Source organism: Pseudalkalibacillus sp. NRS-1564 (assembly GCF_050467905.1).
Taxonomy (GTDB): domain Bacteria; phylum Bacillota; class Bacilli; order Bacillales; family Guptibacillaceae; genus Guptibacillus; species Guptibacillus hwajinpoensis_B.
Map to the genome: position 1 here is coordinate 57,672 of NZ_JBITPM010000038.1, position 56,611 is coordinate 114,282.

At 39.1% G+C, this 56,611-nt stretch carries 64 protein-coding genes, 2 pseudogenes and 2 riboswitches (2 of these 68 only partly in view); of the genes and pseudogenes, 58 read left to right on the forward strand and 8 right to left on the reverse strand.

The window, feature by feature from the left end; genetic code table 11:
- Positions 1-729: the 5' portion of an aldo/keto reductase gene (locus ACIFPW_RS17125; protein WP_430246103.1), read on the reverse strand. The gene continues 183 nt to the left of window position 1, outside the view; only the first 729 of its 912 coding nucleotides appear in the window; it begins with the start codon at positions 727-729; its stop codon lies off the left edge, out of view.
- A 136-nt stretch (positions 730-865) separates the two neighbouring features.
- On the opposite strand from ACIFPW_RS17125, the gene ACIFPW_RS17130 reads away from it, so the two are divergent.
- Positions 866-1,405, forward strand: a complete 540-nt coding sequence (locus tag ACIFPW_RS17130) for a cysteine hydrolase family protein (protein WP_430246104.1) — start codon at positions 866-868, stop codon at positions 1,403-1,405.
- Positions 1,406-1,448: 43 nt separating this feature from the next.
- Here the strand turns inward: ACIFPW_RS17130 and mciZ are convergent, their stop codons facing one another.
- Positions 1,449-1,607, reverse strand: coding sequence for a Z-ring formation inhibitor MciZ (gene mciZ, locus ACIFPW_RS17135; protein ID WP_194222006.1), 159 nt, complete (start codon positions 1,605-1,607; stop codon positions 1,449-1,451).
- A 120-nt stretch (positions 1,608-1,727) separates the two neighbouring features.
- Between mciZ and ACIFPW_RS17140 the strand changes: the two genes are divergently transcribed.
- The 27 genes from ACIFPW_RS17140 to ACIFPW_RS17270 all read left to right on the forward strand — a co-directional run bounded on the left by ACIFPW_RS17140 (position 1,728) and on the right by ACIFPW_RS17270 (position 24,269).
- Positions 1,728-2,267 (forward strand): NUDIX hydrolase, encoded by a 540-nt coding sequence (locus ACIFPW_RS17140; RefSeq protein ID WP_430246215.1) that lies wholly within the window; start codon positions 1,728-1,730, stop codon positions 2,265-2,267.
- A gap of 4 nt (positions 2,268-2,271) precedes the next feature.
- Positions 2,272-3,435: an endonuclease Q family protein gene (locus ACIFPW_RS17145; RefSeq protein WP_194222005.1), complete on the forward strand. Its 1,164-nt coding sequence runs from the start codon at positions 2,272-2,274 to the stop codon at positions 3,433-3,435.
- Positions 3,436-3,507: 72 nt separating this feature from the next.
- Positions 3,508-4,149 (forward strand): stage II sporulation protein M, encoded by a 642-nt coding sequence (gene spoIIM / locus ACIFPW_RS17150; RefSeq protein ID WP_194222004.1) that lies wholly within the window; start codon positions 3,508-3,510, stop codon positions 4,147-4,149.
- 120 nt (positions 4,150-4,269) lie between these two features.
- Positions 4,270-4,749: a Fur family transcriptional regulator gene (locus ACIFPW_RS17155; RefSeq protein ID WP_194222003.1), complete on the forward strand. Its 480-nt coding sequence runs from the start codon at positions 4,270-4,272 to the stop codon at positions 4,747-4,749.
- Between the two features lie 96 nt (positions 4,750-4,845).
- Positions 4,846-5,073 (forward strand): YqzK family protein, encoded by a 228-nt coding sequence (locus ACIFPW_RS17160; RefSeq protein ID WP_371018615.1) that lies wholly within the window; start codon positions 4,846-4,848, stop codon positions 5,071-5,073.
- Positions 5,074-5,085: 12 nt separating this feature from the next.
- On the forward strand, positions 5,086-5,976 hold the full coding sequence (xerD, locus tag ACIFPW_RS17165) for a site-specific tyrosine recombinase XerD (protein WP_430246107.1): 891 nt from the start codon (positions 5,086-5,088) through the stop codon (positions 5,974-5,976).
- 142 nt (positions 5,977-6,118) lie between these two features.
- Positions 6,119-7,297, forward strand: a complete 1,179-nt coding sequence (gene deoB, locus ACIFPW_RS17170; RefSeq protein WP_430246109.1) for a phosphopentomutase — start codon at positions 6,119-6,121, stop codon at positions 7,295-7,297.
- 21 nt (positions 7,298-7,318) lie between these two features.
- A complete protein-coding gene (locus tag ACIFPW_RS17175) occupies positions 7,319-8,143 on the forward strand; it encodes a purine-nucleoside phosphorylase (RefSeq protein WP_430246111.1) in 825 nt (274 codons plus the stop codon).
- 22 nt (positions 8,144-8,165) lie between these two features.
- Positions 8,166-9,467, forward strand: a complete 1,302-nt coding sequence (locus ACIFPW_RS17180) for a pyrimidine-nucleoside phosphorylase (protein ID WP_430246113.1) — start codon at positions 8,166-8,168, stop codon at positions 9,465-9,467.
- A 276-nt stretch (positions 9,468-9,743) separates the two neighbouring features.
- Complete coding sequence (locus ACIFPW_RS17185) at positions 9,744-10,922, forward strand: D-alanyl-D-alanine carboxypeptidase family protein (RefSeq protein WP_430246115.1); 1,179 nt, start codon at positions 9,744-9,746, stop codon at positions 10,920-10,922.
- A 100-nt stretch (positions 10,923-11,022) separates the two neighbouring features.
- Positions 11,023-11,373 carry an anti-sigma F factor antagonist gene (spoIIAA, locus tag ACIFPW_RS17190; RefSeq protein WP_430246117.1) on the forward strand — a complete coding sequence of 117 codons (351 nt, stop codon included), beginning with the start codon at positions 11,023-11,025 and terminating at the stop codon, positions 11,371-11,373.
- On the forward strand, positions 11,373-11,813 hold the full coding sequence (gene spoIIAB / locus ACIFPW_RS17195) for an anti-sigma F factor (protein ID WP_430246119.1): 441 nt from the start codon (positions 11,373-11,375) through the stop codon (positions 11,811-11,813). Before spoIIAA ends, spoIIAB begins: the two co-directional genes overlap by 1 nt.
- Before the next feature lie 12 nt (positions 11,814-11,825).
- Complete coding sequence (sigF, locus tag ACIFPW_RS17200; RefSeq protein ID WP_283154038.1) at positions 11,826-12,581, forward strand: RNA polymerase sporulation sigma factor SigF; 756 nt, start codon at positions 11,826-11,828, stop codon at positions 12,579-12,581.
- A gap of 200 nt (positions 12,582-12,781) precedes the next feature.
- The gene (locus ACIFPW_RS17205) at positions 12,782-13,399 is read left to right on the forward strand and encodes a stage V sporulation protein AA (protein WP_430246121.1); all 618 of its coding nucleotides are present in this window, start codon (positions 12,782-12,784) and stop codon (positions 13,397-13,399) included.
- Positions 13,396-13,827 carry a stage V sporulation protein AB gene (locus ACIFPW_RS17210; RefSeq protein ID WP_430246123.1) on the forward strand — a complete coding sequence of 144 codons (432 nt, stop codon included), beginning with the start codon at positions 13,396-13,398 and terminating at the stop codon, positions 13,825-13,827. The genes ACIFPW_RS17205 and ACIFPW_RS17210 overlap by 4 nt, the downstream gene beginning before the upstream one ends.
- Positions 13,827-14,285, forward strand: coding sequence for a stage V sporulation protein AC (gene spoVAC, locus ACIFPW_RS17215; RefSeq protein ID WP_430246125.1), 459 nt, complete (start codon positions 13,827-13,829; stop codon positions 14,283-14,285). Before ACIFPW_RS17210 ends, spoVAC begins: the two co-directional genes overlap by 1 nt.
- A gap of 13 nt (positions 14,286-14,298) precedes the next feature.
- Positions 14,299-15,312 carry a stage V sporulation protein AD gene (gene spoVAD / locus ACIFPW_RS17220; RefSeq protein ID WP_430246127.1) on the forward strand — a complete coding sequence of 338 codons (1,014 nt, stop codon included), beginning with the start codon at positions 14,299-14,301 and terminating at the stop codon, positions 15,310-15,312.
- Positions 15,312-15,662: a stage V sporulation protein AE gene (gene spoVAE, locus ACIFPW_RS17225; RefSeq protein WP_226613903.1), complete on the forward strand. Its 351-nt coding sequence runs from the start codon at positions 15,312-15,314 to the stop codon at positions 15,660-15,662. Before spoVAD ends, spoVAE begins: the two co-directional genes overlap by 1 nt.
- Before the next feature lie 5 nt (positions 15,663-15,667).
- On the forward strand, positions 15,668-16,246 hold the full coding sequence (locus ACIFPW_RS17230) for a stage V sporulation protein AE (protein ID WP_430246129.1): 579 nt from the start codon (positions 15,668-15,670) through the stop codon (positions 16,244-16,246).
- Positions 16,227-17,720 (forward strand): spore germination protein, encoded by a 1,494-nt coding sequence (locus ACIFPW_RS17235; RefSeq protein ID WP_404681738.1) that lies wholly within the window; start codon positions 16,227-16,229, stop codon positions 17,718-17,720. The genes ACIFPW_RS17230 and ACIFPW_RS17235 overlap by 20 nt, the downstream gene beginning before the upstream one ends.
- 46 nt (positions 17,721-17,766) lie before the next feature.
- A riboswitch (Lysine riboswitch) is annotated at positions 17,767-17,954 on the forward strand.
- A 100-nt stretch (positions 17,955-18,054) separates the two neighbouring features.
- The gene (lysA, locus tag ACIFPW_RS17240) at positions 18,055-19,374 is read left to right on the forward strand and encodes a diaminopimelate decarboxylase (protein ID WP_430246131.1); all 1,320 of its coding nucleotides are present in this window, start codon (positions 18,055-18,057) and stop codon (positions 19,372-19,374) included.
- Between the two features lie 92 nt (positions 19,375-19,466).
- Positions 19,467-19,904 (forward strand): peptidylprolyl isomerase, encoded by a 438-nt coding sequence (locus ACIFPW_RS17245; protein ID WP_430246133.1) that lies wholly within the window; start codon positions 19,467-19,469, stop codon positions 19,902-19,904.
- Between the two features lie 22 nt (positions 19,905-19,926).
- A riboswitch (FMN riboswitch) is annotated at positions 19,927-20,072 on the forward strand.
- Positions 20,073-20,214: 142 nt separating this feature from the next.
- On the forward strand, positions 20,215-21,297 hold the full coding sequence (gene ribD / locus ACIFPW_RS17250; protein ID WP_430246135.1) for a bifunctional diaminohydroxyphosphoribosylaminopyrimidine deaminase/5-amino-6-(5-phosphoribosylamino)uracil reductase RibD: 1,083 nt from the start codon (positions 20,215-20,217) through the stop codon (positions 21,295-21,297).
- Entirely contained in the window at positions 21,297-21,953 is a 657-nt protein-coding gene (ribE, locus tag ACIFPW_RS17255; RefSeq protein ID WP_303530893.1) for a riboflavin synthase, read from the forward strand. Before ribD ends, ribE begins: the two co-directional genes overlap by 1 nt.
- A 26-nt stretch (positions 21,954-21,979) precedes the next feature.
- Positions 21,980-23,173: a bifunctional 3,4-dihydroxy-2-butanone-4-phosphate synthase/GTP cyclohydrolase II gene (locus ACIFPW_RS17260; protein ID WP_194221983.1), complete on the forward strand. Its 1,194-nt coding sequence runs from the start codon at positions 21,980-21,982 to the stop codon at positions 23,171-23,173.
- A 33-nt stretch (positions 23,174-23,206) separates the two neighbouring features.
- Positions 23,207-23,677, forward strand: coding sequence for a 6,7-dimethyl-8-ribityllumazine synthase (gene ribH, locus ACIFPW_RS17265; RefSeq protein ID WP_430246138.1), 471 nt, complete (start codon positions 23,207-23,209; stop codon positions 23,675-23,677).
- A gap of 229 nt (positions 23,678-23,906) precedes the next feature.
- Complete coding sequence (locus ACIFPW_RS17270) at positions 23,907-24,269, forward strand: GNAT family N-acetyltransferase (RefSeq protein ID WP_194221981.1); 363 nt, start codon at positions 23,907-23,909, stop codon at positions 24,267-24,269.
- A 21-nt stretch (positions 24,270-24,290) separates the two neighbouring features.
- On the opposite strand, the gene ACIFPW_RS17275 is transcribed toward ACIFPW_RS17270, so the two are convergent.
- Positions 24,291-24,818: a DUF309 domain-containing protein gene (locus tag ACIFPW_RS17275; RefSeq protein ID WP_430246140.1), complete on the reverse strand. Its 528-nt coding sequence runs from the start codon at positions 24,816-24,818 to the stop codon at positions 24,291-24,293.
- A gap of 237 nt (positions 24,819-25,055) precedes the next feature.
- Between ACIFPW_RS17275 and ACIFPW_RS17280 the strand changes: the two genes are divergently transcribed.
- From ACIFPW_RS17280 to ACIFPW_RS17350, 15 genes are all read left to right on the forward strand, one after another.
- The gene (locus ACIFPW_RS17280; protein ID WP_430246142.1) at positions 25,056-25,805 is read left to right on the forward strand and encodes a segregation/condensation protein A; all 750 of its coding nucleotides are present in this window, start codon (positions 25,056-25,058) and stop codon (positions 25,803-25,805) included.
- A complete protein-coding gene (scpB, locus tag ACIFPW_RS17285; RefSeq protein WP_194221978.1) occupies positions 25,802-26,380 on the forward strand; it encodes an SMC-Scp complex subunit ScpB in 579 nt (192 codons plus the stop codon). Before ACIFPW_RS17280 ends, scpB begins: the two co-directional genes overlap by 4 nt.
- Before the next feature lie 35 nt (positions 26,381-26,415).
- Positions 26,416-26,790 carry a hypothetical protein gene (locus ACIFPW_RS17290; protein WP_430246144.1) on the forward strand — a complete coding sequence of 125 codons (375 nt, stop codon included), beginning with the start codon at positions 26,416-26,418 and terminating at the stop codon, positions 26,788-26,790.
- 163 nt (positions 26,791-26,953) lie between these two features.
- The gene (locus ACIFPW_RS17295) at positions 26,954-28,057 is read left to right on the forward strand and encodes a type III polyketide synthase (RefSeq protein ID WP_430246146.1); all 1,104 of its coding nucleotides are present in this window, start codon (positions 26,954-26,956) and stop codon (positions 28,055-28,057) included.
- Positions 28,048-28,596 carry an isoprenylcysteine carboxyl methyltransferase family protein gene (locus tag ACIFPW_RS17300; protein ID WP_430246148.1) on the forward strand — a complete coding sequence of 183 codons (549 nt, stop codon included), beginning with the start codon at positions 28,048-28,050 and terminating at the stop codon, positions 28,594-28,596. Before ACIFPW_RS17295 ends, ACIFPW_RS17300 begins: the two co-directional genes overlap by 10 nt.
- A gap of 69 nt (positions 28,597-28,665) precedes the next feature.
- Positions 28,666-29,826, forward strand: coding sequence for a D-alanyl-D-alanine carboxypeptidase family protein (locus ACIFPW_RS17305; RefSeq protein ID WP_430246218.1), 1,161 nt, complete (start codon positions 28,666-28,668; stop codon positions 29,824-29,826).
- Positions 29,819-30,412 (forward strand): nucleoside recognition domain-containing protein, encoded by a 594-nt coding sequence (locus tag ACIFPW_RS17310; protein WP_430246150.1) that lies wholly within the window; start codon positions 29,819-29,821, stop codon positions 30,410-30,412. The genes ACIFPW_RS17305 and ACIFPW_RS17310 overlap by 8 nt, the downstream gene beginning before the upstream one ends.
- Complete coding sequence (locus ACIFPW_RS17315) at positions 30,409-30,927, forward strand: spore maturation protein (RefSeq protein ID WP_408962613.1); 519 nt, start codon at positions 30,409-30,411, stop codon at positions 30,925-30,927. The genes ACIFPW_RS17310 and ACIFPW_RS17315 overlap by 4 nt, the downstream gene beginning before the upstream one ends.
- Positions 30,928-31,066: 139 nt before the next feature.
- Positions 31,067-31,804, forward strand: coding sequence for a pseudouridine synthase (locus ACIFPW_RS17320; protein WP_194221972.1), 738 nt, complete (start codon positions 31,067-31,069; stop codon positions 31,802-31,804).
- 64 nt (positions 31,805-31,868) lie between these two features.
- Positions 31,869-32,396 carry a thiol-disulfide oxidoreductase ResA gene (resA, locus tag ACIFPW_RS17325; protein ID WP_194221971.1) on the forward strand — a complete coding sequence of 176 codons (528 nt, stop codon included), beginning with the start codon at positions 31,869-31,871 and terminating at the stop codon, positions 32,394-32,396.
- 12 nt (positions 32,397-32,408) lie between these two features.
- Entirely contained in the window at positions 32,409-34,034 is a 1,626-nt protein-coding gene (gene resB / locus ACIFPW_RS17330; protein WP_430246153.1) for a cytochrome c biogenesis protein ResB, read from the forward strand.
- 29 nt (positions 34,035-34,063) lie between these two features.
- Positions 34,064-35,263 (forward strand): c-type cytochrome biogenesis protein CcsB, encoded by a 1,200-nt coding sequence (gene ccsB / locus ACIFPW_RS17335; RefSeq protein ID WP_430246155.1) that lies wholly within the window; start codon positions 34,064-34,066, stop codon positions 35,261-35,263.
- A 131-nt stretch (positions 35,264-35,394) separates the two neighbouring features.
- Positions 35,395-36,111 (forward strand): response regulator transcription factor, encoded by a 717-nt coding sequence (locus ACIFPW_RS17340; RefSeq protein WP_194221968.1) that lies wholly within the window; start codon positions 35,395-35,397, stop codon positions 36,109-36,111.
- The gene (locus ACIFPW_RS17345) at positions 36,111-37,901 is read left to right on the forward strand and encodes an ATP-binding protein (RefSeq protein WP_430246158.1); all 1,791 of its coding nucleotides are present in this window, start codon (positions 36,111-36,113) and stop codon (positions 37,899-37,901) included. Before ACIFPW_RS17340 ends, ACIFPW_RS17345 begins: the two co-directional genes overlap by 1 nt.
- 176 nt (positions 37,902-38,077) lie before the next feature.
- On the forward strand, positions 38,078-38,887 hold the full coding sequence (locus ACIFPW_RS17350; protein WP_194222325.1) for a histidinol-phosphatase: 810 nt from the start codon (positions 38,078-38,080) through the stop codon (positions 38,885-38,887).
- A gap of 111 nt (positions 38,888-38,998) precedes the next feature.
- Here ACIFPW_RS17350 and serA read toward each other — a convergent pair whose 3' ends face one another.
- A complete protein-coding gene (gene serA, locus ACIFPW_RS17355; RefSeq protein ID WP_430246160.1) occupies positions 38,999-40,579 on the reverse strand; it encodes a phosphoglycerate dehydrogenase in 1,581 nt (526 codons plus the stop codon).
- Positions 40,580-40,744: 165 nt separating this feature from the next.
- Positions 40,745-40,993 (reverse strand): ferredoxin, encoded by a 249-nt coding sequence (locus ACIFPW_RS17360; RefSeq protein ID WP_194221965.1) that lies wholly within the window; start codon positions 40,991-40,993, stop codon positions 40,745-40,747.
- Positions 40,994-41,210: 217 nt separating this feature from the next.
- Between ACIFPW_RS17360 and ACIFPW_RS17365 the strand changes: the two genes are divergently transcribed.
- The 4 genes from ACIFPW_RS17365 (at position 41,211) to ACIFPW_RS17380 (ending at position 45,102) form a co-directional block, all read left to right on the forward strand.
- A complete protein-coding gene (locus ACIFPW_RS17365) occupies positions 41,211-42,260 on the forward strand; it encodes a helix-turn-helix domain-containing protein (protein ID WP_430246162.1) in 1,050 nt (349 codons plus the stop codon).
- Complete coding sequence (locus ACIFPW_RS17370; protein WP_430246165.1) at positions 42,260-43,798, forward strand: RecQ family ATP-dependent DNA helicase; 1,539 nt, start codon at positions 42,260-42,262, stop codon at positions 43,796-43,798. The genes ACIFPW_RS17365 and ACIFPW_RS17370 overlap by 1 nt, the downstream gene beginning before the upstream one ends.
- Positions 43,779-44,357, forward strand: a complete 579-nt coding sequence (locus ACIFPW_RS17375; RefSeq protein ID WP_430246167.1) for a CPBP family intramembrane glutamic endopeptidase — start codon at positions 43,779-43,781, stop codon at positions 44,355-44,357. Before ACIFPW_RS17370 ends, ACIFPW_RS17375 begins: the two co-directional genes overlap by 20 nt.
- Positions 44,358-44,652: 295 nt before the next feature.
- Positions 44,653-45,102, forward strand: a complete 450-nt coding sequence (locus tag ACIFPW_RS17380) for a DUF2663 family protein (protein WP_194221961.1) — start codon at positions 44,653-44,655, stop codon at positions 45,100-45,102.
- A gap of 3 nt (positions 45,103-45,105) precedes the next feature.
- Here ACIFPW_RS17380 and ACIFPW_RS17385 read toward each other — a convergent pair whose 3' ends face one another.
- Positions 45,106-45,321, reverse strand: a complete 216-nt coding sequence (locus ACIFPW_RS17385; protein WP_226613832.1) for a hypothetical protein — start codon at positions 45,319-45,321, stop codon at positions 45,106-45,108.
- 210 nt (positions 45,322-45,531) lie between these two features.
- Here ACIFPW_RS17385 and ACIFPW_RS17390 point away from each other — a divergent pair, with 210 nt between their 5' ends.
- The 5 genes from ACIFPW_RS17390 (at position 45,532) to ACIFPW_RS17410 (ending at position 49,126) form a co-directional block, all read left to right on the forward strand.
- On the forward strand, positions 45,532-46,167 hold the full coding sequence (locus ACIFPW_RS17390; RefSeq protein ID WP_430246170.1) for a CBS domain-containing protein: 636 nt from the start codon (positions 45,532-45,534) through the stop codon (positions 46,165-46,167).
- Between the two features lie 58 nt (positions 46,168-46,225).
- Positions 46,226-46,624 carry a hypothetical protein gene (locus ACIFPW_RS17395; protein WP_430246172.1) on the forward strand — a complete coding sequence of 133 codons (399 nt, stop codon included), beginning with the start codon at positions 46,226-46,228 and terminating at the stop codon, positions 46,622-46,624.
- Positions 46,621-47,379, forward strand: coding sequence for a metallophosphoesterase (locus ACIFPW_RS17400; RefSeq protein ID WP_430246174.1), 759 nt, complete (start codon positions 46,621-46,623; stop codon positions 47,377-47,379). Before ACIFPW_RS17395 ends, ACIFPW_RS17400 begins: the two co-directional genes overlap by 4 nt.
- Before the next feature lie 93 nt (positions 47,380-47,472).
- A complete protein-coding gene (locus ACIFPW_RS17405; protein ID WP_194222323.1) occupies positions 47,473-48,396 on the forward strand; it encodes a MerR family transcriptional regulator in 924 nt (307 codons plus the stop codon).
- 139 nt (positions 48,397-48,535) lie between these two features.
- The gene (locus ACIFPW_RS17410; RefSeq protein WP_194221956.1) at positions 48,536-49,126 is read left to right on the forward strand and encodes a genetic competence negative regulator; all 591 of its coding nucleotides are present in this window, start codon (positions 48,536-48,538) and stop codon (positions 49,124-49,126) included.
- Positions 49,127-49,229: 103 nt separating this feature from the next.
- On the opposite strand, the gene ACIFPW_RS17415 is transcribed toward ACIFPW_RS17410, so the two are convergent.
- Positions 49,230-49,943: a PIG-L deacetylase family protein gene (locus ACIFPW_RS17415; protein WP_430246177.1), complete on the reverse strand. Its 714-nt coding sequence runs from the start codon at positions 49,941-49,943 to the stop codon at positions 49,230-49,232.
- A gap of 204 nt (positions 49,944-50,147) precedes the next feature.
- On the opposite strand from ACIFPW_RS17415, the gene ACIFPW_RS17420 reads away from it, so the two are divergent.
- The 3 genes and pseudogenes from ACIFPW_RS17420 to ACIFPW_RS17430 all read left to right on the forward strand — a co-directional run bounded on the left by ACIFPW_RS17420 (position 50,148) and on the right by ACIFPW_RS17430 (position 53,745).
- The gene (locus tag ACIFPW_RS17420) at positions 50,148-51,062 is read left to right on the forward strand and encodes a D-alanine--D-alanine ligase family protein (RefSeq protein ID WP_430246179.1); all 915 of its coding nucleotides are present in this window, start codon (positions 50,148-50,150) and stop codon (positions 51,060-51,062) included.
- 285 nt (positions 51,063-51,347) lie between these two features.
- The gene (locus tag ACIFPW_RS17425) at positions 51,348-52,628 is read left to right on the forward strand and encodes a Glu/Leu/Phe/Val family dehydrogenase (RefSeq protein ID WP_194221953.1); all 1,281 of its coding nucleotides are present in this window, start codon (positions 51,348-51,350) and stop codon (positions 52,626-52,628) included.
- Between the two features lie 119 nt (positions 52,629-52,747).
- Positions 52,748-53,745 (forward strand): annotated as a pseudogene (locus tag ACIFPW_RS17430) (YpdA family putative bacillithiol disulfide reductase).
- Positions 53,746-53,790: 45 nt separating this feature from the next.
- Here the strand turns inward: ACIFPW_RS17430 and ACIFPW_RS17435 are convergent.
- On the reverse strand, positions 53,791-54,762 hold the full coding sequence (locus ACIFPW_RS17435; RefSeq protein ID WP_430246181.1) for an asparaginase: 972 nt from the start codon (positions 54,760-54,762) through the stop codon (positions 53,791-53,793).
- Positions 54,763-54,887: 125 nt separating this feature from the next.
- On the opposite strand from ACIFPW_RS17435, the pseudogene prsW reads away from it, so the two are divergent.
- The 3 genes and pseudogenes from prsW to ypeB all read left to right on the forward strand — a co-directional run.
- A pseudogene (gene prsW / locus ACIFPW_RS17440) lies at positions 54,888-55,575 on the forward strand (glutamic-type intramembrane protease PrsW).
- A gap of 173 nt (positions 55,576-55,748) precedes the next feature.
- On the forward strand, positions 55,749-56,480 hold the full coding sequence (gene sleB / locus ACIFPW_RS17445) for a spore cortex-lytic enzyme (protein ID WP_430246220.1): 732 nt from the start codon (positions 55,749-55,751) through the stop codon (positions 56,478-56,480).
- A 14-nt stretch (positions 56,481-56,494) separates the two neighbouring features.
- Positions 56,495-56,611 carry the start of a germination protein YpeB gene (gene ypeB, locus ACIFPW_RS17450; RefSeq protein WP_430246183.1) on the forward strand. It continues 1,233 nt past the right edge of the window, so 117 of the gene's 1,350 nt are visible here — the first part of the coding sequence; it begins with the start codon at positions 56,495-56,497; its stop codon lies beyond the right edge, outside the window.

Below are 56,611 nucleotides of genomic sequence, written 5' to 3' on the forward strand. Positions count from 1 at the left end.
TAAATTGCGCTTATCCCCTTTTATTTCAGAAATTTGCTTAACAGTTTCAAGAACGTCGAATTTAGAATGGTCGAGAAATCCGTCTTCTTTTACTTTTTCCTCATATTGATCAGTTAACATGCCTTTAGCAAGCGGTCCCCTAGCAATGACACTGATGTTGTTTTCATGCAAATAATCTAGAATTTCTTCTTCGGGTCTACGATCAAGAATGCTGTATTGCATCATAACTGATGCGATAGAAGATTTTTTTACAAACTCTCGGATGACATTTGGCCGTATACTTGAAATACCATATTCGATAATTAATCCTTCTTGTTTTAATTCTTCAAAAGCTTCAATGGTTTCATCGAATGGGTCCTCGATTGTACCACCGTGTAGCTGAAAGAGATCAATGTGATCTGTTTTCAATCGTTTTAAACTAGCTTTTAGTGCTGATTTAATATGTTTTTTTGACGGATCCCAGTACCAGCCTTCTTTTCCTTCTTCCCAGTGGTTCCCTGCTTTCGTAGCAAGTACGACTGAATCCCGTCGATCACGAAGGGCTTCTCCTACTATTTCTTCATTTAGACCGAAGTCATACAAATCAGCTGTATCGATAAATGTAACGCCGTTATCAATTGCCTCATGAATAAGCGAAATACCTTTCTCTCGATCAGTGCCAAGTGACATAGTACCTAATCCAATTTCGCTAACGTTCAGTTTTGAGCTTCCGAGTTGATTGGTTTTCATTGCATTCCATACCTCCCATTTTTAACCTGTATTAAGTGTATCGTGATAGGAGGATTCATGCCAATCATATGCTGATTACGATGTCTTGTTACCTGATAACACACCTGCTATAGTAAACATAATGGGAGGCGGTAGAATGGCAACAGAAGCGCTTTTAATTATTGATATGAGCAATGATTTTGTTCATGATGAGGGAGGACTTACTTCAGGCAAGAAGGGACAGGAGATTGTTCCTAGCATTATTTCACTTGCCACAACGTTTATTGAGGAAGGCAAGGAAGTTGTGATTTGTATGGATGAGCATGAAGTAGAGGATGATCACTTTAGTATCTGGCCCGTACATAATGTAAGAGGAACGTGGGGACAGAAGTTATATGGTGAATTACAGCAGTGGTATGAATCCAATAAAGAGCTTCCGAATGTCACGTTTGTTCCTAAGCCAGAATATGATGCATTTTATGGAACGACTCTGGAAGAAATACTCAAATCACGTTGCGTAGAAACTGTTCATCTATCAGGAGTATGTACAGATATTTGCGATTTTCTAACTGCTTATGGTGCTTACGCAAGAGGATTTAGAACAGTTGCGCATTCATCGTGTATGGCAACGTTTACCGAGCATCATAACGTATTCCTTGAGCAAATGAAAAATATTTTCAAAACGGAGATTCGTTAAACAAGAAACGCTGCCATTAATGGCAGCGTTTCTTGTTGTTTTCTTATTGTATTAACCTTAGGTGTGCTTTAGTTCGAACAGCAGGAGCCTGAATCCATTCTTCAATCGTTTCATAATGATTCATATAATGTCTAATCATTAATTGAATCTGCTTTGGTTTTCCTACCATTGTGACACCGTTTGGCTGAATATAGACTTTCATAAACAGAACCTCCTAAATAGTTCGATACATTAATGGTTTTAGTCTTTTCCCTATTATCTGTCTCATGTGATAGACTTTATGTATCGATTTGAATTTTTAGAACCAGGAGATGATGAACAAATGGACCATTTATATGAAAAGACCTTGCATTCAGAAACGATTTACGAAGGTCGAATTATAGACTTACGAGTGGAAGATGTTGAGTTACCAAATGGGAAACAAAGTAAGCGTGAATTAATTGATCATCCTGGTGCGGTTGCGGTTATTGCAGAGACGCCCGATCATAAAATTTTAGCCGTTAAACAATATCGTAAAGCCCTTGATAAAGCTATCGTGGAAATCCCAGCTGGGAAACTTGAACCAGGGGAGAAACCTGAAGTTACAGCAGTTCGTGAATTAGAAGAAGAGACAGGATATACGTGTGACTCACTTGAAAAAGTGATTTCATTTTACACGTCACCTGGTTTTGCAAATGAACTTGTTCATTTATACGTAGCAAAGGGATTAGAGAAAAAAGGAGAACAATCGGCTGATGAAGATGAGTTTCTTGATGTTCTTCATTTAACAATAGAAGAAATGGAAAAGATGGTAGAAAGCCAGGAAATTCATGATGCTAAAACCGCTTATGCTCTCATGTATTTACAATTGAAATTGAAGTGATCACATGAAATCATGTTATGCAGATTTTCATATTCATATCGGGAGAACTAGAACGAACAAACCTGTTAAGATAACTGGTTCAAAAACGTTAACACTATCTCATATCCTTAATGAAGCTAGTGCAAGAAAAGGGCTTGATATGGTTGGCGTGATCGATTGCCACGTTCCTGAAGTTATGAAAGAGATAGAAGATTATTTGGAGAAGGGTGAATGTTATGAATTGAGTGAGGGTGGAATTCGGTTTGAATCTCTCACTCTCATTTTAGGTACAGAAATCGAAATCTATGATGAGAATTGTCAGGGTCCTATTCATGTACTAGTTTATTTGCCTGATTTAACAAAAATGAAACATTTTTCAGATTGGCTAAGAGCTAGAATGACGAACATTACTCTAAGTTCTCAACGCATATATGAAAGAGCGGAGGTCATTCAAGAAAAGGCAAAAGAGCTTGATGGTTTATTTATACCTGCCCATATATTCACACCATTTAAGAGCCTATTTGGGAAGGGAGTCCATCAGTCAATAAGCGAAGTTTTTGACCTAAACAATATTGATGGAATTGAATTAGGTCTTTCTTCTAACACACAGATGGCAGACCAAATTGAAGAACTTCATCGTTACCCATTTTTGACGAATTCAGACGCACATTCCACACAAAAAATAGCTCGAGAATATCAATGCTTATATTTAAAACAACCCACATTTCTTGAGTGGAAAAAGGCATTACAAGGCAAATATGACCGGAAAATTGCAGCGAATTTTGGATTGGACCCAAAATTAGGTAAATATTATGAGACCATATGCTCTAAATGTAATTCTCCAGTTAATCAGTTGGTTTGCGATTCATGCGGAAGTAAGAAGATTATAAAAGGGGTGGCGAATCGAATTCAAGAATTGAGTTCAGCGTCGACGTGCCCTGTTCGTCCTCCATATGTACATCACGTTCCTCTAGACTTTCTACCAGGGGTTGGACCAAAAACTTTCGAGCGTCTATTAGATTCTTTTAGTACGGAGATGAATATTCTTCACCGGGTGACTGAGAGTGATCTGACCGGCGTTGTGGGAGAGTCACTCGCTCATATGATCGTCCTTTCAAGGAATGGGCAGCTTACTTTAGAACAAGGTGGGGGTGGAACATACGGTAAAGTTGTAAACCAAAAGAGATAATCTATCGATCAGTCATACGTTCAAAATCCATTTCATAGACTTTACCAAAGGTCGTATGAAGGAGGAAATCGTATGAATCGTAGCCGACATCTGAAGCAAATGATATCAACTCATCTATCAGATCATTTATCTCTTTACACATTTATTGCCGTATTGTTCCTCATGGGCATTGTATTCGGAGCCGTTATAGTCAATAGTCTAAGCTTCACTCAAAAAGAAGATCTTGCTGTATACTTGGGGCGTTTTTTTGGACAGGTATCAGATGGACAGTTCGCAACATCATCTGAAATGTTTCATCAAAGCTTAACTCATTATGCCAAATATATTGGTTTGATGTGGCTTCTAGGACTTACGATTATTGGTCTTCCAATTGTACTAATTATGCTCTTTCTAAAAGGGATAGTTGTTGGTTTTACAGTAGGTTTTCTTGTGAATCAAATGAGCTGGAAAGGCTTCTTATTGGCATTTGTATCAGTCTTTCCACAAAATATTATAGCGGTGCCCGCGATGGTGATCGTTGCAACGGCTTCTCTAACTTTTTCGCTTCGACTGATGAGGCAATTATTTATGAAACGCAGAATAGAACCGATTCTTCCTCCATTCTTAAGGTTTTCAGGACTAGTTATATGTGCGCTAAGTTTTCTTTGTCTAGCAGCATGGTTTGAAGCTTATTTATCACCAGGATTGATAAAGGCCGTAGTGGAAATGAAGTAAATTATATTCATTATCAAATTAAAATCATTACAACATTAGGTTGATAATGATTTTAATTTGACACCGATTTCCCTACTGCTTATAATGAAAATGGCATCGATCGAGGGAGGGAAATGGGACATGGAAAGCAGAATCGATCGAATTAAGAAACATCTTCATTCTCAAAGCTATAAGTTAACGCCCCAGCGAGAAGCAACCGTGCGGGTACTTCTTGAGAACGAAGAAGACCATTTAAGCGCTGAAGATGTGTATCTTTTAGTAAAAGAAAAATCTCCTGAAATTGGATTAGCAACTGTATATCGAACGCTTGAGTTATTAGCTGAATTGAAAATCGTTGATAAAATTAATTTTGGTGACGGTGTTTCAAGGTTTGACCTCAGGCAAGAAGGCGCTGCCCATTTTCACCATCACTTGGTTTGTATTGAGTGTGGTGCAGTAGATGAAATACAAGATGATTTACTTGGTGATGTAGAAAAGGTAGTTGAGAATGATTGGAACTTTAAAATTAAAGATCATCGCCTTACATTTCATGGGATCTGTCACCGTTGTCAAGGACAGGAAGATAAAGAACAGCCGGAGCAAGCCGTTAATCATTCATAATTGTAACAGAAGACATTTAAGAACCTGTATCTCCTAACGATGTATAAAATTCTCTATCCCTGGCATATCTTTTACTAGAGATGGAGGTGCGTTAGTTTGAGAAGGGGTTTATTGCTTGTTTTAGATACAATGAAAGTTTTCTTACTGTTCACAGGTTGTACATTACTGTTTTACTTTGGCATTCTCTGGGTAAATCAAGAGTACCAGAATTATCATCGGTATGATGTGCCACAAGGAAAAGCAGTGAAAGTCGTTCAAATGGAATCGGGTATTCAACACACTTTCCTTGAAAGGCTCAATTTGTTTTACCAGACAGGTGAATAAGGAGCGTTTACAATGGAAGATCAGGTACAGGATTTTTTGCACTATTTGATAGTTGAGCGGAGCCTGTCCAAAAATACTCTCGATGCATACAGGCGAGATCTCGCTCAATATCTAAAACACATAAAAGAAAATGAGAACATTTCCACTTTGGATGAAGTGCGACGTGTGCATATTGTTAATTATCTCTATACGCTAAGAGACAGTGGAAAAGCATCTACTACAATTGCTCGAAACATTGCTTCTATTCGTGCCTTTCATCAATTTTTACTTAGAGAAAAGGCAGTGGATCAAGATCCCTCTGTACATATTGAAACACCAAAAACAGAGCGGAAACTACCTAAGATTTTGTCAACAACTGAAGTAGAGCAGCTGCTAGAGGCACCCGATTATTCGACTCCTTTTGGTAAACGCGATCGCGCTATGCTTGAAGTATTGTATGCAACAGGTTTGCGTGTGAGTGAACTCATTGATTTGAAAATGGAAGATGTTCATTTAACAATGGGTTTTATTCGAACGATTGGTAAGGGGAATAAAGAACGAATTGTGCCTTTAGGTAAGATGGCAAGAGATGCCTTAACCGTTTATTTGGATGAAGGTAGAGGGCTATTAATGAAGAAGAATAAAAACGAAATGCTTTTCTTGAATCATCGTGGTGAAAGCCTATCGAGACAAGGTTTCTGGAAAATTCTTAAAAAGCTTGCATTGAAAGCTAACATTTTAAAACCTCTTACCCCCCATACACTTAGACATTCATTTGCAACACACTTACTTGAAAATGGAGCGGACCTTAGAGCAGTACAGGAGCTTCTCGGACATGCAGATATTTCAACAACACAGATCTATACACATGTAACTAAAGCGAGGTTGAAGGATATTTATTCAACTTACCATCCAAGGGCCTAATAGGAGGCTTTCTCCAGAAAGAGATCTGGTCATTGGCCAGATTTTTTCTTTTTTCTGCTTTCGTAAACGCATTCATGCGTGAGTTTTTTTGTTTTTGAAGGGAATAGTAACAATAGATAGACATTGAATGAGGAGGATCATAATGACAAAACGATTTAAGAGAGTATTTTTGGTTGTAATGGATTCGGTGGGTATTGGTGAGGCTCCTGATGCTGATCAATTTGACGACCTAGGTGCAGATACTCTAGGTCATATAGCAGATCATATGAATGGTTTGAAGATGCCAAATATGGAGAAATTGGGTCTTGGCAACATTCGGGAACTTAATGGGGTTAGTAAAGCAGATAAGCCAATGGCACATTATACTAAAATGATGGAAGCTTCGAATGGGAAAGACACGATGACTGGTCATTGGGAAATTATGGGCCTTCACATAGAGCAGCCTTTTAGAACCTTCCCTAATGGATTTCCTGACGATCTCATCTCCGAGCTTGAAAGCAGAACTGGAAGAAAAATCATTGGAAATAAACCTGCTTCAGGGACAGAAATTCTTGTAGAACTTGGTGAAGAGCACGTGAAGACCGGTGCACTTATTGTTTATACTTCTGCAGATTCTGTTCTTCAAATTGCGGCCCATGAAGATGTTGTTCCATTGGATGAGCTTTATCATATTTGTGAGATTGCAAGAGAAATGACAAAAGCAGAAGAATATATGGTTGGACGAGTAATCGCAAGACCATTTCTAGGAGAGCCAGGCGAGTTTAAACGCACTTCCAATCGCCATGATTATGCGCTTAAGCCGTTTGGACATACGGTTATGAATGAATTAAAAGACAATGAGAAAGACGTTATTGCAATCGGAAAGATTTCAGATATTTATGACGAAGAAGGTGTAACAAAGTCTCTTCGTACGAAATCAAATATGGACGGTATGGATAAGTTGCTTGAAACTCAACAAATGCAATTTGAAGGAATCAGCTTCCTGAACCTCGTGGACTTTGATGCATTATATGGGCATAGAAGAGACCCACAAGGCTATGGTGAAGCGCTAGAAGAGTATGACGAGAGATTAAAGGAAGTTCTCGATCGAATAGAAGAAGATGATTTGTTATTGATCACAGCTGATCATGGGAATGATCCAATTCATCATGGAACAGATCATACACGTGAATATGTTCCATTACTTGCCTACCATAAAGGGATAAAAGAAGCGGTAGATCTCGGTATTCGTGACACATTTGCTGATATTGGAGCAACTATTGCGGATAATTTTGATGTAACGTTACCAAAACACGGGACAAGCTTTCTTAAAAAGCTTTAAGAATCAAGAGGAGGAACGAAAATGACAATTAAACAAGAAATTCAAGATGCATCATCCTATATACAAAGTCAAGTTGGAGAGTTTCGTCCAGAAATCGGGCTGATCTTAGGTTCTGGTCTTGGTGTACTGGCTGAAGAAATTGAAAACCCAGTCCAAATCCCCTATAGTGACATTCCGAATTTTCCCGTCTCAACAGTAGAAGGGCACGCTGGACAATTTGTATTCGGAACGTTAAATGGAAAAGCAGTAGCAGCCATGCAGGGGCGTTTTCACTTTTATGAAGGATATTCAATGGATAAAGTAACATTCCCCGTTCGAGTGATGAAAGAACTTGGGATTCTTAAAGTAATCGTAACGAATGCTGCAGGTGGTATAAATGAAGAGTTCCAACCTGGAGATTTAATGGTTATTGCTGATCACATTAATAACTTTGGAACAAATCCATTAATTGGACCAAATAGCAATGAGTTTGGACCACGTTTCCCGGATATGTCTACCGCTTATTCAATGGATCTTCAACGTTTAGCACAAGATACGGCAACAGAACTTGGAATGAAACTACAATCTGGAGTATATGTCGGAAATACTGGACCAACTTATGAAACCCCAGCAGAAGTTAGAATGCTAAGAACGCTAGGTGGAGACGCCGTTGGAATGTCAACTGTACCAGAAGTTATCATTGCCAGACATGCGGGCATGGATGTACTTGGTATCTCTTGTATTTCAAATATGGCTGCCGGAATTCTGGATCAACCACTTCACCACGACGAAGTCATTGAAACAACAGAGAAGGTAAAGGCAAACTTCCTTCTTTTAGTTAAAACAATTGTAAGTAAAATGGGTTAAAGTAGAAGGGAGAGCTATTCAAATGAGAATGGTTGATGTTATTCAAAAAAAACGTAATGGAAATGAATTGACAAAAGAAGAAATTAATTTCTTTATTGAAGGATATACAAAGGGGGACATCCCTGATTACCAGGCGTCAGCTTTAATGATGGCGATTTATTTTAATGGGATGAAGTCTAATGAAACAGCTATGCTTACCCAAGCAATGGTAGAGTCTGGAGAAACAATCGATCTATCTGCTATAGAGGGTCATAAAGTGGACAAGCATTCAACTGGAGGAGTAGGGGATAAGACAACCTTTATCGTTGGTCCATTGGTTGCTTCTGTAGGTGTACCAGTTGCAAAAATGTCTGGCCGAGGTTTAGGTCATACCGGTGGAACTTTAGATAAGCTGGAGTCTATTAAAGGATTCCACATTGAGATGACCAAAGAAGAATTTGTGAATAATGTGAATACACATAAACTTTCTGTAGCTGGTCAGACAGGGAACCTCGCTCCAGCAGATAAAAAATTATACGCGCTTCGTGATGTAACAGCTACTGTGGATTCCATTCCATTGATCGCAGGATCTATCATGAGTAAAAAGCTTGCTTCTGGAGCAGATGGTATTGTTCTTGATGTCAAAACCGGATCCGGTGCTTTCATGAAGAAGCTTGAAGACTCAGAAGCTCTTGCTAAAGAAATGGTTAACATCGGAAACAACCTTGGACGAAACACTGTGGCAGTTATTAGTGATATGAGTCAGCCGCTTGGTTTTGAAGTAGGAAATGCAAATGAAGTTCGAGAAGCTTGTCAGGTTCTTCAAGGAGAAAATATCGAGGATCTTCGCCTGCTTTCTCTAGAACTTGCTTCACATATGACAGTGATAGCTGGTGCTTTCGATGACTTTGAGACGGCGTATAAAACACTTGAAGAGAATCTTCAAAATGGAAAAGCGTTTGAATCATTTAGAACGCTCGTTCAAGCTCAAGGTGGGGATGTATCCGTCATTGATGATCTTTCTAAACTTCCACAGGCAAAGCATGATATTGAAGTTTCGGCACATCAAGATGGGTATGTAACAGAAATTGATGCTGAATCTGTTGGTGTTGCTGCTATGTATCTTGGTGCAGGAAGAGCGACAAAAGACGATCAAATTAATCACGGTGTTGGGATCACCCTGAAGAAAAAAGTCGGCGATAAAGTGGAGAAAGGCGAAGCACTAGTTGTTCTTCACAGTGATGAAGAAGACGTTCAGAACTCAATCGATAAAATTAATGAAGCTTATACTCTTTCTAAGCAAGCTGCTGAAAAGCCACAGCTAATTTATAAAGTTATTAACTAATAAAAAAAGATAGTATCTTGAGAAGTCTCTTTTGGGAGGCTTCTTTTTTTTATGTGTTTAGCTATGTGAGCTTATCTTTTTGGCTCATTCACGTGACATCTTCATCTCAGAGCGTAATTAAGGCAATAATCAACTACTTCATTAACATGTCCATGTGTATACATCCGTGAAAAGATTTAAGGAGAGTGAATGCGATTATCAATAGAGGATATAGAATTCGTATATTTTTCCAAGATGTTGGAAATCCTTGTAATACTAAGAATGGAGGGATCACCAATGAAAGTTGTTGCAACAGCGCTCGCCTTCTTGCTGGGAGTAACTCTTATTGTTCCTTCTTTTGCGCATGCAGAAGAAGCAAAGCTAAAAATCGCAGAGAATTCTTCTTCCGCTATTTTGATTGAGCGAGATACAGGTGAAGTATTGTTTGAAAAAGATAGTGATAAAAAGCTTCCTCCTGCAAGTATGACTAAAATCATGACCATGATCTTAATTATGGAAGCGATTGAAAGTGGAAAAATAAGCCTCGATCAGAAAGTTAGAGCAAGTGAATATGCTGCTTCGATGGGTGGTTCACAGATTTTTCTTGAGGCAGGGGAAGAAATGACGGTTAACGATATGTTAAAAGGTATTGCAATTGCTTCCGGTAATGATGCTTCGGTAGCAATGGCTGAAGCGATCGCTGGTTCGGAAGAAGAATTTGTTAATTCGATGAATGCAAAAGCAAAATCAATGGGACTCAAAAACACTCATTTTGTAAATCCTACTGGATTACCAGCGGAAGGTCATTATTCCACTGCAAATGATATGGCCCTTATGGCTAAAGAGCTTCTTAAATATGAATTGATTACAAAATATACTGGATTATATGAAGACTACCTGAGGCAGGATACAGATAAGAAATTCTGGCTCGTTAACACTAATAAGCTTGTTAAATTTTATCCTGGTGTAGATGGGTTGAAGACAGGATTTACAAGTGAAGCAAAGTATTGTCTTACGGCAACGGCGAAAAGAGATGACATGCGAGTGGTGGCCGTTGTAATGGGTGCTCCATCTCCAAAAGTACGTAATGCAGATATTACTAAACTGTTTGATTATGCATTTTCTCAATATAAAACACATAAGTTATTCGATCGAAACAACATCGTGAAAGAAGTAAAGGTAAATAAAGGAGATCAACCTACCATGTCTGTTGTAACATCTGAGCGAGTTTCCGTTCTTCTTAAGAAAGGGCAAGAAAACGGTAAAATTACAACAAGCATCAAAGTCAATAAGAATATAGAAACACCTGTTAAGAAAGGGGAAGAGGTAGGTGAGTTGTCTGTGAAAATAGATGGTCATGTGACAGCTACATCTCCGGTTATTGCAGCCAAAGACATTCAAAAAGCTTCCTGGTGGCAGCTGATGAAACGAACAGCTGCACAGTTCGCCAAAGCGCCTACTCAAACTGTCAAGTGATCACCTCTTTCATCGAAATCTCACTAGTTTTGTCACGAAGAAGGAATTAACCCTGTAAAGAGAGAAAAAACTCACAAGCAAACATGAGGAGGAATGTGACGTGAGTCTTTCGATCAATCTTGAAGTGCGCCATCCCGTTCTTTTGATTCGTCTTGATGGAGAGTTGGATCATCATACATCAGAAGAACTAAGAGACAGGGTAGATTCGATTATTGAAGAGCGTAAAATTGAACATATTGTGCTAAGTCTAGAAGGTCTTTCATTCATGGATAGTTCAGGTCTCGGTGTTATTCTAGGGCGGTACAATAAAGTGAAGAGTTTTGGAGGAGAAATGGTCGTATGTTCAATCTCTCCACCTGTTAAGAGATTATTTGAAATGTCAGGTCTCTTTAAAATTGTGAGGCTTGAGGCTGATGAGCAGCATGCCCTCGCTACTTTGGGGGTGGCATAATGAGGAATCGTATGGATATCGAGTTCTCTGCGCTCAGTCAAAATGAATCATTTGCTCGTGTAACTGTAGCAGCTTTTATTGCGCAGCTCGATCCAACTGTTGATGAACTTACTGAAATCAAGACAGTTGTATCGGAAGCTGTTACAAATGCCATTATTCATGGATATGAGCAAAATTCTGAAGAGAAGGTTTACATTTCGGTCGAGTTAAATGACGACACGGTCAATTTAACCATTCGTGACCATGGAATGGGAATTCTTGACCTTGAGGAAGCAAGACAACCTTTGTTTACAACAAAGCCTGAACTAGAACGATCAGGGATGGGCTTTACAATTATGGAGAATTTTATGGATGAGGTCAAAGTGGAGTCTGCAAGTGGCCAGGGTACGACCATTCACTTAATGAAGTATCTATCAAAAAATAAAGCGCTATGTAATTAAGGGGACCTGCATATGGACGTGGAGGTTAGAAAAGGGAAGCAGTCGCAACTGAAGCCTGATGAAGTGAAGGAATTGATTAAACAAAGCCAGAATGGGGACCAGGGAGCCAGAGACCTCATTGTTCAAAAGAATATGCGTCTCGTCTGGTCCGTTGTGCAGCGATTTCTAAATAGAGGGTATGAAGCGGATGACCTGTTTCAGATCGGTTGTATTGGTTTGTTAAAATCCGTGGATAAGTTCGATCTAAGTTACGATGTGAAATTCTCCACCTATGCGGTACCAATGATTATCGGGGAAATTCAGCGCTTCATTAGAGATGATGGAACAGTGAAAGTGAGTCGATCCCTTAAAGAAACCGGCAATAAAGTTAGGAAAGCGAAGGATGAGTTATCGAAAACGCTCGGCAGAACGCCGACAATTAATGAAATTGCAGAACGAATAGAAGTCACGCCGGAAGAAGTTGTCATGGCACAAGAAGCTGTAAGGGCACCAACTTCTATTCATGAAACGGTTTATGAAAACGATGGAGATCCTATCACTTTACTCGACCAAATTGCCGATCATACAGATAGTGCTTGGTTTGATAAATTAGCCCTTAAGGAAGCATTGCAGTATCTTGATAATCGTGAGAGACTAATTGTTTATTTAAGGTATTACAAAGATCAAACTCAGTCTGAAGTGGCAGAAAGACTGGGGATTTCTCAAGTTCAAGTATCGAGACTTGAAAAGAAAATATTAAAACAAATTAAAGAACAGATGAGCAAATAGCTCATTCTGTTCTTTTTTGTTTGCAAAGGATTTTTTTACCAGAATAATAATAGAGCTATCACTAAGATTAATGAATGGATGATATAAAAAGGACCCAAACTTCTAGGGAATTAATGGTACTTAGGTTGCTAAAGAATGAGAGTCATTTGGTAGAAACATACTATAACCAATATGCCCCTTGAATAAGGAGGTGGAGGATCATGGATAGTCAGATAATATATCTTCGACTTAGGCAAAAAAAGAAAGTACCACCTAATAAGAAGTTATTGATTGGTGATATTGCTCAGCTCATAGGAGAAGATTCTTGTTGTAGTAAGGTGGAGAATATCCAGATTTACCATGTGACGAAAGAGGATAAGAACTTAGTCGTAATCGATGTTATGAAAGTCATTATGTCCATCCATAGCGAAATGGAAAACGTTGAGATTCAAGTAGTCGGTCCTACACAAACGATTGTAGAAGTTCAGTATCCAAAGAAGAAATTAGCACCCGTTTATTTTGTTCTTATCTGGTTTTTATTATTTATTGGTGCGGCCCTCGCTATTATGAATTTTCATGAAGACGTCAGTATGAGAGAGGTTCATCAGCAAATATATAAAATTGTGACTGGAATCGACAATCCAAAACCACTGCTTCTACAAGTACCATACTCATTTGGACTTGGAATTGGGATGGTCCTGTTCTTTAACCATCTTTTCAAAAAGCGGTTTAACGAAGAACCTAGCCCACTTGAAGTGGAAATGTTTAATTATCAACAGGACCTTGATCAATATGTAATCGTTCATGAGAACGAAGAAAACGGAAATTCGAAACCATGAATGCTCAATTTCTCTTAGTGATGTTAATCGGATTTGCTGAAGGGATTGCGGTTGGGGCTGGATTTGTTGCATTTCTTTCAGTTCTTGGCATTATCCCCAGGCTCACTCAATTGTCCAAAACGTTACACCTCATTCGTTTTTATGAATGGGGGATCATTGTAGGTGCTGTAGTGGCAAGTTGGTTATCGTTAAGAAATCCAACTCTTGGCCTGCCCAAATTTGTAGTGATCCCAATTGGACTCGGTGCAGGTATATTTATTGGGATGTTAGCAGCAGCATTAACAGAAGTACTTAATGTCTTGCCAATATTAACGAAACGGATTGGGTTTATAGATAAAATTTTGGTTTTACTAATGGCTATAGTACTTGGTAAAGTATTCGGATCATTGTTTCATTGGACAATTTTTGTGGATGGAGGGATCAAGTAATGAAAAAATCATTAAACGATCAGGAAAAGTATAGTCAGAACATTAAAGAGTATCAGCCAAAGCCGCCGTATTTTTTCAACTGCATAAAAGCGTTTGTTGTAGGCGGGTTTATTTGTATGTTCGGGCAAGGTGTTCAGAATTTCTATATCAATGTCTTTGATTTTTCTAAAGAAAATGCTGGAAACCCGACTGTAGCCACTCTCATATTGATCGCAGCTTTATTAACGGCTTTCGGTTGGTATGACAGGCTTGGTCAATTTGCGGGAGCAGGTTCAGCTGTACCAGTTACAGGCTTCGCTAATTCGATTACTAGTGCTGCTCTCGAGCATAAAAGCGAAGGGATTGTACTTGGTATAGCAACCAATATGTTTAAACTTGCTGGCTCAGTCATCGTGTTTGGCGTCGTTGCGGCTTACATTGTAGGGATGGTCAGAATGGTTTTTAAAGCCCTGATATAAGGAGAGAACCTGTATGAAATCAGGAAAGCAAACATGGAGTTTTTCAAATGTTTATTTACAATCAGTAGGTACAGCAACAGGCCCAAAGGAAGCAGAAGGTCCATTTGGAAATTCTTTTGATGTGACCTATGCTAACCTTCATTGTAATCAGGCAAATTGGGAGCTTGCTGAAAGAAAATTGTTAGAAGATGCAGTAATGAGTTGTTTGAAGAAAAAAGAATTAGCTCCTGATCAAGTTGATGTTTTTGTAGCGGGTGATCTATTAAATCAAATCGTAAGCGCAACTTATACAGCAAGGTCTAATCATATTCCTTTTCTAGGTGTTTTTGGAGCATGCTCGACATCCATGGAATCCCTAGCGATTGCATCTTCTCTAGTTGATGGTGGTTTTGCTGAGAGGGCTATTGCTGGAGTGAGTAGCCACAATGCAACTGCTGAAAGACAGTTCCGTTATCCAACAGAATATGGAGGTCAGAAACCTGGTACTGCGACATCAACTGTAACTGGTGCTGGAGCTGCGTTAGTTAGTCAGGAGTTATCGGACATTCAAATCTCTGCGGCAACGATTGGAAGAGTAGTTGACTGGGGAATCAAGGATCCGTTTGATATGGGGAGTGCGATGGCGCCAGCGGCAGCAGATACATTGGCCACACATTTTGAGGACCTAAATGTAAAACCTTCAGATTATGACTTAATTGTTACTGGAGATTTATCTGCAGTTGGTTCTCCGATTGTTCGTGATTTATTGCTTGAGAAAGGGTTTGACATTACTAATAATCATAATGACTGTGGGTTAATGATCTATCGACCTGATCAGAAGGAAGTATTCGCAGGTGGAAGCGGGTGTGCCTGTTCGGCGGTTGTTACGTATGGTCATCTCATTGAGCTTCTAAAACAAGGGAAGTATTCAAAAATTCTAGTTACTGCTACAGGATGCTTGCATAGCCCCGTTATGGTGCAACAGAAAGAAAGTATGCCTGCTATCGCTCATGCAGTGGTTTTTGAGCGAGTTGGAGGTGAGGAATAGTGGAATACTTCATTGCTTTTGCAGTAGGAGGAGCCATTTGTGTTGTTGGTCAGTTATTGCTCGATATTTTTAGATTAACGCCTGCTCATGTAATGTCATCTTTTGTGGTGACTGGAGCGATTCTTGACGGTTTTGGTATATACGATCGACTGATTGAATTCGCAGGAGCAGGTGCGACAGTCCCAATTACGAGCTTTGGGCATTCCTTGCTACATGGGGCGATGCAGCAAGGAGAGGAACATGGATTTATAGGCATTGCAATGGGGATATTTCAGTTAACTTCAGCTGGAATTTCATCAGCTATTGTTTTCGGATTTATCATAGCCATTATATTCAAGCCAAAGGGGTGAATGAATTGAACAAGCGGCGGGTTATTTTCGTTACTGATGGAGATCTTTACGCGCAAAAAGCAATTGAAAAAGTGGCTTCGGATATTGGCGGGAGATGCATTAGCCAATCAGCAGGAAATCCAACCCCGCTTGCTGGTTATGAAATTGTTTCCCTAATTAAAGAAGCTCCACACGATCCAATCTTTGTAATGTTTGATGACAGTGGTTTTCCGGGTGAAGGTTATGGAGAACTAGCGATGCAGGCTGTGGCTGAGGATGAAGATGTTGAACTACTTGGTGCGATTGCAGTTGCCTCGAGAACACACTTCTCTGAATGGACGAGAGTAGATGTTTCCATCGACAGGGATGGTGAATTAACGCATTTCGGTGTTGATAAGAATGGATTTGCTGATATGGAAGCCGGGAGAATAGATGGGGATACTGTATCTATTTTAGATAAACTGAATGTCCCAATTATTATAGGTGTCGGTGATATAGGTAAAATGTCTGGGCTTGATGATCCGGAGGTTGGGTCGCCTATAACATTGAAAGCCGTTCAAATTCTGCTTGAAAGGAGCGGTTTCTATGACAACAAAAATGAATAACAAACAAAAAATATTTAAAAAATTAAAAGAAAATGAAGACTTCTTGAAAAAATCAATTGGCATTGGGGAAAGTTTTGACGTAGGTGTACGTAAACTCAAGATTTTGAATAAAGAAATACAATTCTATTATTGTACTGGTTTATGTGATACATCAATCATTGTTGAAATCATGCGTGAATTGATGGAATTAGATGATCATCATCGCTTGACCGTTAAATTCGAGCAAGTTATCCATAATCATTTACCCCATCAGCAAGTAACAAAAGTAGAGACGTTCGATGAGGTCGTCGATCAAGTTCTTTCTGGACTGATCGCTGTATTTATGGAAGGCGAAGAGATTGCTTACATTATTGATGTTCGAAAGTATCCAGGTAGAACGCCTCAAGAGCCAGACACTGAGAAAGTGATCAGAGGTTCTAGAGACGGTTTCACAGAAAATATTATTGAGAATACTGCACTTACTAGAAGGCGTATTAGAGATGGTCGTTTGCGTAATGAAATATTTCAAATCGGAGAGCGTTCCAAAACGGATGTGTGTATCACTTATATTCAGGATGTAGCTAACCCAAACTTAGTTGAAATCATTAAGAAAAAACTAAAAGAAATTAATATTGATGGTATTCCTATGGCTGATAAAACTGTTGAAGAGTTTTTAGTGCATCAGGCGGGAAATCCTTTTCCACTTGTACGATATACGGAAAGGCCAGATGTAGCCGCATCCCATTTGTTAGAAGGGCATGTCTTGATTATCGTCGATACTTCTCCGAGTGTTATTATTACGCCAACAACCTTTTTCCACCATGTTCAACATGCAGAAGAATACAGGGAAGCTCCATTACCAGGTGCATTCTTGAGATGGGTCCGCTTTGGAGGAATGCTAGCAGCGCTATTGTTACTTCCCCTGTGGTTATTGGCGGTATATGAACCTGGGTTGTTGCCTAAATCGATTGATTTTATTGGGCCAAATGATGAAACGAATGTGCCGATATTTATTCAAATCATTCTTGCAGAAATTGGGATCGAAACACTGAGAATGGCCGCCATTCATACGCCTACCCCGCTTTCTACAGCGATGGGTTTAATTGCGGCTGTATTAATTGGTCAAATTGCCATCGATGTAGGATTATTTGTTCCAGAAGTTATTCTGTATGTTTCTATTGCGGCTATAGGTTCTTACGCAACGCCAAGTTATGAGTTATCAATAGCGAACAAACTAGTTAGATTATTACTACTTTTCCTTGTCTTTTTCTTCAGAGTTCCAGGATATATAATAGGCGTGACAGCTATTATTCTCTTCCTAGTCGCCTTAAAGCCATTAAATACACCTTATTTATGGCCATTCATTCCTTTTAATGCAAAAGCGTTTATTCAAGTGCTAATTCGCGTTTCTGTTCCTTTGACAAAATTGCGTCCAAGTATTACAGAGCCCCAGAATGAAACGAAGCAGCCGGACAAACCACTTGCCGAATCTTAAAAAGTATGATAATTTATTTCTTAATTGAATAGACCTCATTGAACGTAATGGGGATAGAGGCGCAAAACGAATGAGTAAGATATCTGAGCATAGAATGGAATGCGAAGACGATATCAGAAAGGTCAATTTGCCGAAGTGAGAAAGGACCCATCCTTTTCTTGCTGGGCTGCTGCTGAATAAGTTGCAGACTGTCACTGGAGGATGAATTTCTTTCAGTGGTGAGCTAATCCAACTCGTGAGGATACGGAGAAAACAGCCTATCTATAAAGTTGGCTGTTTTTCTTATTGTGTGGAGGGAGCTCGCATTTATATAAGCGAGAGGGGAGAAATGATTGTGAATTTATACGGTACATCTGCAGTTTCAGAAGAGGGGCATTTAACAGTTGGAGGGATCGATACGGTCCAATTAGGAAAAAAATTTGGCACTGCGTTATATGTTTATGATGTGGCTATGATTCGAGACAAAGCAAGGGCGTTTCGAAGTGCCTTTGAACGTGAGAATGTAAACTATCAAGTAGCTTATGCTAGTAAGGCCTTTTCATGTATGGCAATGATCCAACTTGCAGAAGAAGAAGGATTAAGTTTGGATGTTGTATCCGGTGGAGAGCTTTATACTGCTTTGAAGGCAGGTTTCCCCGTGGAGCGTATTCATTTTCATGGAAATAACAAAAGTGAATCTGAAATTAGAATGGCGCTTGATGCAGAAATAGGTTGCTTCGTTGTTGATAATTTTTACGAATTATCTCTCCTTGAGCAAATTGCAGAAGAAAAAAATGTGAAAGCTAATGTGCTGTTGCGTATAACACCAGGTATTGAAGCACATACGCATGATTATATTTTAACAGGCCAAGAAGATTCTAAATTTGGTTTTGATTTACAGAGTGGTCAGGTAGAACGCGCGATATTGGATGTAACAAAAATGAGTGCTGTTCATCTTCTTGGACTTCATTGTCATATAGGCTCACAAATTTTTGAAACAAATGGTTTTGTAATGGCTATTGAAAAGATTTATAGCTATCTTACAACATGGTATGATGCCTATGGTTTTGAGCCTGAAGTCCTTAACCTTGGTGGAGGATTTGGAATCCGATATACGAGTGAAGATCACCCATTACCAGTAGGGAACTACATCGAAGCTATGATTGAAACAATCAGAAATCAGGTAACAGGGCAAATGAACATGCCTGAGATCTGGATTGAACCTGGTCGTTCACTAGTAGGAGAAGCTGGAATGACGTTATATACGGTTGGTTCACACAAAAATGTTCCAGAGTTGCGACATTACCTCGCTGTAGATGGAGGGATGACGGATAATTTACGCCCTGCTCTCTATCAGGCAAAATATGAAGCCACAATAGCAAATCGAATGAATGAAGCAAAAGACCACCTATACTCTGTAGCAGGAAAGTGTTGTGAATCAGGTGATATGTTAATTTGGGATTGCCAGTTACAGCGAGCGATTGCTGGTGATACGATGGCTGTTTTTTCAACGGGGGCATATGGTTATTCCATGGCAAATAACTACAATAGATTACCAAGATCAGCTGTTGTCTTTGTTGAAAATGGTGAGGCCAACCTTGTTGTTGAGAGAGAGTCATACGAGGATTTAGTTCGACATGATTTGCCATTAAAACAAGCGATTATATCAAAATAATAGTTGAAAAGCATAAATGATATGGAACAGCTTCAGTCTGTGCTATAATGAAAGAGCTTTTAAGAAAATTGTTAGTGCAGGAGGATTTATTTATGAAAAAAGGAACAATTGCATTTGAAAATGGAGAAGTTATTGAAATTGAATTTTATCCAGAAGCAGCACCTAACATTGTTGCTAACTTTGAGAAGCTTGCAAATGAAGGTTTCTACAACGGTGTGAATTTTCACCGTGTAATCCCTGGTTTTGTTGCTCAAGGTGGAGATCCTACAGGTTCTGGAATGGGTGGACCAGGATATACAATTGACTGTGAAACAGAAGGTAACCCTCATAAGCACGTAGCAGGCTCATTGTCTATGGCACATGCTGGTAAAAACACGGGCGGCAGTCAGTTTTTCCTAGTTCATGAACCTCAGCCTCATCTAGACGGCGTTCATACCGTTTTTGGTCAAGTAACAGAAGGAATGGATACGGTCCTTCGCGTTAAACAGGGTGACGTAATGAAAGAAGTAAAAGTCTGGGACGAAGAATAGATCAGACTCTTAAAAACTTAATACTTTCCTTCGGGGTCGGGTGAAAATCCCAACCGGCGGTGATGACTAGCTTATGCTAGCTAAGTCCGTGACCCGGTTGCGTAAGCAAACGGTGGATCTGGTGAGAAACCAGAACCGACAGTATAGTCTGGATGGGAGAAGGAATAAAAGTGACCAATTTCCTTTTGAATCATAGATTCAAAAGGCTTATTTGGCATATACTTTTGCCTCCCGGGACAGCTGTGTTTTGGGAGGCTTTTTTTGTTCTCCTTCTCAACCAATAACGGAGAGTGGAACAGGAGTAAATACGATGAATCATACGGATTTTATGAAAACAGCGATCGATTTAGCTAGAAGTACGATAGGTCAAACGCGTCCGAATCCCTCCGTAGGAGCTGTCATTGTTAATAGTGGGCGTATCGTAGGGATGGGAGCTCATTTAAAGGCTGGAGAAGGCCATGCCGAAATTCAAGCACTCAAGATGGCGGGCAATCGAGCAAGTGGGAGTACTGCCTATGTGACACTGGAGCCATGTAGTCATCATGGAAAGACGCCTCCTTGTGCTGATGCTTTAATTCAAGCAGGAGTCAAAGAGGTATTTATTGCAAGTCAAGATCCGAATCCCCTGGTCGCAGGAAATGGTGTGACTAAACTAAAGAAAGCAGGCATAGCTGTCCATATTGGGCTTATGGAAGAAGAAGCCTTACAGCTAAACCGGATGTTTTTCCATTACATTACTCAAAAAAGACCATTTGTAACGTTGAAAGCTGCTACAACGCTTGATGGCAAAATAGCAACTCATTCAGGTGATAGTAAATGGATTACGGGGGAAGACTCGAGAAAAGATGTTCATGCCTATCGTCATCAACATGATGCCATTCTTGTAGGTATTGGAACCGTCCTCTCTGATGACCCATCACTAACGACTCGTTTCGGTGAAGGGCTATCGCCGATTAGAATCGTGTTAGATCGTCAATTGAGGATGCCTTCTGACGCTAAAGTAATAAGTGATGAGAATGCAGAAACATGGATCATTACAACAAAACGAGCTGCGCTAAAAAATAAGCGATCTTTCCCAAAACATGTCCAAATCATCGCTGTCACAGATCCACTGCTCCCAATGGATAAAGTTCTTGACCTTTTAGGGGAACGAGAAATTACATCAGTATTTGTTGAAGGTGGTTCAGAAATACACGGTAGCTTTCTTGAATCACGCTCTTTTCAACAAGTTATTACATACATTGCGCCGAAGCTAATTGGTGGGAGTCAATCTCCTACGGCTTTCGGAGGTGCAGGTTTTAAAACGATGAATGAAGCGATCGATTTACAAGTGGATAGCGTAGAACAAATTGGAAATGATATTCGAATTATTTCATCAAGGAGGCTTTCTTAATGTTTACAGGTATTGTGGAAGAAATCGGAAGAGTTGAAAGTGTTCAACAATCAGGAGAATCCATTGCAATGCAAATTGCGGCGTCGACTATTTTAAAAGACGTTCATTTAGGAGATAGCATTTCGATAAACGGCGTGTGCTTAACTGTTACGACGTATACAGACTCTTCTTTTACCGTAGATATTATGCCTGAAACATTTCGTGCAAGCAGTCTTCGTCAGCTAGGGCCAAACTCATCGGTGAATCTTGAGAGAGCTATGTCCGCAAATGGACGCTTTGGTGGTCATTTTGTTTCTGGACATGTTGATGGTGTGGGGAAAATTACTCGTGTAGAACAAATCGATAATGCTGTTTATTATGACATCTCGATTCCGCGAAACCTTTTAATTTACTTTGTTGAAAAAGGCTCAGTTTCTGTTGATGGTACTAGTCTTACGGTCTTTGGAATAGGGGAGCACTCTCTTACTATATCTCTTATTCCCCATACCGTAGAGGAAACGGTGCTTGGGAGAAAAAGAGTGGGAGATACAGTGAATATAGAATGCGATATGCTTGGTAAATACATTATGAAGTACTTGGAGCAAAGAAGCGGTTCAAAACCCGAACCTACTGCTTCACTTGGGAGTCAGTTTTTTGAAGATCATGGATTTAAATAATGGTACTATCAGGAGGGTCATCGTATATGTTTCATACAATAGAAGAAGCGATTTATGATTTAATGCAAGGCCGGGTGGTGATCGTTTGTGATGATGAAGACAGGGAGAATGAAGGGGATTTTATCGCTTTAGCCGATAAAGTCACACCTGAAACAATCAATTTCATGATTACAAAAGGAAGAGGCCTTGTTTGCACGCCGATTACGGAAGAGCGTGCAAATGAACTGAAGTTGAGTCCAATGGTAGATCATAACACAGATTCTCATGGTACAGCGTTTACAGTGAGTGTCGACCACAAAAGTACAACTACAGGAATTTCGGCAGCTGAAAGAGCATCTACAATTCAATACTTAATTAACCCGGATGCTAAACCTTCAGACTTTAATCGACCAGGTCATATTTTCCCATTGATTGCTAAGGATGGAGGGGTCCTTAGAAGAGCAGGTCATACGGAAGCGGCAGTCGATTTGGCACGACTCTCTGGCTCTGCCCCGGCTGGTGTTATTTGTGAAATTATGAAAGAAGACGGTGAAATGGCGCGCGTTCCTGATCTAAAGGAAATTGCTGAAGAGTATGATTTGAAAATGATTACGATTAAAGATCTGATCCAATATCGTAACCGTAAAGATGTTCTTGTTCGAAAAGAAGTAGAAATAGAACTTCCGACTGAGTTTGGTTCTTTTAGAGCGGTAGGGTATTCGAACATTCTTGATCAGAAAGAGCACGTAGCTTTGATTAAAGGAGAAATCTTACCAGATCAACCAACTCTTGTGCGAGTTCACTCTGAATGCTTAACTGGTGATGTGTTTGGATCTTTTCGATGTGACTGTGGTCCACAACTACATGCTGCATTGGCACAAATTGAAGAGGAAGGTCATGGAGTGCTTTTGTATATGCGCCAGGAAGGAAGAGGTATCGGGCTTCTTAATAAAATGAAAGCCTATAAACTGCAAGAACAGGGCTACGACACAGTTGAAGCGAATGAGAAGCTTGGATTTAAGCCTGATTTAAGGGATTATGGAATAGGGGCACAGATTTTGAGAGACCTTGGTGTTTCTAAAATGAACCTTCTGACAAACAATCCTCGTAAAATAGCTGGGTTAACAGGTTATGGTCTTGAAGTAGCATCTAGGGTACCTCTTCAGATGGCTTCTCGAAAAGAGAATGAAAAGTACCTAAAAACAAAACATAGCAAGCTAGGACACATGCTTCATTTCTAAAAATTTACGTATGAAAATAGGAGGATATTAATAATGGGACAAACATTTGAAGGAAACTTGGTTGGATCTGGGTTAAAAGTGGGTATAGTAGTAGGAAGATTTAATGAATTTATTACAAGTAAGTTACTTGGAGGTGCTGAAGACGCATTGAAGCGTCATGGCTTGTCCGTAGAAAACATTGATGTAGCATGGGTTCCTGGAGCATTTGAAATTCCCTTTGCCGCAAAGAAAATGGTTGAAACGGGAAAATATGATGCAATTGTTACGCTTGGTACGGTTATTCGCGGGGCGACACCACACTTTGATTATGTGTGTGGAGAAGTTTCTAAAGGCGTGGCGAATTTAACGATGCAGACGGGTGTACCTGTTATTTTTGGAGTATTAACCACAAATACCATTGAACAAGCTGTTGAACGTGCAGGTACTAAGGCTGGTAACAAGGGCTGGGATGCTGCAACGGCAGCAATTGAAATGGCTAATTTATCAAAATCATTTGAAGGTTGATTATCAGTTCATTTTTGGCTATGATGAGTATGGTATGCGATGAAGGGCAAAAGAGTTTGGAATCGTAAAGCCAAGAAGAGAGAAAGAAAATGGTTGATTCTTAGGTCTGTGTGATCATTGTCATTATCATGCTAGCTGAGCTTGTTCGTCGAATCATTTTAACATTCTAATTGATTTTAGAATAAGTTATTAAACGGAAAGCCAAGAATTACTTTAATGAGGGATAATCATGCTAATTCGTTATAAGAAAGCTCATGAGAAAATAGCCATGGGGCTATTAAGCTTCATGCCGAACGAAAAAGATATTAAGAAACTGCAACAATCGATTAAAGACTATGAGGATATGGATTCTTTGCAGCTTTTTCTTTGGAAAGAAGAAGATATTATTGGATTGCTCGGAATTGAATGGGTAAACGACAACGAAGTAGAGTTAAAGGATATTAGCGTTAATCCTTCCCATCGCCATCAAGGAATTGGAAAACAAATGGTTGAAGCACTTCGAGAAATGCTAAGTGATGAAATATCTATTAAGGGTAATGAATATACGGGGACATTTTTTGAAAGGTGTCACTTGGAAGAAAATATGAAGTAAGATGCAAAGAAAAGGAACGGCTTAGCCGTTCCTTTTCTGTTGTTTTATTTCAAATTGTTGTTTTCTTTCTTCAATTACATCTGATCGATCACGTCTCGTATGACGATGGATAAGTTCTATATTCGAAAGATCGCTTTTACTACCATAAGTACATTCAAGTTCACGACATCTTTCTTCACAAGCCGTTTGAAGGGTGGAGCTTGTGAGAGGAATATCAAATCCCTGGTATGGAGAGTGAGTGTTGATGAGTTGTAACTCTTTTGATAGGTTTTTAGAAAGTTGATCAATATTTATCGCTAATTTATCGAGTTCTTCACTTTCGCTTTTGGAAATGCGTAGGGCATTAGCAATCATTCTCTTTGCCCCTGTGAAATTACCGCGTCGATGGTGGTAGAGGCCAACAGCAATTTGGATAAGACCTACCCAATGAAGTTTACGACTTCCACGCGGATCCTCTTTCCAATGTTCTTCGAGGATTTCATGGCATTCAAAATAATCACGAAGTCCATGGAAATGAGCCAAATAATCAATATAGGCTTTTGAATACATGCTGATTCCTCCATTTCTTTTAGTAGTGTAGCACATGTGTGTTAAATAGATAAAGCGAGTGCTCTTATGGATCAAAATAGTGATCAGTCGTCAGGATGCTATCAAACTGTTAACGATCAATGGAAATCAATTTACGTTAAAAATGAACCGGATGGTTTTCTTGCATTGCTGTAAGCCCCTATTGTAAATGTGATATAATCGGAATACTAGATGGACTTGGATAAAGGAAGATGGAAAATGAAGCAATACAGTGTAAAGGTTGATGCATTTGAAGGTCCATTGGATCTTTTGCTCCACCTTATAAATAAGTACGAAGTGGATATTTATGATATTCCGGTCTCGCAAATTACAGATCAATACTTAACGTTTGTCCATACAATGCAAGAGTTAGAACTTGATGTGGCAAGTGAATATCTTGTTATGGCTGCGACGTTGCTTGCGATAAAAAGCAAAATGCTTCTTCCTCAAAAAGAAGAAGAAATTTTCGAACAGGACCCTGAGTTTGAAGATGATCCCCGTGATGAACTCGTTCAACGTCTTGTTGAGTATCGAAGGTTTAAAGAGGCTGCGAATGATTTAAAGGAAAAAGAAAGTAGTCGAAGCCTTATTTATGCTCGGCCACCTGTGGATACTAGTGAATTTAGTCATGAGGATAGTCAAACCTCCATTGGCGACGTTACATTGTATGATATGCTTGCGGCATTTCAAAAAATGTCCAGACGTGTAAAGGAAAAGAAACCAAAGCGTACACGGATTCAAAGTGAAGATGTTCCTATTGAAGATCGAATGAACGCTATTCGGAACCAGCTACGAGGAAGTGGAAAGACGCGTTTTAGTGATCTTTTTAGTGAAAAGGATCGTGGGCATATGATTGTGACGTTTCTTGCAGTCCTTGAGTTAATGAAAACGAGAGATGTGGCTTGTGAACAAGATAAAAACTTTGGCGAAATTATGATTTTTGAACGAGAAGGGAAGGCATCAGTGTGACAAACGAAGAAATAAAAAGCATTATCGAAAGTCTTCTATTTGTAGTTGGTGATGAAGGGATCACAGTGAAAGATCTTTGTGAAACCATCTCATTGGAAGAAGACACCCTTCTAAGTGCAATAAGTGATTTGCAGGATGAATACAATGAAAAAGATCGCGGTTTTAAAATTAGTTTTATTGGTGGTGGCTATCAGCTCACTACAAATGCTAAAAATGCTCCCTATATCGAAAAACTAGTAGCGACACCAGGTAATCATACTTTATCGCAGGCAGCTCTTGAAACACTTGCGATCGTCGCCTACAAGCAACCAATAACAAGGGTAGAAATAGAAGAAATTCGCGGTGTTAAAACGGATAAGCCTTTACAAACTTTAATGAGTAAATTGCTCATTAAAGAAGCGGGCAGAGCCGAAAAAGCTGGAAGAGCGATTTTATATGGAACAACTAGAGAGTTTCTATTTCATTTTGGTTTAAGCTCAATCAAGGATCTACCCCCTTTACCTGATGGGACAGAAGATAAGGAAGATGAGGAAGCAGACTTGTTTTTTGAGAAGTTTCAGGAAATCTCTGAGTAGATGCTAAGTTCGATCATGATGAAGGAGGACAATCGATGCGGTTAACTCATGTTGCTTTCGAGGAGCTTCAAAAAGATCGTGCAAACTCCCCTGAAGATTCATTCGTTCGTTCTACAATAACGTATGAGGAGAATGGAAAGGTAAAGCGATTTCATGTTTTATATCCTGGTGTTTTTGCAGAAACTGCCATTAAAGAATTTTGGGATTATGAGACCCCCATTCACGAAGCAATCGCACTGAATCTCCTTTCATCTTATCCGAATCGAAAACGTTTGTATATTAGTAGTGAAAATGAGTTTGTTGATCCGCTTAAGAAGGCGGATTTACAAGAGCTTCTCGCGATCATCCATGAGATAAAAACAACAGGTACGTATTTACATTCAAACAAAGAAAAGATGCCTCCATACTGAGGCATCTTTTTTATGCTTTGACTATGTTCGCATATATTGATGTATCATTTTTGGCTCAAATGAGTGAATCTTCCATTCTTTTCTAGTTATTAACGGTTCTAGAATAAAAATGAAATAAACTTCGAACACTAATTGAAAAGAGTAGGAATAGGAGCTCAGATCAATGATACTATCGATCGGAAAATCTTTACCCCCTCATTGTCTTCTACAAACAGAAGCTGCGACTTTTGCTAAAAGGCAATTTGGTCCACATTTTAAAAATATAGATCGTCTGCTACCTGTTTTTCAAAGTGCTGAAATAGATAAAAGATATTTCGCTATGCCACTAGAATGGTATAGTAGTGGCCCAACATTTGAAGAAAAAAACGAAAAATACGTTTCTCTTTCTGTTGAATACGCTAAAGAAGCAATATTGGACTGTCTGAACAATCCCTTTTACTTAAATGAAATGATTGATTGTAGAGATATCGATGCAATATTTTTTGTGTCAACAACAGGTATTTCTACACCGAGTATAGAGGCTAGAATTATGAATGTCCTACCATTCTCTCCACATACAAAACGGATCCCCATCTGGGGACTTGGTTGTGCAGGTGGTGCTGCAGGTATTGCAAGAGCGAATGATTATTGTCTTGCCCATCCTGATCAAGCTGTTCTAGTAGTGAATGTTGAGCTGTGTAGTCTTACTTTTCAACATGGTGACTTTTCCAAGAGCAACCTTATTGGAACAGCACTTTTTGCTGATGGGATATCAGCTGTACTTTTGACAGGTGAGACTTCATCTCTTCTTAGGCGTTCAACCTTGCCGAGCATTCCAGGCATCGTCGCCACACGCTCCACATTAATGAGAGATTCAGAAGATGTGATGGGATGGGAAGTTAGCAACGAAGGCTTGCACGTAGTGTTCTCTAAGTCTATTCCCGCGATTGTGTCAAGTTGGCTTGAACCTAATGTTCTGGAATTCCTCTCTATTCAAGAGAAGACCACGCAAGAAATAGATTATTTTATTGCCCATCCAGGAGGAACAAAAGTATTAACAGCATATGAAGAAGCTCTCGGATTCGATAAGTCGATGACTGCAGTATCGAGAAATGTATTAAAAGAATATGGAAATATGAGTTCAGTTACCGTTATTTACGTACTAGACCAGTTTTTGAGAAATGGGTGTAAACATGGACATCTTGGATTAATGGCAGCTCTCGGACCTGGTTTTTGTTCAGAACTGCTGCTGCTAGAATGGAAAAAGGAGCATAAAAAATGGGGCTAATATTTACTGGGGTTTTTATCCTTCTTGTGTTTCAAAGATTAATTGAACTATATATAGCTAAAAAAAATGAAAAGTGGATGAAAGAGCAGGGAGCAAGAGAAGTTGGAAAAAATCATTATAAATACATTGTGCTGCTACACATTTTCTTTCTTTTCGCAGTAGCGATTGAAGCGATTTTACGAGGTTTCACTCTCTCCTTCGTCTGGTCTGTTATGCTGTTTGTGTTTCTTTTGGCTCAATGCCTTCGAGTCTGGACAATTAGAAGTCTGGGCCGCTTTTGGAATACAAAAATAATCGTCCTACAAGATGCAGATGTTGTAAAAAAGGGTCCTTACCGATTTTTGAAACACCCTAACTATTTAATTGTGGCACTAGAAATTCTCTCTTTGCCACTTATTTTCTCCTCTTACTTCACTGCGATTGTTTTTACCGTGCTAAATGCAGTATTACTTCTGAGAGTTCGTATTCCCGCTGAAGAGAAAGCGTTAAAAGAGTCGACCAATTATCCCGTGATGTTTCCGAATGCCGAAAAGGAATGAAAGACATATACTGCGTCTCTTGCTCATAGACTTGTACAAATATAGAGCTTAAGGGACGTGGATGTCATGATGAAATCACTTAAGACAAAAATTGGCGTCTTTATTTTAATTGCTGCTCTGCTGTTTCTCATGATTCCAAGAGGAGTAGTAGCAGAGGGAGTAGGCGTCTCAGCGAGAAGTGCCATACTAATTGAACAAGAAACAGGAAGAGTCCTTTACGAAAAAGATGCCTATACACAAAGACGAATAGCGAGTATCACAAAAATTATGACTGCGATCATTGCGATTGAGTCAGGTAAAATGAATGAAACAGTAAAAATTAGTGGAAACGCTGCTGGGACAGAAGGTTCCTCTCTCTATTTAAAAGAAGGAGAGAAAATAACACTTGAAAATTTGGTATACGGTTTAATGCTTCGTTCTGGTAATGATGCTGCTGTGGCAATTGCTGAAGAAGTTGGAGGCAGTTTAGAAGGCTTTGTTACATTGATGAACCAGAAAGCAGAAGAAATTGGGATGTCGCACACAATATTTATGAATCCTCATGGACTTGATGATCATGAGAATCATCTATCGACAGCTTATGACATGGCTATCCTAACACAGTACGCCATGGATAATGACACTTACCGTATTATTTCAAGTACTAAAGTACATAAGGCACCCAATGCGACAGAGGATTGGGATTATGTATGGCGTAATAAAAATAAGCTGTTAACTAGTTTATACTCTGATTCCACTGGTGGGAAAACGGGATACACAAAGCGAGCTAAGCGTACACTCGTTTCTACTGCTGAACGTGATGGTATGATTCTTATTGCTGTTACTTTAAATGCGCCTGATGATTGGAATGATCATATTTCGATGTTTAATTGGGGTTATAGTAACTATGAGCTGACTCTACTTGAGCCTAAAGGGATTATTAAAGATGTGAAGGATGAACCTTACAAAGGCAATGTGAGATTGAATCGAGATCTTTACTATCCTTTAACCTCAGAAGAAAGAGATCAAATTGATTCCACCATCCAACTTGTAGAACCTCCAGATGAAAGTAAGTGGGATGAAATGAGGTCAACAGATGATCCTGTTGGAATGTATGTTGTAAAACTAAATAACAAGACAATTGTGAAAGCACCAATTACTTTTGACTCCGTTGAAAAAAAGGAAAAAGGATTATGGGGATTTTTTAAAGGGTTATTTTCATTAGATATCGGACGTGAGCCGAATGGTTAATCTCATCTGGGCTGGCTTATTTCTCATTGGTATTCTATTTGCTCTAATTAATGGAACGATGGAAGAGGTCAATAAAGCAATATTTACTGGGGCTGAAGAAGCGATAGCTGTTTGTATAGGGTTGTTAAGTGTTCTTATTTTCTGGCTTGGATTGATGAAGATTGCTCAGAAAGCAGGACTGTTAGACCTTTTGGGAAGAGGATTTAAACCGATAGCTCGGAAGCTGTTTCCGGAAGTTCCCCCTGATCATCCTGCAATGGGATATATTCTCTCGAACATGATGGCGAATATGTTCGGCCTTGGAAATGCAGCTACGCCAATGGGGATAAAGGCAATGGAAGAGTTAAAAAAGCTCAATGATATGAAAGATAATGCAACAAGGTCAATGATTACCCTCCTAGCGCTCAATACATCAAGTTTAACTCTCATCCCAACTAGTGTTATAGCTATTCGGATGAAATATGGATCAGTTTCACCAACGGAAATTGTTGGTACAACAATTGCTGCTACAGCATGTTCTACAATTGGAGCTCTCTTCATTGATCGGTTTTTCTATCGAAGAAGCAAAAGGGGAGGATCTCTGTGAATGCATCGATCTGGATTATCCCTTTATTGATCGGGTTTATTCTTGCGTACGGAACGTGGAAAAGAGTACCAACTTATGAAACCTTTGTAGAAGGAGGTAAAGAAGGGCTTTCTATTGCGGTTTCGATCGTTCCTTATTTGGTAGGCATGATGGTAGCGATTTCTGTTTTTCGAGCATCTGGTGCAATGGCCTTTCTTAGTGGATTATTAAGAGTACCACTAGAAGCGATTGGGGTACCTACAGAAATCGTTCCTTTGGCTCTCATTCGCCCGATTTCTGGTACCGGTGCGCTTGCGATGACAACGGATATTATTAGCACATATGGGCCAGATTCCTTTATTGGGAGGCTAGCCTCTACCATGCAAGGAAGTACAGATACGACGCTTTATGTCATTACGGTTTACTTTGGGGCGATTGGCATCAAACGAATGGGAAATGCTCTTAAAGTTGGATTGTTAGCAGATTTAGTCGGGATGGCAGCAGCGATTATATTTGTCACTCTCGTATTTGGATAGAAGCCATCTTATTCGATGGCTTTTTTTATTGTAACGGAATGTTTGGAACATTCCTGTTTGAGCATAATAAATGATAGAATGAATCTGTGCTTGAGGTTTGACTGTGACAAGAGTATGATGTTTTAGTGAGGTGAATTTGATGGAACGTTTGCAAAAAGTAATTGCTCAAGCTGGAGTAACGTCCAGACGAAAAGCAGAAACATTGATTGAAGAAGGTAGAGTGAAAGTTAACGGCAAAGTCGTAACTGAACTCGGTACAAAGGTGTCTGAGCGCTGTAAAATTGAAGTAAACGGGATTCCGGTAGAACGTGAAGAGCCGGTTTATTTTTTGTTTTATAAACCAACAGGCGTCATTTCAACAGTAGAAGATGATAAAGGAAGAAAGGCTGTCACCGATTATTTCCATGAAATCGAAGAACGGGTTTTTCCTGTTGGACGACTTGATTACGATACGTCAGGTGTTTTGCTCTTAACGAATGATGGTGATTTTGCGAATAAGCTGATGCACCCAAGTTATCATGTAGACAAAGTGTACGTTGCTAAAGTGAAAGGCTTAATGAATAAAGAGACCATTCAAAAGCTTGAGCGAGGTGTGCAGCTAGAAGACGGAAAGACTTCGAAAGCACGAGCTAGAATTCTATCCGTTGATAAACAAAAAGGAAAATCAATTGTAGAATTGACCATTCATGAAGGTAAGAATCGCCAGGTACGCCGTATGTTCGAAACATTAGGTTACCCTGTGCAAAAGTTAAAGAGAGAACGATATGGTTTTCTTGAGTTGACTGGAATGAATCCTGGAGATTATCGTGAGCTAAAACCTTACGAAGTGAAGCAGCTTCGTAACCAAGCTGTCACACAAAATTCAAAAAAACGATAAGGTGACCCCTTATCGACACGTTATAGTGAGAGTAGTATTGCTTTGTTTGATTGGAGTTGGTTGAATGAAAAAGAAAAACCGGCTGATCGTGCGGACTGTTATATTGACTATCGTGTTTATAGCAGTCGGCTATACGTTCTATACAAACTTTTTTGCAAATGAAAGCGGAATCGTACAGGCCGGAGATCAAGCGCCAAACTTTATTTTAACGGATTTAGACGGAAATGAAGTAGAGCTTGAGGACTACAGAGGGAAAGGCGTCTTTCTGAATTTTTGGGCAACCTATTGCGAGCCTTGTAAAGATGAGATGCCAGCGATGGACAAGAAGTATAAAGAATACAAAGAAAAAGGCGTCGAAATACTTGCAGTAAATGTTTCGGAACCTAAATTGACTGCCGAAAGCTTTGCTGATCGGTATAACCTTAGTTTTCCGGTGTTGCTTGATAAAAGCAATGATGTAACTAATCACTATGGAGTTGGGCCAATTCCAGTAACCTTTTTAATTGACAAGAATGGCAAGGTCGTTCAAAAAACGGAAGCCAGCCTTTCAGAGGAAGTAATTGATAGCTATATGAAGCAAATCCAACCGTAATGGGGTGTTCCAATGAGCAACAATAACATCACCTGTGAATGCGGACATGTGAACCCTTATGGAACTGAGATATGCGAAGTATGTGGTAAACCGCTTCAAGGAGATTTAGAATCTAAGAAACTGCTTAATATGAGATACGAGGGAAGTGCACGGAGGTCTCAAACGTACAAAACGACGATCATCGATAAGATCTGGAATTTCTTCTCATCTGTTAAGGTCGGAATCTGGATCATCGTCTTGTTGCTAGTAGCTTCAGCGATAGGCACTATTTTCCCTCAAGAAATGTACATACCACCGCTGTCAGACCCGACAGTTTATTACAAGGAACAATACGGCGTACTTGGTCAATTGTATTATGACCTGGGTTTTCATAACTTATACGGCTCATGGTGGTATATGTTATTAATTGCCGCATTGGGACTTTCGCTCATTGTAGCCAGTCTCGATCGGTTTGTCCCGCTTTATCGCTCATTAAAGAAGCAGCGAGTCATTCGCCATGAAAGTTTCATGAAGCGCCAGAAGTATTTTGGTAAGACGGAAATCAGCCATGATTCGCCTGACTTAAACGGCATTAAACAAGCATTAGAAAATAAAAGGTACAATGTTAAAGAAGAAAATGGTCATTTATTTGCTGAGAAAAATCGCTTCTCCAGATGGGGACCTTACGTAAATCATATCGGACTCATTCTCTTTCTCATCGGCGGAATGCTCCGCTTTTTCCCTGGAATGTATGTCGATGAGGTGCTCTGGTTAAGAGAAGGTGAAACAGAGAAGATCAAAGGGACGGAAGAAGCCTATTATTTAAAAAGTGATGGTTTTATTCTAGAAACTTATGATAATGAAGATGAGAAATTTAAAGATGCGATTGAAGAGTCTGGACAAGCAGTCGTGGCAAAGAACTATCAAACGGATGCTATTTTATACAAGCAGGTTGGTGAAAGAGTAGCTGGGACGGATCCAGAACTTGAGAAAGTGAAAGAACATCCGATTCAAGTTAATAAACCGCTTAAGTTTGAAGGGTATGCCATTTACCAGGTAGATTATAAATTGAATGAACTTCAGAAGATGTCATTTACTATGGACAATAAAGAGTCCGGAGAGTCTATAGGTGACCTTACTATTGATCTTTATAATCCTGAGAAAGAATACAACCTTGAAAACGGCTACAGCGTTGAAGTAATGGACTACTTCCCAGATTTTGAATTTAATGACAAGGGTGAGCCAACAACTAAATCTAAAGTTCCGAATAATCCTGCATTTATACTTAATATGGTTTCTCCAGAACATCCTGACGGAGAAGTAGCTTTTGTTGCGATTAAGCAGAACTTAGAGCCTCTTGGAGAAAATGATTACAAAATGTCGTTTCAAAATGTAGATACAAAAAATGTTTCCGGTTTAGTCGTAAGGAAAGACAATACATTATGGATTTTAGCGATCGGCGGCGCAATCTTCATGATTGGTGTTATTCAAGGGATGTATTGGAACCATCGAAGAATTTGGATTCGAAAAGGGAATGACGAAATGTGGTTATCCTGTCACACGAATAAAAACTGGTATGGTTTGAAACGAGAGCTAGAAAGCATTACAAAAGAGACTGGTCTGGATATGCCACTTGATCAGTCGGAAGAAAAGAAATAGATGTTTAGCACGAAAGGAGGCAAGATAAGATGGCTCAATTAAGCAGTAACTTGCTTTATGTTGCTTTCTTTATCTACTTTGCAGCAAGTATTGTATTCGCTATTTCTTTGTTTGGTAAGAAGTGGAGAAAGTCGGATGAAGTGACCCATTCAAAAAAATGGGGAATGTGGGGATTTGCTCTTTCCACAGTGGGATTTCTTTTTCAGCTGAGCTATTTTATTACAAGGTGGATTGCTGCAGGGCATGCACCAGTTAGTAACTTGTTTGAATTTACAACATTCTTTGGGATGGCGATGGTATTCGCTTTCTTAATCATTTATCTGATATATAAGAGCAATGTTATCGGAGTATTTGCAATGCCTGTTGCAATTATTGTGATTGCTTATGCAAGTGTATTCCCATCAGATATTCAGCCACTTATTCCAGCTTTACAAAGTAACTGGCTCAAAATTCATGTTACAACAGCTGCTCTTGGTGAGGGGATTCTAGCCATTAGCTTTGCAGCAGGACTTGTTTATCTAGTTAAAACAGTCAATCAATCTAAAGCGAGCAAATCAACTTTCTGGCTTGAGTTTGTCATGTACTCACTCATTAGCACGATTGCATTTGTTGTCCTATCACTTGGATTTGAAGCTGCTGGGTATTCTTCTACTTATCAATTTGTTGATCAAAATGAGCAGCAGATAACAGTGGATTATACATTGCCAGCCATAGCAGGGCCGACAGGCGGCCAATATGTTAGTGGAAATGAATTTGGACCTCTTTTTGAAGCACCCGGATGGATGAAAGGGGAAAAAGCTGCACATAAGTTAAATACGTTAATCTGGTCGATATTTGGTGGTCTGATCTTGTATGGTCTGGTCCGATTAATTTTAAGGAAACGAATTGGAGCTGCCATTCAACCAGCACTTAAAAATGTGAATGAAGAATTGGTAGATGAAATACAGTACCGTGCAGTAGCGATTGGTTTCCCAGTGTTTACATTAGGAGCACTTATTTTCGCCATGATCTGGGCGCAGGCTGCTTGGACACGCTTCTGGGGTTGGGATCCAAAAGAGGTTTGGGCTCTTGTTACATTCCTTTTTTATGCTGCATATCTTCACCTTCGTCTTTCAAGAGGATGGCAAGGTGAGAAATCAGCCTGGCTTGCTGTAGTAGGTTTTGTCATCATTATGCTCAACCTTGTTGTCGTCAACCTTGTTATTTCTGGACTTCATTCTTATGCATAACTTCGAAAACCTTCACGATTTGTGAAGGTTTTCTTATAAGGTGAGAGGTGAATGCGGTTTCTCATCACTGGTCTGGATTGCTATAGGCATGGTAGAATAGAACACATGAGCTCATGTAGGAGGGAATCTTCTTGGAAAAAGATGCACGAATATTAGTAGTAGATGATGAAGAGCGTATTAGAAAGCTATTGCGCATGTATCTTGAGAGAGAGAATTATGAAATAGAAGAAGCTGAAAATGGAGAACAAGCCCTGGAAATGGCAATTGAGGATGATTTCGATCTTATTTTACTTGATTTAATGCTTCCGGGAATGGATGGTACAGAAGTTTGTCAGCAAATGCGTGAACAAAAAGCCACTCCTGTGATCATGCTTACAGCAAAAGGGGAAGAGGCTAATCGCGTACAGGGGTTTGAAGTAGGGGCTGATGACTATATTACAAAACCATTTAGTCCAAGAGAAGTCGTTCTTCGCGTTAAAGCACTTTTAAGAAGATCATCGACGACGAAATTTTTACAAACCGAAACCACAACTAAAAACGTAATTGTATTTCCGTATTTAACAATCGATCATGACGCTCATAGGGTGTTAGCGGAGGAACAAATTATTAATTTAACACCGAAAGAATATGAGCTATTGTATTATCTTGCAAAAGCTCCAGATAAAGTGTTCTCGAGAGAAGAGCTGTTAAAAGATGTCTGGAATTATGAATTTTTTGGAGATCTCCGAACAGTTGATACGCACGTGAAGAGACTAAGAGAGAAGCTAAATAAAGTATCACCAAATGCTGCTGCAATGATTTCAACAGTATGGGGAGTGGGTTATAAATTCGAGGCAGTTAAAGAATAATGATTTGGAGAAGCGTTGTTGGTAAGCTGTGGCTTACAATCATCTTACTTGTAGCATTTGTGCTATCCATCTTAACAATTCTATTGCTTCAATTTTTTGAAGACTTTCATGTTGAAAAAGAAGCAGAGCAAATGGAGCGACTCGCTAATAAAGTGGCTTCTGTTATTGAACGATATGATGATCGAGAGCAGGCGCTTGACACAGCCTGGGAAATCACAGATTTTTATCCTACTAGGGTTATGATCGTTGAAAATGACAGCCAGGGGGATAGTAGGTATTCGCCCAATGCCCATGGGTTACCAGAGCTGTCATTGGATGTGTTTAAAAAAGACCCTATCTTAAAAGGGGTATTTACTGATCGGGAAACGGTTGTTAAAAAGGGAGATTTCGTTACAGATGAAGCGGCCGCATCGCATAATGAACTTCTAATCGTCGGTGTGCCCATGGAACTTGATGGAGAAGATAACGGAGAGGTATTTCTTTACCAATCCCTTGACGTTATAGCAAAGACAACGAGTCAGGCTAGAAATTTAATTTACATAGCTGCCGGGATTGCCATTGTTTTAACGACAATCTTTGCCTTCTTCTTATCTACTCGTATTACCGCTCCACTTCTGAAAATGAGAGAAGCAGCTACAGAGGTTGCAAAAGGGAAGTTCGATACAAAAGTTCCGATGGTGACCCACGATGAAATTGGCGAACTTTCTGTTGCGTTTAACCGTATGGGGCGCCAACTCAATAACTATGTTACAGCGTTGAATCAAGAGAAGGAACAGCTTTCTAGTATTTTAAGCAGTATGGCGGATGGCGTTATTACCTTTGATAAAACTGGTGCCATATTAAGCACGAATCCCCCTGCTGAACGTTTTTTGAAAGCCTGGTATTACGAGCAGGGAATGGAAGAAAAGCCTGGTAATGAAGTACCTGAGGATATCAATGAATTGTTTAGTCTTGTTGTAACACTTGAGCGGGAACAGTTAACAGAAGTTGAACTACAGGGGCGGAGCTGGGTTGTTGTAATGACGCCACTTTATAACCAATCTGCTATTCGGGGAGCGGTTGCTGTCTTTAGGGATATGACAGAAGAACGTCGTTTGGATAAGCTTAGGAAGGATTTTATCGCGAATGTGTCTCATGAGCTTAGAACCCCAATTGCGATGCTCCAAGGATATAGTGAAGCGATCGTAGATGATATCGCAAGTAGTGACGAGGAAAAGAAAGAGGTCGCTCAAATCATTTACGATGAATCCTTGCGGATGGGAAGGCTAGTGAATGAACTGCTCGATTTAGCTAGAATGGAAGCCGGTCACAACGAATTGCATTATAGCAGTATTCATATGCAAGATTTTGGACAAAGAATAGTAAGGAAATTTTCCGGACTTGCTCGAGATCGACAAGTGGAATTAAATTTCCATGTTTCAAATGATGAAAGAATGTTAAAGATTGATCCTGATAGAATTGAACAGGTATTAACGAATTTAATAGACAACGCTGTGAGACATACACCAGGAGGAGGGGAAGTAAGATTATTAATTACTTCCCTTGAGAAAGGCGTTCAGTTCGATGTGAAAGATACTGGTTCTGGCATTCCTGAAGATGATCTTCCATTCGTGTTTGAGCGTTTCTACAAAGCCGACAAAGCTCGTACAAGAGGAAGGTCAGGTACGGGTCTAGGGCTTGCCATTGCTCGTAACATTGTGGAATCTCACCATGGCCACATTTCCGTTCACAGCAAGAGCGGAGAAGGAACAACGTTTTCTTTCTATATACCTGATAAAGGGAAAGAGTGACAGGCACTCCGTCGATATACTCAAAGAGTTTCCGAATTAACCGGAAGCTCTTTGTTTTGATTTGTGACATTTTATACCGAAGAAAAAGAGTGACGAATAGGTATCCTTGTTTCCCGTTAATGCGTTACAATAACAAGTGGAAGAGTCAAACTAGTTCGATAAAAGGAGCTGAAGCTTTGTATACTGACTATCACAATCACTTAGAAAAAGGTACATTAACTCTTGATTATTTATCTCAGTTTGTTGAAGAAGCAAAGCGCAAAAATGTAAGCCATTTTGGGATTTCCGAACATGCTTATCATTTTTATGAAACAGAAAATATTTTAAGCAATCCGTGGGTTAACGAAAGAAGATGGTACAACATGGATGATTACGTTCGTCTTTTTCAGGAAGCGGAAAAACAGGGGATGGACGTTAAGATGTCTATTGAAATGGATTATACCCCAGGTAAACATCAAGAAATGAAAGATTTTATTTCTAGCTATCGATTTGATTATGTCATTGGATCCATTCATTGGGTTGAAGACTTTGGGATTGATCTAGCAGAATATCGTCATCTTTGGGATGAACGTGATATTAATACGGTTTACCGCAAATATTTTGATCAAGTTGTCACACTGGCAGAATCAAATTTGTTTGATATCGTAGGTCATCTCGACCTTGTAAAGATATTTAAATACAAACCTGAAAGCCGTGATTTTCTACTTGAACAATATGACCGAGCGACAAATGCTTTATCTCATTCCAAAACATGCGTGGAAATTAGTACAGCGGGGTTGCGTAAGCCAGTAGGAGAATTGTATCCTGATCCTGAACTTCTTAAAATGTGTTACGAAAAAGATATTCCAATTGTCCTCTCATCAGATGCGCACGTTCCGGGAGACGTTGGTGCAGACTATGATAAGGCAGTTGAGCTTGCTAAATCAGTTGGATATTCTAAATTAATGACGTTCGAAAAAGGAGAGCGGAAGTCGATATCGTTATAAATATAGGTGAGTGAAGATAAGTTGTTGCTCAAATGGGCGCACAAATCAGAGGGATAAAAATGCAACAAAAAAAGAACGGGAGCTAATTGCTCCCGTTCCTTTTTAGATGAATTAAACGCCGCCGATTTGTTCTACTTTTACGATATCTTGCACTTCTTCGAGAGTTTCTTCAATATTTTTTGGTAATGCATTATCAAAAGATAACATCATAATCGCTTCCCCACCTGCTGTCTTTCTTCCAACTTGCATGGTGGCGATGTTAATCTTATGTTCCCCTAGAACCTTTCCTACGTTTCCAATGACACCAGGACGGTCATTGTGCTGAATATAGAGCAGGTGACCTTGAGGATGGAAGTCAATATCAAATCCATTTAACTGAGTAATGCGATCTCCATATTCTTTAATATATGTTCCTTGAAGTGAGAAGGCCTCTTTATCCCCTTTTACTGTTACAGAAATAAGATTTGAGTATCCCTGTGTTTCAGAACTATGTTTCTCACCGTAAGTGATCCCTCTTTCTCTTGCGATAGAAGGGGCGTTTACTTCATTAACGGTAGTGTCCAGTCTTGATTTAAGGAAGGAAGCCATTAAATTCCTTGTCAAGATTGCTGTATCTAATTCAGTTAGCTTTCCGGCATAAGTGACTTCTACGAGATTTACTGCTGATTTCATACATTGTGAGAGTATACTTCCCATCTTACGAGTTAGTTCGTAATATGGTTTGATTTTTTCGTATTCTTCTTTTGAAAAACCAGGGAGGTTGATCGCATTTCGAATTGGTTTCTCTTTCAGGAAGTGTAGTACTTCGTCTGCTACCTGTGCAGCAACATTAAGTTGAGCTTCTTTTGTAGAAGCCCCAAGGTGTGGAGTTGCAATAACTTGATCAAAGCTTAAGAGAGGGTGGTCAGCCTCTGGTGGTTCTGCCACAAACACATCAAGTGCTACGCCGCCAATGTGACCTGATTCGAGGTAAGGAATGAGTGATTCTTCATCAATAATTCCTCCACGAGCACAGTTAATTAAGAAAACACCTTTTTTAGTTTTTGCTAGCGTTTCTTTATTTAAGAGTCCACGTGTTTTATCAGTTAAAGGAGTATGAACAGTGATAATATCTGCCGTTTGAAGCAGCTGATCCAAATCAACGGACTCTACATCGAGTTTTTCCGCTCGATCATTTGTTAGGAATGGATCAAATACGACGACATCCATACCAAACGCTCTAGAGCGTCTAGAAAGCTCTGTACCGATACGTCCCATTCCTACAATACCAAGGGTTTTTCCACTTAACTCTGTTCCGACATACTGTTTTCTCATCCATTGTCCATTTTTCAATGACGATGTTCCCTGAGGTATATTTCGAACGAGTGAAGCCATCATAGCAAAAGTATGTTCTGTTGTTGAGATAGTATTGCCATCAGGTGCATTAACTACAATGACGCCTCGTTTCGTTGCGGCATCAATATCGATATTATCAACACCGACACCTGCTCTTGCAACAATCTTAAGCGAAGGCATTAGATCGAGCACTTCTTCTGTTACTTTTGTCGCGCTTCTTACAAGCAGGGCTTCATACCGATCCAGACGATCAGTGAAGTCATTTAATGATCCAATGTCACATGTTATCGTGCTTTCATTTAAAAGCGGCTGTAAGCCATCTTCCTTAATACCATCAGTTACTAAAACGTAAGCCAACTTCTCCACTCCCTTTGTCTCTCTCTTCTCATTTTTTAGAAAACTTAATAACTTACTTTTTATCATGAAAGCACTAAAGTGTCAATTTCATTAGGAACATTTTTTAGTGAAAAAGATGCGAAAATAAAAAATCCCCGGTATTTAAACCGGGGATTCCATTCTTTATTATTCGAATTTTGTAGCGTCTCCGTCAAATGACTCATCAGCAATCTTAATAGAATCAGTAGGACAGCCTTCAAACGCATCCATCATATCTTCATGAAGTACATCTGGAATTTCAACGATACCTTCGTTGTCATCGAGGGTTACAAATGCGATACCTTCGTCGTCGTAATCATAAATATCAGGTGCAGCGGCGCCGCAGGCACCACAAGCAATACATGTGTCTTTATCTACAATAGTATACTTAGCCATGATTTAACCTCCTATTCAATACTTCTATATGCCTTTCATCGTCATTTTATGCGTAAATGAAAGTATTTAATAACCTTATTGTAAAGGTCGCGCCTTGACTTTTCAATAGTTTAATCCTTTTATTACCGCCTAATTGAATGTTACCCGGTTTTAAAATAAGTAAACAGATGAAAAAATTTGATACAATATAAAGAAGAAGGAATTGGGTGATTGATACATGCAATATTTAGATGGTGTGCTATTATATATTTTTGACTGTTTTAGAGGAGAGCGTTCACTATCAGCCGTTTTCCATCTCCTTACTGGGAAAAAATCTTCACAAACGATTCAGGATGCAAAACTATTTAACGTTTCAAATTTTTTTGGTGTTTTGAATCGAATCAAACGATCTCAACTCGTAGATCATTCCGCTAAGCTTCAAAAAGTTAAATTGATTGAGCCTAACCAACATGATGGGTTTAAGGTCACATTAAAAGGCAAAGAAAAATTGGGCGCTTTCCTGGTGGATAATCCTATTCCCACATACTTAGAAGGATGGAAGTATCATTCTATTAGTGATTTATTCTGGCAGCGGCTTAGTTTATACGTTCAAACGCTATCTTATTCAATCCATGGAAACATGAATTTTTATCCTATAAGCAAAGAAGAGAATATTCAAAACTGGGTCAGGCTTCACTTTCCAAGCGTGAAAGAACAGCGAGCCATTTTAGCAAATGATTTGTACAAAGAAATATCAGCTATTTTACTCCACCTCCCATCACATCATGCGGCATTATTTGTCAATCGGCTAAGTGGTAAAGGAAGGACAGGACTTACTTTTGCTCAAATGAGTACATCGAACAAGATTAGTGTTGAAGAAGCTACAGTACAATTTCAGAATGTAATTCATGCTTTTCTTACGTATATTCAAAATAATCCTCTTAAATTCCCTATATTGGGAACAGTGGCGAAAGGGTATGAGGGCGAGTGGCCGTTGACGTCTTCAACGAGGCAGACGTATACCATTCTTCAATCGGGAGTGTCACTTGAACAAATAGCTCAAAGGCGTCGATTAAAGAGAAGCACGATCGAGGATCACCTCGTAGAAATTGCAATAAATGTACCTGGCTTCTCAATTGATCCTTTTGTATCTCAAGATGCACAGAGGGAAATACGATTAGCGAGCGAGAAATTAAACAGTCAGCGTTTAAAAACAATCAAACAGTATTTAGATGATAATTATTCATACTTTGAAATCCGATTAACACTTTGTAAGGAAGGGATTTAATGGCTTTGACAGACTTGTTATACAAGCATTTTGGATACCGCGAATTTCGTCAAGGACAGCAGGAAATCATCTTGGATGTGCTAGAAGGAAAAGACGTTTTTGCAATGCTTCCTACAGGTGCAGGTAAATCGCTATGTTATCAACTTCCAGCATATGCAGGCCTGGCACATATTCTTATTGTTTCGCCTCTCATATCGTTAATGGAAGATCAAGTACAGCAATTAAAAGCACAAGGAGAAAAGCGAGTCGTTGCGTTAAATGGTTTTCTTCCCTTTGAGAAACGAATCTCGATTCTAAAAAACTTATCGCGTTACACCTTTATTTACGTATCACCAGAAATTCTTCAAAATAAGTTTGTGCAAGATGCTTTAACTCAATTGGATTTAGGGTTAATGGTCGTGGATGAAGCACATTGTATTTCTCAATGGGGCCATGATTTTCGAACAGACTATTTAAAACTTGGTGTGATTAGAGACAAGCTTGGTAAACCTCCGGTTCTTGCGTTAACAGCTACAGCTACAGATGAAGTGCGGAATGATGTTATGGATCAATTGCACATGAAGATACCCGCTATTCATATACACAGCGTCGATCGACCTAACATTGCTATTAAGCTAGATAAATTGCCTTCACTTGAAACGAAAATCCAAGCGTTAAAGCGGTATGCTAATGAGTTAGAAGGGCCTGGAATCATCTATTTCTCAAGCAGGAACTGGGCAGATAGAATTGCAAAAGAATTAAATGATGACGTGAAAACCGTAGCATCTTATCACGCAGGAATGGAGCAGGAAGATCGGTTATTAATACAGCAGCAGTTTCTAAATGATGAGCTATCCATTGTTTGCTCGACAAATGCTTTTGGAATGGGCATTAACAAGAGCAACATTCGATTTGTGATTCATTTTCATCCCCCAGCTACAATCGAAAGCTATTTGCAAGAAATTGGTCGAGCGGGAAGGGATCAAAATCAAGCGATAGCTATTCACTTGTATACAGAAGAAGATGAATTTCTACCCCTTTCATTTATTGATGGAGAACTGCCTAAAGAGGTGCAAATTAAAGAAGTTATGAGAGACTTATCTAGCCGATCAGGTGAAACATATTCAAGTAGCCAAATAGAAAATGAAGGCGCGAAGTTTGGGTTGAATGAAACGGCGTGGCGTTATTTGTTCCACCGTCTAGAAGTTGAAGGAGTGATAGAGGATAAAGTTATTCGCTCTTTTGAGGTCGATTCTACTTTAATGAAAATAATAGATGAAACAGAAATCCGGCGTAAAGAAAAACTTGTTAAGTGGTTTGGATTCAAAAGCTGGTTAGAAGAAGAGCAGTGTCGAAGAAAAGGTTTATTAGCTAGGTTCGGTGAAACGAATCATATTATTAACCCATGTTGTGATTATTGTGGTTTAAACCTTGAAGATTATGCGGCTAGTCATGATCACAGTGATTCCTCACCACAAGAAGAATTTGACTGGGATGCTGAACTGAAACGGATGCTGACAGTGGGCGGGGAGGATACCAGTGATAAACCGACAGGCTGAAATAGTAAAACAATTAACTGATCGTGAGCTGGTATTAAATGTTTACTTAACACAGGCGATCATGCTTATTCTAGCCTTTGTACTGGGAGCTTTTCTATTTGGGGAGGTATGGTTTCTTCCTAAAATTGTAGAATTTAATTGGAGTGACATAGTCTACCTAGGAGGTGGTGCAGGCTTATTCGTTGTTCTAGCTGATCTTCTTTTGATGAAATCTCTTCCGGATGAGAAATTAGATGATGGAGGGATTAACGAACGGATATTTTCCAAGCTTTCTGTGCATCATATTTTCTTTTTGTCATTTCTTATATCTTTTAGTGAGGAACTGATGTTTCGAGGAGTCATTCAAACACACTTCGGACTAATACTTTCAAGTGTATTATTTGCAATGATACATGTTAGGTATCTTGCTAAGCCAGTATTATTCACATCTGTTGTAGGAATCAGTTTTTTGCTAGGTATTTTATATGAGGTGACAGGTAATGTTCTTGTCACGATGTCAGCTCATTTTTTTATTGATTTTATTATGGGTTGTTTGATAAAAAGGAAAACACGTCTGTGAGTAACTACATCATGAAAGGTGAGTCTTATGAAAAACGATCGTCCGCTACCCTCTAGGAAGGAATTCCATCGGAAAAAGGAAAAACAAAAAAAAGCAGTCACGAAGCAAAGGTAGTGAAGAGAATGAACTTCCATCTCTTGCGCTAATCCGAGTGCTCGCGCTGCTATTTATAAGCATGGTTGCCATATTTCTTTTATATTCTTATTTTTCTTAATATGTTTTCCTTATTCAATGCCCCCTGTATTATCTGGCGTATATGTTGCATAAACTAGTTTCTATAAAAGGGGGGACTAGAGTGGATGCGTTCAAACAATGGAATCTTCCACAGCCACAATCTAAAATGACAAACGTCTTGTTAGAAGAGTTAGTGGAAAGAAAAAATGCTGAAATACAGTTTAATGGAAAATCTCAATTTTATGGGTATGTTCTTTCATGTTTACTTTTAGGTATAGGCGGCCTATTCTGGTACGAGCTAGAAAAGAACTCATCTTTATTTGTAAATGGGTTCTCCCCGTCATTGATGCCATTTTTTATGTTGATGGTTAGTTTGAGTATAGTAGCATATTTTCAATTAAGAAAGATTGCAAAAAAATGCAAAAAGGCCGAGGAAGAATTTGAATCTTTAAGATTGGAGATATTAGACCGAAGTGATGAACTGTTTGAAGGACAATTACAGTGGCAAAATCGTCATGCTGTTTTTAAGTATTTGAAAGATCAACATGGAATTAACCTTTATTACAAGTGAACTTTATCTTTGTTCAGGACAACCGAAAAATAAATATTGTTCAATTTGGAAATGATTTCCGTTAATAGAAAGCGCATCTTCTGCAAACATTTCAATTTTACCGAAGGCAACAGTATCTTTAAGTTTTGGGCAGAAAACTTCTACGGGCATACCTAAACGACGGTTGAAATCCAAATCTTCATTACGTAACAATGATTTGGTTTTAAGTTTGTTTATCATAGATCCATCATCTCCGTTTTATTGTTTCCGTCCCAATTGGTCTGGTTATGCTTTAATCTTACCTCAAAAAGACTGAATCTTCAAGCAATTAAAAAGCCCAATTTACGGAAGAAATCGCCTCAATATCACATGAATTTCTCATTTAGAAGGATATTATCTTTGAAATGTGGTATTAATTAAGAGTAATGATCTTACAAAGAGGTGATAGCAGTGTATGTACGTAGTGCAATGAAACCAATTAGAGAAACTGTTTATGTGAATCATGACACAAAGTTGGATGAAACCCTGAAATTATTGAAGGAACGTGAAATTGATGGTGTCCCCGTTATCCAGGGAACGAAATATGTTGGTATCGTTACTTTTAATCGCATTTACAAAGCGTTTTTCAAAAGTGATGCAACAGATAAAGAAATGTTTCTTAAGGAAACCAATGCAGGGGATATTGCTTTCCAAAAAAATGTTACGGTTGATCAGGAGGAAGTGTTTGAGAATACGCTCCTTTTAGCAAAAAATGCACCACTTGTAGCCGTGGTTGATCAAAAGGAAGATTTCATTGGAATCATTACTAGATCAGATATACTTGATCAATTCCAAAGTGCTTTTGGTATGAGAAAGCCGGGAATTCGAATTGCCTTTGCATCTTCTGAAACAGAGGGAAGAATTGCAAGACTAGCTAAAATAGCAAAGAGTTTTCATGAAAATATTATTTCCCTCTCTACTTTTGACGAGTCAAACCAAAATGTACGAAGGATTGTAATGAAGATCGAGAAAAAAGAAAATATCGATCAATTTATTGCAAAACTTGAACAGAATGGATTTAAAGTACTCGATATTAAAGAAGTATGAGAGATTAGTACCCATAAAGCCTCCTACTCTTACATACGTTAGAGTGGGGGGTTTTACTATGCCGCTTCTCTTGATAAGGGTTATGACAATATTTTGTTTACTGTATTTAGCTGAAAGTAACTTGAATTTAAAAAGTATGACCTTTACTGATTTAATGTTAAACAGTGCGCGCTATGGTTTTGGAGCGATTTGTTTTTTATTTGGATTTTTAGTCGTGGCAAGAGTAATCAGGGAGCATGTAGAGAGCTTTCTTGCATTCGGAATCAAAAACAAAGCTCACCTTATAACGTTCTGCATTGAAGCTAGTTTGTTAATTGGCGTATACTGGGTATTGTTTCAAAATAATAAGTGGTTATCTCTAGCTTCCCTCGTGATGGCATTTATATATGGTGGTTTGTCTGCTAATATAAGGGCTGCAAGAGAAGTGAAACGCTTTCAGAGGAGCAATGAAACATGAACTATATCATTGGGATCTTTTTGGCAGGTGTACTGTTATTAATTTATATGTGGGTTGAAGCTCATCTAAATCGAGTCCACACGAAGGAACTTTACATTAAACAACTACCAAAAAGCTTTGAATCATTTCGGATTTTTTTCATTTCAGATTTACACAATCGATTGGTTTCTGAGAAAATTTTAGAAAAGGTGAGAGATCAGGTTGATATTGTAATAATAGGTGGAGACGTAATGGAAAAAGGGGTATCTTTTGATAAGGTTGCTAAAAACATGAGGAATCTTAGCGCTCTCGCCCCTTGTTATTTCGTTTGGGGGAATAACGATTATGAAGAAAATCCTGCAAAGCTACAAAAAATTCTAGTTGATCACGGAATCCACATCTTAAAAAACCAGGCAGAAACGGTAATGAAAAATAATGATGGAATAAGTTTATTAGGAATTGATGACCTTTCAACAGAAAACGCTTCACTTCAGGAAGCGCTTAATGGAGCGTCAGAAGACCTTAAGATCCTGGTTAGTCATAACCCGGACATTAAACAAGGTTGGCCAGAAGAGAGTGGGATTCAATTGATTTTATCCGGACATACTCATGGAGGTCAGATTCGACTGTTTGGATGGGGGATAAGAGAAAAAGGTGGAATTAAGAATATTAATGGGACAACCGTAGTAATCAGCAATGGATATGGCACTACAACTTTACCGTTAAGATTGATGGCGCCAGCTGAGTCACATATTTTTATATTAAAAAGGAAATAAATACAAAAAAACAAAGCGACGCTTATACAAAGTTTACACAAACATCATTCACCCTTTATACTAGGTGTGATAATGGCTGTATTAGAGGGGAAGATGACTATGTCTGCAGGTAAGTATAATATTAAAGCGGTCTCGAAAAAATTAGGTATTCAACCCGGGACCTTGAGGGCATGGGAAAGGCGTTATAATATTATTTCTCCAATAAGAAATGAAGCTGGTCATCGTCTTTATTCGGAAGAGCATATGTCAATATTAAAATGGCTGGTCCAAAAAACAACGCAAGGCTTTACAATTAGTCAGGCCGTTGAATTGCTTGAGAATGGAAATGATTCATCAGATACAGATAGTATGGGCACTGATATGGTTCAGGATAGGGCTCAAATCTTAGCTGATGAAATCCTTGAAGCCCTTTTAGCTTTTGATGAGAATAAAGCGCAAGATTTGTTGAACCAGGCTTTCTCTGTCTTCAGTATAGATAAAGTTGTTCATGATATATTGGCTAAACTACTTGTGAGGGTTGGAGACCTATGGGAAAATGACAAAATAACAATAGCGCATGAGCATTTTACTACCGCTTTTCTTCGTTCTAGAATCGGTATGATTTTCCATACGCTTCCTGTCGATGGGTACCTCCCAAAAGTAATGGCTGTTTGCTCAACTGGTGAATACCATGAGCTTGGATTATTAATTTTCACTCTGTATCTTAGACGGAAAGGGTTCGAAGTCATTTACCTCGGATCGAGCATACCAGAAGAGGATATTGAGATCGTCGTAGAAGATACTGACCCCAAAATTCTGTTTCTATCATGCACGTTGATGACGAATTTACCGAGGTGTCTAGGTATGATTGATCGATTGAACCAACGTTTCTCTGAATTAACCATTGGAGTTGGTGGTTCAGCTATTGGACATTTACGTGATGAAAAGAGACAGGCTTACGAACCGTTTTTAGTTGGAAATAATAAAGAAGAATGGGATGCCTGGATCAAAGATAAAATTCAAAAGCTTACTACTTAGTTGAAAGTGGACATGACTTGTCTAAGCTTCCTTTGACAGTGTAAACTAGAAGAATATCGTCAACCAAGAACCATCTTTGTATTATCACATATAGTATGAATAAAGGATTTGCGGGTGACAGACGGTAGGGGGGAATTAGATGCGTCTTGAACGTTTAGCATATGATAAAATAAAAATATTTCTAACTTATGACGATTTAAATGAGCGTGGAATTACGAAAGAAGAGCTCTGGCAGGACGTACCGAAAGTTCATAGGCTTTTTCGTGAGATGATCATGGAAGCTGATGATGAACTTGGATTTAAAGTCGATGGTCCTATCGCTGTAGAAGTATTTTCACTTCCTGCTCAGGGAATGGTAGTCATTGTCACAAAAGGTTCCGGTGAGAGTGAATTTGAAGAGGACTACAACGATGAGTATATTGAAATGCAAGTGACCCTTGATGAAAGCGATGAAGTTTTCTATGAGTTTCGTTCTTTTGAAGATGTGATTGGTCTTTCGAAAAGATTGATCAATGTGGGTATACAAGGAGGAACACTTTATTCCTATCAAAACCATTTTTATCTTAAGTTTGATGAAGAGGAATTTGCAGAGTATGAATTAGATTCTCTAGTCGCTTTACTGGCTGAATTTGGGAATCCTTCCACAATTACAAGCTACCGGGTGATGGAATACGGCAAACAGATTATGAAGACAACTGCAATCGAGCAGTTAAATCATTATTTCAAATAAGGTTCTGGAGGCTATCTGTATCATTCCAATTTGATTCTTAACATTCGAAATGATTCAGTTATTGCTTTCTTGAACACGAAAAAACCTCCCAAAGGAGGTTTTTTTAGGTGAGCAGGGATTTAGATGAAGATTTGTCGTTTTCCCACGCTTTAATGAAATATTCTTTATTGTTGTATTTCATGAAATCTTCTTGATTATATATGGTTGGAAAAGCTCTTTCAACGGAGAGGTGTTGCGTTCGATGCGCAAGAAGAGCTTCTCTTACGGGATTTATATGGTCACTTGAGAATGATTTCATCAATGTAATCGAATCATCAGGGTCAGAAAAAGCAGGATGGCCTGTTTCATCAGCTAATGACTGTGGGAAGGTAGTGTAGTATAATTCCTTCACAATGTTTGTTTCTTGTACTGCCTGGAGTGTTGCAGCTTGAATCGCTTTATGGTCAGGATGCCCTGATAATCCATGGGGTGGAAAGGTGATGACAACGTCAGGTTTAACTTCTTTGATTCGGTTGATTACATCATTTTTAAGCACAGTTGGAGGCAAAGAATTTAACTTCCCGTCCTGATATTCACCGATATATAATTCATCGATGCCAAGTAGCTTAGAAGCTTTTTCAAGTTCTTTCCGTCGAACGGATGCGAGTTCTTCGGAGCGACAAATAGCTGGTTCGCCGCATTTACCAGCGTCACCAGGTGTTGCACTATATAAAACGGTTTTAATATCTTTTTTGTTCGCTAACTCTAATAATGTTCCTCCGCAAGTAAAGCTCTCATCATCAGGGTGAGCGAAGACAAACATAAATGTTTGAGACATAAGGGCATTTCCTTTCATAAATAAGATTACTGCCAGTATACAAAAAGTAAAAGACTTTTTTCCAATAATATTATTTATCGATGGTCATTAGGGATAACATAGTGTTCGAAAAACATGGTATGATGAGAGAAGTTTTGATTAGTTCCACTCGATTAACTATCGAATATAATGACATACATAAATGTAGCCCAGGAGGTATAAAGAATGAAAGTTGGAGTACTTTATGGAGGAACCTCTGCAGAAAGAGAAGTTTCTTTATCTAGCGGAAAAGGAATTATGAGAGCTCTAAAAAATAACGGTCATGAAGTAGTTGGAATTGACTTCCATCCAGATCGCTTAGCTGAAGTAATGGATCTTGATGTAGACATTGTTTTTATTGGTCTTCATGGTAAGTATGGGGAAGATGGTAGAATTCAAGGTTTACTCGATATGCTACAAATTCCTTATGTAGGATCCGGAGTACTTGGATCTGCCGTTGCGATGGACAAAGCAAAAAGTAAGAAAGTACTAAGAGATTCAGGCATTCGCCTTGCTCAAGATTTCGTTCTTCATAAATCGCATGACCACCGTTCTTTGGAATTACCTTTTGGATATCCAGTTGTTGTAAAACCAAACAGTGAGGGCTCAACGATAGGCTTAACAATTGCTAAGAACGAAGCAGAGCTTCAGCAGGGGATTGAAGAGGCATTTCGATTTGATGATACTGTAATCCTTGAGGAATTTATTTCTGGCACAGAAGTGACTGTTGCCGTAATGGGAGCTAAAGGTGATGTTAAGCCACTTCCAGTCGTAGAGATTGTTCCGAAAAATGAATACTATGATTATGAATCGAAGTATTCTGAAGGTGGAAGCGAGCATATTGTCCCTGCACGTATATCGTCTGATTATACGACACTTATCCAAGAGCAGTCGATAGTGGCACATGAACTGCTTGGTTGTGAGACGTATTCTCGAGTAGACTATATTGTGCCGAATGATGGATCGAATCCTGTTTTTCTCGAAGTAAATACATTGCCAGGTATGACACCGACAAGCTTGTTTCCTGACGCGGCTAAAGAGATTGGATATTCCTATGAACAGATGATTGAAAACCTTATTCAATTAGGATTAAAAAAATAGTAAAAGGAGAGACCTCACAAATTGTGAGGTCTTCTTTTTAATTGACATGACTACGCCCTTACTTGGTAAGCGTTTTCATTACTATGGAACAATTTGCATAAATGTAGCATGAATGCCTTCTCATAGCTTACCTAAACGTGTATACTATGTTTTGAAAGCAGAGCAATGGAACATTCTATAAACAACATATGAACTTTAACAATTAAAATCGAATAGGCTATGCTTCATTTAGCCTAAAAAGTACAAAAACAGCAAAGTAAGTGCACAGTAATGGGAGGTAAAGCAATGGTCGACAAAAACGAAACAGATAATGGACAAGGAAATAAGAAGAAACGGAACGTATTAGAGTCGACGCAATCAGTCATTCACGAAGCGCTGGACAAATTAGGCTATCCGAGCGAAGTTTATGAACTATTAAAGGAACCAATGAGATTAATGACAGTTCGGATTCCAATTCGAATGGATGATGGTTCTATAAAAATATTCACTGGGTATCGTGCGCAGCACAATGATTCTGTTGGACCCACTAAAGGTGGGGTTCGCTTCCATCCAGATGTGACAGAAACAGAAGTTAAAGCGCTATCTGTTTGGATGAGCCTTAAAGCAGGGATTGTAGATCTTCCTTATGGAGGAGGTAAAGGTGGAATTATTTGTGATCCGCGTGAGATGTCTTTTAGAGAACTAGAACGATTGAGTCGAGGGTATGTAAGAGCAATTAGTCAAATTGTAGGTCCAACAAAAGATATACCTGCACCAGATGTATTTACGAACTCTCAAATTATGGCCTGGATGATGGATGAGTATAGTCGAATTAGAGAATTTGATTCTCCTGGATTTATTACTGGTAAACCTCTCGTATTAGGTGGTTCTCATGGTCGTGAATCCGCCACCGCGAAAGGCGTTACCATTTGTATTCGCGAAGCTGCTAAGAAAAAGGATATCAAAATAGAAGGTGCACGTGTCGTTATTCAAGGTTTTGGAAATGCGGGTAGTTTTCTAGCGAAATTCATGCACGATGCGGGTGCTAAGATTGTAGGAATATCAGATGCATATGGAGCTCTTCATGATCCTGAAGGTCTTGACATTGACTACTTATTAGACCGACGTGATAGTTTTGGAACAGTTACAAAGCTCTTTAAAGAAACAATTAGCAACAAGGAGCTTCTTGAACTTGACTGTGATATTCTTGTTCCAGCTGCTATTGAGAATCAAATTACGGAAGACAACGCACATCAAATTAAAGCAAGTATTGTTGTGGAAGCAGCGAACGGTCCTACAACGATTGAAGCTACAAAAATTTTAACGGATCGTGGTATTTTACTCGTACCAGATGTTCTTGCAAGTTCTGGTGGTGTAACGGTATCTTATTTTGAGTGGGTACAAAACAACCAGGGTTACTACTGGACAGAAGAAGAGGTAGAAGCGAAGCTTGAAAAAGTAATGGTAAACGCTTTTAATTCAATTTACCGAACTTCTGAAACGCGTCGCGTTGATATGAGACTATCAGCATATATGGTCGGCGTGCGTAAAATGGCTGAAGCCTCTAGATTTAGAGGATGGATATAAATAGTTGCCAATCCGATGAAAATTCCCTATCATTCAGGTAGGGAATTTTTCTATTGCAAAGAGTAGAATAATAAAAAGAAATGTTCCATTTCTTATGGATAGGTTCGGGAGTGAGTGAGATGAGAGAAGAACAAGTGGTTGTCATTGGCGCAGGTCCTTGTGGAATGTCTGCGGCAATTGAATTAATGAATGAGGGATACGATCCTCTAATTATCGAAAAAAGGAAATATCGTGAATGCTATTTATCATTATCCAACGCATCAAACATTTTTTAGTTCAAGTGAAAAGCTTGAAATTGGTGAAGTACCTTTCATAATTGAAGAGCGGAAGCCAAAACGAAATCAGGCCCTTGCTTATTATCGGGACGTTGCTAAAAGAAAAGATCTTCGTATTCATTCCTTTGAAAAAGCAAATTTGATAACAAAGGAGAATGGTGCATTTATTATTGAAACGGAGAAAGTGCACGAATCCAAAAAAAATAACATACCGCGCACAGCATTTAATCATTGCAACAGGATATTATGATAGTCCTAACTTTATGGGTATTAAAGGAGAAGACCTCGATAAGGTTTTGCACTACTTTAAAGAGCCGCACCCTTATTTTGACCAGGATATTGTAGTGATAGGCGGTAAAAACTCAGCAGTTGACGCAGCATTAGAGCTTGAAAAAGCTGGGGCAAGGGTTACGATTCTTTATAGAGGAGCGGAATATTCAAAAAGTGTAAAACCATGGATTTTACCGGAATTTGAAGCTCTCGTTAGAAATAAGAAAGTGACAATGGAGTTTAATGCTTCATTAGTGGAAGTGAAAGAAAAAGAAGTCGTATATGAAGTGAAGGGTGAACAGAAGAGCATACCGAATGATTTTGTATTCGCAATGACCGGTTATCATCCTGATCATTCATTTTTGACAAAAATCGGTATAGAAATCGATCAACAAAGCGGGCGACCTGCTTTTGATCAAGATACGATGGAGACAAATGTAGAGAATTGTTATATTGCTGGCGTGATTGCCGCTGGAAATAACGCCAATGAGATCTTTATTGAGAATGGCAGGCTACACGGTGCATTAATAGCTCAGTCAATTATAGGAAAAGCACAAAAACCTACCAATTAAGGTAGGTTTTTGTGCTTTTAACAATCAAGGAAGGTCTCTGTTTCATCATCGTAAAAAGAAATTGTGTAATTCCTTGGGGTCTTCTGTTGCTTCGAGTGCAACGAGTAATTTCAAACGCGCTTTTTGTCCATTTAATCCGTTAGAGAAAATTACTCCATGTTCTTTTAAATGCTTGCCACCGCCTTTATAACCATAAACATCTTGTACAATGCCATTAAAACACCTAGAAACCATGACGATGGCGATTCCTTTTTCTCTTAGATGTTTGATTCCCTCCATCATATCCGGTGGTAAATTCCCCTGTCCAAGCGCTTCTATTACGATGCCATTAATGCCAATTTCTCCAGCAGCAAATAGTAGCTGTGAATCCATCCCTGCATAAGCCTTTAGAAGGATGACATTTTTCGTTAGTCCAGAAATATGATAGCGGTCTCTCATCGTTAAAGTATGGTGAAAGAAGACACGTTGTTTTGTTACGATCCCGATAGGGCCATATTGAGGACTTTGAAAAGTTGAAACATTACTCGTATGCGTTTTTGTCACATTTTTTGCCGTATGTATTTCATCGTTCAACACAACAAGCACGCCTTTTCCTTTTGCTTCATGGCAAGAAGCTACTTTTATGGATGAGAGAAGATTATAAGGTCCATCAGAGCCAAGCTCATTGCTTGAGCGCATCGCACCTGTTACGACGACAGGCAGATCTGTTTGCAGAACAAGATCTAGAAGGTAAGCCGTCTCTTCTAGTGTGTCGGTTCCATGCGTTATGACCACTCCGCTGATGTGTTCTTGTTTGATTCTAGTTTCAATCCTTTCCGCAATTGTAAACATGACCTCAGGTGTCATATGGGGGGAGGGAATGTTAATGTAATCATCAATAATAACGTCATTTCCAATTAGTAATTCGCTCAGTGTTGCATTTAGAGGATTTTCTTTACCTGGGCTAACAGCACCAGAGTTCTTATTTTCCTCCATAGCGATAGTTCCTCCGGTATGAATGATCAATAGCTTGCTCATTGCGTCACCTCATTGTTTTCCTAATAATTGTTTCCTTACATAAAGTAACATGATACGATTATAAAAGTATAGGTATGACTGATCCTGCTTAAAAATGAGGTTCAGGATAGAAATGGGGAAAGCCTATGTTAGCAGCAATAACTGCTGGAATAGCACCAGGCATTGCGCTTCTTTGTTTTTTTTTATTTGAAACAACATCAGTATGAATCTGAGCCAATAGGCCCGGTTGTACGAAGTTTTGTGTTTGGTGCTATGCTAGTATTTCCAGTAATGGTGATTCAGCATGGTTTTGAGGTCGAAAACTTCTTGCAATCACCATTCAGTCAAGCGTACTTGATGTCTGGACTGCTTGAAGAATTTCTAAAATGGTTTATTTTCTATTTTACTGTATACATCCATATAGAGTTTCATGAGTTTTATGATGGGATTGTTTATGGTGTTGCTATCTCACTAGGATTTGCATCTGTTGAAAATGTCTTTTATCTTTTTGCATATGGCATTCAAGAAGCATGGTGGAGAGCGCTTCTTCCTGTTTCAAGCCACGCTTTATTTGGCTTAATTATGGGTTCTTATCTTGGAAGGGGAAAATTCTCATTGCAAAATAAGATTGGAAAGTGGATTTCTCTATCTCTTTTCGTTCCATTTTTGTTTCACGGAACATATAATTATTTAGTTCTTCAGGTGAACAGCAATACCATCTATTTAATGATTCCATTTGTGCTTGTTCTATGGTTTATAGGTGTAAGGAAAATCAAGGCTGCAAACCTTAATCAAGCAGAATTAATGGAAACGAAAGAAAACATGCCAATATGATAACAGTTTGAAAGATGCCGAAAAGGCATCTTTTTTGTTTTGTATAAAATACCTTCTGATACAAAAACTACACCTATGAAAACAGAATGATCAGGGAGGTCCACATCATGAGAAAGACAGTTCTTATTCTAAAAATCCCTCTAATAATTGGTCTGGTCTGTGCACCGCTTGTCATGGTATTTGATATGGAGAATCGAGCAGATGCATTTTCTAACCAAATCATCCAGAAGGGTGCAACAGGCAATGATGTCATTGAACTTCAAGCACGCTTAAAGCATATGGGGTTCTATACAGGCTCAATTGACGGCGTATTTGGATGGGGGACTTATTGGGCGGTTAGAAACTTTCAGTATGAATTTGGAATGGATGTTGATGGACTAGTTGGTCCTGAAATGAAAGCAAAGTTAAACAAGTCTACGAAGTATGATCCTTCCATTCAACAGCAGGTGAATAGTGGCAAAAGTCCTAATGTTTCACAATCAAATCAAAATAATCAAACGAATAAGCCAAAAGACTCAACTACTCAGGCGAAAAACGTGCCGTCCGGTTATTCCCAGAACGACATTAAGCTGCTTGCAAACGCAGTCTATGGTGAGTCAAGGGGGGAACCTTACGAAGGTCAGGTTGCGGTAGCCGCGGTCATACTAAACCGTGTTCAAAGTGCTTCATTTCCAAACACAGTTTCAGGAGTGATTTTTGAACCGAGAGCTTTTACGGCCGTCTCAGATGGACAAATATGGCTTACTCCAAATGAAAGAGCGAAAGAAGCTGTGATTGATGCAATAAACGGATGGGACCCAACTGGGGAAGCATTGTATTATTTCAATCCAAACACGGCAACTTCTGGATGGATTTGGACAAGGCCGCAAATCAAACAAATTGGTAAGCATATATTCTGTGAATAGTGGAGGTGGTTAAAATGATTCGTTCGATTTTAATTGGTGCGCTCGCAGTAGGCGTTGCTGGAACTAGCTACTGGGGGTACAAGGAACATCAAGAAAAAAATGCCGTGTTAATTAATGCGGAAAACACGTAT

Excerpts from the sequence above, each read along its gene's own strand:
- ACIFPW_RS17130 (WP_430246104.1), top strand. The coding sequence starts at position 866 with ATGGCAACAGAAGCGCTTTTAATTATTGATATGAGCAATGATTTTGTT.
- mciZ (WP_194222006.1), bottom strand. The coding sequence starts at position 1,607 with ATGAAAGTCTATATTCAGCCAAACGGTGTCACAATGGTAGGAAAACCA.
- ACIFPW_RS17140 (WP_430246215.1), top strand. The coding sequence starts at position 1,728 with ATGGACCATTTATATGAAAAGACCTTGCATTCAGAAACGATTTACGAA.
- ACIFPW_RS17145 (WP_194222005.1), top strand. The coding sequence starts at position 2,272 with ATGAAATCATGTTATGCAGATTTTCATATTCATATCGGGAGAACTAGA.
- spoIIM (WP_194222004.1), top strand. The coding sequence starts at position 3,508 with ATGAATCGTAGCCGACATCTGAAGCAAATGATATCAACTCATCTATCA.
- ACIFPW_RS17155 (WP_194222003.1), top strand. The coding sequence starts at position 4,270 with ATGGAAAGCAGAATCGATCGAATTAAGAAACATCTTCATTCTCAAAGC.
- xerD (WP_430246107.1), top strand. The coding sequence starts at position 5,086 with ATGGAAGATCAGGTACAGGATTTTTTGCACTATTTGATAGTTGAGCGG.
- deoB (WP_430246109.1), top strand. The coding sequence starts at position 6,119 with ATGACAAAACGATTTAAGAGAGTATTTTTGGTTGTAATGGATTCGGTG.
- ACIFPW_RS17175 (WP_430246111.1), top strand. The coding sequence starts at position 7,319 with ATGACAATTAAACAAGAAATTCAAGATGCATCATCCTATATACAAAGT.
- ACIFPW_RS17180 (WP_430246113.1), top strand. The coding sequence starts at position 8,166 with ATGAGAATGGTTGATGTTATTCAAAAAAAACGTAATGGAAATGAATTG.
- ACIFPW_RS17185 (WP_430246115.1), top strand. The coding sequence starts at position 9,744 with ATGAAAGTTGTTGCAACAGCGCTCGCCTTCTTGCTGGGAGTAACTCTT.
- spoIIAB (WP_430246119.1), top strand. The coding sequence starts at position 11,373 with ATGAGGAATCGTATGGATATCGAGTTCTCTGCGCTCAGTCAAAATGAA.
- sigF (WP_283154038.1), top strand. The coding sequence starts at position 11,826 with ATGGACGTGGAGGTTAGAAAAGGGAAGCAGTCGCAACTGAAGCCTGAT.
- ACIFPW_RS17205 (WP_430246121.1), top strand. The coding sequence starts at position 12,782 with ATGGATAGTCAGATAATATATCTTCGACTTAGGCAAAAAAAGAAAGTA.
- ACIFPW_RS17210 (WP_430246123.1), top strand. The coding sequence starts at position 13,396 with ATGAATGCTCAATTTCTCTTAGTGATGTTAATCGGATTTGCTGAAGGG.
- spoVAC (WP_430246125.1), top strand. The coding sequence starts at position 13,827 with ATGAAAAAATCATTAAACGATCAGGAAAAGTATAGTCAGAACATTAAA.
- spoVAD (WP_430246127.1), top strand. The coding sequence starts at position 14,299 with ATGAAATCAGGAAAGCAAACATGGAGTTTTTCAAATGTTTATTTACAA.
- ACIFPW_RS17235 (WP_404681738.1), top strand. The coding sequence starts at position 16,227 with ATGACAACAAAAATGAATAACAAACAAAAAATATTTAAAAAATTAAAA.
- ACIFPW_RS17245 (WP_430246133.1), top strand. The coding sequence starts at position 19,467 with ATGAAAAAAGGAACAATTGCATTTGAAAATGGAGAAGTTATTGAAATT.
- ribD (WP_430246135.1), top strand. The coding sequence starts at position 20,215 with ATGAATCATACGGATTTTATGAAAACAGCGATCGATTTAGCTAGAAGT.
- ribE (WP_303530893.1), top strand. The coding sequence starts at position 21,297 with ATGTTTACAGGTATTGTGGAAGAAATCGGAAGAGTTGAAAGTGTTCAA.
- ACIFPW_RS17260 (WP_194221983.1), top strand. The coding sequence starts at position 21,980 with ATGTTTCATACAATAGAAGAAGCGATTTATGATTTAATGCAAGGCCGG.
- ribH (WP_430246138.1), top strand. The coding sequence starts at position 23,207 with ATGGGACAAACATTTGAAGGAAACTTGGTTGGATCTGGGTTAAAAGTG.
- ACIFPW_RS17270 (WP_194221981.1), top strand. The coding sequence starts at position 23,907 with ATGCTAATTCGTTATAAGAAAGCTCATGAGAAAATAGCCATGGGGCTA.
- ACIFPW_RS17275 (WP_430246140.1), bottom strand. The coding sequence starts at position 24,818 with ATGTATTCAAAAGCCTATATTGATTATTTGGCTCATTTCCATGGACTT.
- ACIFPW_RS17280 (WP_430246142.1), top strand. The coding sequence starts at position 25,056 with ATGAAGCAATACAGTGTAAAGGTTGATGCATTTGAAGGTCCATTGGAT.
- ACIFPW_RS17290 (WP_430246144.1), top strand. The coding sequence starts at position 26,416 with ATGCGGTTAACTCATGTTGCTTTCGAGGAGCTTCAAAAAGATCGTGCA.
- ACIFPW_RS17295 (WP_430246146.1), top strand. The coding sequence starts at position 26,954 with ATGATACTATCGATCGGAAAATCTTTACCCCCTCATTGTCTTCTACAA.
- ACIFPW_RS17300 (WP_430246148.1), top strand. The coding sequence starts at position 28,048 with ATGGGGCTAATATTTACTGGGGTTTTTATCCTTCTTGTGTTTCAAAGA.
- ACIFPW_RS17305 (WP_430246218.1), top strand. The coding sequence starts at position 28,666 with ATGAAATCACTTAAGACAAAAATTGGCGTCTTTATTTTAATTGCTGCT.
- ACIFPW_RS17310 (WP_430246150.1), top strand. The coding sequence starts at position 29,819 with ATGGTTAATCTCATCTGGGCTGGCTTATTTCTCATTGGTATTCTATTT.
- ACIFPW_RS17320 (WP_194221972.1), top strand. The coding sequence starts at position 31,067 with ATGGAACGTTTGCAAAAAGTAATTGCTCAAGCTGGAGTAACGTCCAGA.
- resA (WP_194221971.1), top strand. The coding sequence starts at position 31,869 with ATGAAAAAGAAAAACCGGCTGATCGTGCGGACTGTTATATTGACTATC.
- resB (WP_430246153.1), top strand. The coding sequence starts at position 32,409 with ATGAGCAACAATAACATCACCTGTGAATGCGGACATGTGAACCCTTAT.
- ccsB (WP_430246155.1), top strand. The coding sequence starts at position 34,064 with ATGGCTCAATTAAGCAGTAACTTGCTTTATGTTGCTTTCTTTATCTAC.
- ACIFPW_RS17345 (WP_430246158.1), top strand. The coding sequence starts at position 36,111 with ATGATTTGGAGAAGCGTTGTTGGTAAGCTGTGGCTTACAATCATCTTA.
- ACIFPW_RS17360 (WP_194221965.1), bottom strand. The coding sequence starts at position 40,993 with ATGGCTAAGTATACTATTGTAGATAAAGACACATGTATTGCTTGTGGT.
- ACIFPW_RS17365 (WP_430246162.1), top strand. The coding sequence starts at position 41,211 with ATGCAATATTTAGATGGTGTGCTATTATATATTTTTGACTGTTTTAGA.
- ACIFPW_RS17370 (WP_430246165.1), top strand. The coding sequence starts at position 42,260 with ATGGCTTTGACAGACTTGTTATACAAGCATTTTGGATACCGCGAATTT.
- ACIFPW_RS17385 (WP_226613832.1), bottom strand. The coding sequence starts at position 45,321 with ATGATAAACAAACTTAAAACCAAATCATTGTTACGTAATGAAGATTTG.
- ACIFPW_RS17395 (WP_430246172.1), top strand. The coding sequence starts at position 46,226 with ATGCCGCTTCTCTTGATAAGGGTTATGACAATATTTTGTTTACTGTAT.
- ACIFPW_RS17400 (WP_430246174.1), top strand. The coding sequence starts at position 46,621 with ATGAACTATATCATTGGGATCTTTTTGGCAGGTGTACTGTTATTAATT.
- ACIFPW_RS17405 (WP_194222323.1), top strand. The coding sequence starts at position 47,473 with ATGACTATGTCTGCAGGTAAGTATAATATTAAAGCGGTCTCGAAAAAA.
- ACIFPW_RS17410 (WP_194221956.1), top strand. The coding sequence starts at position 48,536 with ATGCGTCTTGAACGTTTAGCATATGATAAAATAAAAATATTTCTAACT.
- ACIFPW_RS17415 (WP_430246177.1), bottom strand. The coding sequence starts at position 49,943 with ATGTCTCAAACATTTATGTTTGTCTTCGCTCACCCTGATGATGAGAGC.
- ACIFPW_RS17420 (WP_430246179.1), top strand. The coding sequence starts at position 50,148 with ATGAAAGTTGGAGTACTTTATGGAGGAACCTCTGCAGAAAGAGAAGTT.
- ACIFPW_RS17425 (WP_194221953.1), top strand. The coding sequence starts at position 51,348 with ATGGTCGACAAAAACGAAACAGATAATGGACAAGGAAATAAGAAGAAA.
- ACIFPW_RS17435 (WP_430246181.1), bottom strand. The coding sequence starts at position 54,762 with ATGAGCAAGCTATTGATCATTCATACCGGAGGAACTATCGCTATGGAG.
- sleB (WP_430246220.1), top strand. The coding sequence starts at position 55,749 with ATGGTATTTGATATGGAGAATCGAGCAGATGCATTTTCTAACCAAATC.